The organism is Pseudonocardia spirodelae (genome assembly GCF_037727765.1).
GTDB lineage: Bacteria > Actinomycetota > Actinomycetes > Mycobacteriales > Pseudonocardiaceae > Pseudonocardia > Pseudonocardia spirodelae.
On the sequence record NZ_JBBJUP010000008.1, the window covers coordinates 1 to 55,598 of the forward strand.

Genomic DNA, 55,598 nt, shown 5'->3' on the forward strand with positions numbered 1-55,598 from the left:
GCGCCGCCTCCCGGTCCCGAGGTCGGACCACCCGGACAGGTGAGCCCGAACCCGACGATACCGACGCCGTGCCCGGCCCCACGGGCGGCTCAGCGGGGCGGGCCGGTCGCCGGGTCGACGGTGTCGAGCACCTCCACGGGGTCGCCCAGCGCGACCTCGGCGCCGGGGGTGTCCGGCACCAGGTTCACCCCGAACCAGACGCCCTGGTCGAACCGGCGGTGCCGGGCGAGGGTGACCATCGGCTCCCGGCCCTTCGTCGCGGTGCCGGGGTCGACGGTGGTGAGTACGCAGCGCGCGCAGCCCTTGGCGACGCGGAACTCCGCGTCGCCGATCCGGATCCGCCGCCAGCCGTCCTCGGCCCAGGCCGGTGCGCCCCCGACGACGACGTTGGGCCGGAACCGGGCCATCGGCAGCGGCCCCTCCGCGGCGTGCGGGCCGTCGGCGACCAGCGCGTTCAGCGCGTCGAGCGAGGCGGTCGAGGTGAGCAGCAGCGGGTAGCCGTCGGCGAAGGAGACCCGGTCGTCGTCGCGGGAGAACTGCGGGTCCGGGCGCCGGCGGTCCGGGTCGTCGAGGTGGACCAGGCGCACCGGCTCGCCGAGCAGCGCGGAGAACCAGGCGGCGGCCTCGTCCCCGGCCGGGACGCCCGCGGTGTCCCACCGGTGCACGCGCACCGGGACCGGCTCGCCGGTCGGCACCGGCACGGTCAGCGGCGGGAGCCCGGGACCGGTGAGCCGCAGCCCGTCGGCGGCCGGCGTCGGCGCGACGAGCACGAGCCGCGGGTGGGTGCGGGCGGTGACCATGGCGCCGTCCGCACGCACGACCATCCAGCGCCGGTCCCCGGCGAGACCGGCCCGCTCGACGACCGCCCGCGCCACCCCGGCGCCGCGGCAGGACTTCACCGGGTACCGGTGCAGCCCGGCCAGCCTCACCATCCGGAGAAGAACTCCCCGGACTGCCGGAGCTGGCGGGTGCTGCTCCCGATGATCAGCTCGGTGGGCAGCGTGACGTGCTCGGACACGTTGCGGTCGCCGCGCTCCAGCAGCAGCCGCCCGGCCTCGAGGCCCTTCTCCCGGAACGGCTGGCGGACCGTGGTCAGCCCGGCCCGCTCGGCCTCGGGGACGCCGTCGAACCCGGCGATCGAGAGGTCCTCGGGCACCCGCAGGCCGCGGTCGCGGGCCTCGCGCAGCGCGCCGAGGGCGAGGATGTCGGAGGTGCAGACGAGCGCCGTGATGCCGGGATGGGCGTCCAGCAGGGCGGCGGTCCCGTCCGCGCCCGCGTCCGCGGAGTGCTCGAAGCGCTCGATCACCGGGACGTCGGCCCAGTTCACCCCGGCCTCGGTGAACGCGGCGGCCAGCCCGGCCAGGCGCTCGCGCTGCACGCTGTAGGAGCTGCCCTGCTGGCGGGCGACGTCGGCGGGGCCGTCGTGACGGCGGGAGCCGAGCCGCATGCAGAGCACACCGACCCGTCGGTGGCCGAGTTCGACGAGGTGGCGGCCGAGCGCGAGCGTGCCCGCCCGGTCGTCGACGCCGACCCGGTCGACCCCGCCGATGTCGGCGGGCTGGTCGCAGACCACGGTCGGGACGGGGCGCTGCAGGACCGCGCGGAAGTGCGGGTCGTCCTCGCTGACGGAGTAGACGACGAAGCCGTCGACCCCGGCCTGGTAGACCGCGTCGACGTCGGAGTGCTCGGGACTGACCGGCACCAGCAGCAGGCCGGTACCCGCCTTCTCGCACGCCAGCGCGAGGCCCTCCAGGAATCCGGTGGCGCCCGGGTCACGGAAGGCGTAGCTCAGCGCCTCGGTCAGCAGCAGCCCGACCGCCCCCGCGCGGCGGGTGCGCAGCGACCGGGCGACCGGGTCCGGACCGGGGTAGCCGAGGCGGCGGGCCGCCTCCAGCACGCGCTCGCGCAGCGGCGCGGACAGCTGGTCGGGGCGGTTGTAGGCGTTGGACACGGTCGTCCGCGAGACCCCGAGCTCGGCCGCCAGCGACGCCAGCGTCGCCGGGCGCCGCGGGTGCTGGGGGCCGGTCATTCCCGGAACGGTAGCGGCGCCGTCACGCGCGTGAAAGCCCGCCCCGATCCGGCCCACCGGGATCACATCGCGCACGCGTCACGCGCGGCCCGTGCAGCGGTAGAGTGAATCTGAGAACGATTTCCAATAAAGCTATGCCGATATGTTGATGGGAGTTCCGTCCGTGTCCCGATCCCCGCTCCGTCCGGCCGCCCTGGTGGCCGGGCTGGCCGCCCTCGCCCTGGGCGCCACCGCCTGTGGCTCCGGCCAGGTCGACGCGCCCACCAGCGCCGACACCCCGCAGGTGAAGATCGTCGCCTCGACCGATGCCTGGGGCGCGGTCGCCCGCGCCGTGGGCGGCAACTACGCCCAGGTCACCTCGGTGATCGACTCCCCCGACGTCGACCCGCACGGCTACGAGCCGACCCCGCAGAACGCCGCGACCGTCGGCGGGGCGCAGCTGGTGCTGATGAACGGCGGCGGCTACGACGCGTTCATGACCGACCTCGTCGCGGCCTCCGGCAGCCGGGCCCCGGTCGTCGACGCCGTCGAGGTCTCCGGCATCGAGGGCGCCACGGAGGCCGCCGCCGACGACCACGCCCACGACCACGCCGCCGAGGCGTCCGGCGAGGCCGGCCACGAGCACGAGGGCGAGCACGCGCACGGCTCGTTCAACGAGCACGTCTGGTACGACCCGGACACCGTCACGACGGTGGCCCAGCAGCTCGCCGACCAGCTCGGGCGCATCGACCCGGGCGCCGCCGAGTACTTCCGCACCAACGCCGCGACCCTCGCCGGCGGAGCCGCCCAGCTGAAGTCGAAGGCCACCGAGATCGGCCGCGCCCACCCGGGCGCCACCGTCGCCGTCACCGAGCCGGTCCCGGACTACCTGCTCGACGCGGCCGGCCTGAAGAACGCGACGCCGCAGGAGTTCTCCGCCGCCGTCGAGGAGGGCACCGACCCGCCGGCCGCCGTCGTCGCGCAGATGCTCGGGCTCTTCACCGCGAACCCGCCGGTCGGCGCGCTGGTCCTCAACAGCCAGACCACCTCCCCGACCACCGACCAGGTCCGGTCCGCGGCGCAGCAGGCCGGGGTCCCGGTCGTCGAGATGTCGGAGACGCTGCCGCAGGGCACCACCGACTGGGTGCAGTGGATGAACGCCAACCTCGACGAGCTGGCCGGGGCGCTGAACCGCTGACATGGCCACCTCCGACCCCGCCGCCGACCCCGCCGCGCTGTCACTGCGTGGCGCCGGGCTGCGGTTCGGCGAACGGACCCTGTGGTCCGGCCTCGACCTCGACGTCGCACCCGGCGAGTTCGTCGCCGTGCTCGGCCCGAACGGCTCCGGCAAGACGACGCTGATGCGCGTCCTGCTGGGCCTGCTCCCGCTGTCCGAGGGCACCGTGACCGTCGGCGGCCACACGCCGCGGCGCGGCAGCCCGGAGATCGGGTACGTCCCGCAGCAGCAGCCCCTCGACCCGGACCTGCCCCTGCGCGGGCGGGACCTGGTCGGTCTCGGCCTCGACGGCCACCGCTTCGGCCCCGGCTTCGGACGCCGCCGCGAACGGCGCGTCCGGGTGGACCGCGCGCTGGAGCAGGTCGCCGGCACGCACTACGCCGACGCCCCCGTCGGGCGGCTCTCCGGCGGCGAGCAGCAGCGGCTGCGGATCGCGCAGGCACTGGTCGGGGACCCGGCGGTGCTGCTGTGCGACGAGCCGCTGCTCTCGCTGGACCTGTCCCACCAGCGGACGGTGACCCGGCTGATCGACGAGCGCCGCCGCGCCGCCGGCACCGCGGTGCTCTTCGTGACCCACGAGATCAACCCGGTCCTGCCGCTGGTCGACCGGGTGCTCTACCTGGTCGACGGCCGGTTCTCCATCGGCAGCACCGACGAGGTCATGACCTCGGAGACCCTGTCGCGGCTCTACCGCACCGAGGTCGACGTGCTGCGGGTCCGCGACCGGCTCGTCGTGGTCGGGGCCGAGGACGCCCCGGTCACCCGCGACGCGCACGCCGAGCACGGCGCCGCCCCGGTCGGGGGTGGCGCGTGAGCGAGTTCCTGGCACGGATCCTGGACCTGTCCGGGACCGGCGAGCTGCTGACACTGCCGTTCGTCCGCAACGCGCTCATCGCCTGTGCGGTGCTGGGCGTGGTGGCGGGACTGCTGGCCCCGCTGATCGTCAGCCGCGGGATGGCGTTCGCCGTGCACGGCACCGCCGAGCTGGCCTTCACCGGCGCCGCGGCGGGGCTGCTGCTCGGCGTCGCCGTCGGGTTCGGCGCGGTGGTGGGCGCCGTCGTCGCGGCGGTGATCTTCGGGATCCTCGGGCTGCGGCAGCGCGAGCGTGACTCCGCGATCGGCGTGGTCATGGCGTTCGGGCTCGGCCTGGGCGTGCTGTTCCTGTCCCTCTACGACGGCCGCTCGGCCAACCGCTTCGGCCTGCTCACCGGGTCGATCGTCTCGGTGGACCAGCAGAACCTGGTCATCCTGGGCGTCGTCGCCGTCGTCGTGCTCGCGACGCTGGCGGTGCTCTACCGGCCGCTGCTGTTCGCCAGCACCGACCCCGAGGTGGCGCTGGCCCGCGGCGTGCCCGTCCGCGCGCTGACCCTGGTGTTCGGCGTGCTGATCGGGCTGGTGACGGCGCTGGCCGTGCCGATCGTCGGCGCGATCCTGGTGCTGTCGGTGCTGATCGTGCCGGGCGCCGCGGCCAACCGCGTCACCGCCAACCCGCTCGTCGCGACCGTCGTCGCGATCGTGATCGCGGAGGTCGCGCTGGTCGGCGGGACGATCCTGTCCCTCGCGCCGGGGCTGCCGATCTCGGCGTACGTGGCGACCATCGGGTTCGCCGCCTACCTGCTGTGCCGCCTCGTCGGGCGGCTGCGCGGCCGCGGCCCGGCCCGGGCCTGACCGCCCCTCGTGCACGGTGTCCGGGGCGCGGGCCCCGGACACCGTGCACGAGCACGTCAGCGCTCCAGGCGGCGACGGCGCGCGACCTCGGCCAGCACGACCCCGGTCGCGACCGAGGCGTTGAGCGACTCCACGCGCCCCGCCAGCGGGATCGAGACGGTCAGGTCGCAGGTCTCGCGGACCAGCCGGGACAGGCCCTTGCCCTCCGAGCCGGTGACGATCACCAGCGGGCCCGTGGCGAGGTCGAAGTCGTCGAGGGAGACGTCACCGTCGGCGGCGAGGCCCGCGATCATCAGCCCGGCGGAGGCGTACTCCTGCAGGGTGCGGGTCAGGTTCGTGGCCCGCGCGACCGGCACCCGGGCCGCCGTACCGGCCGAGGTGCGCCAGGCGACCGCGGTCATGCCCGCCGCGCGGCGCTGCGGGACGACGACGCCGTGCCCGCCGAACGCACCCACCGACCGGACGACCGCACCCAGGTTGCGCGGGTCGGTCACGCCGTCCAGCGCGACGGCCAGCGCCGGGCGCCCGGAGTCCGAGGCCGCCTCCAGCACGTCGTCGGGGTGGGCGTAGGAGTACGGCGGCACCTGCAGGGCCAGGCCCTGGTGCAGTGCGCCACCGGTGATCCGGTCCAGGTCGTTGCGGGGCACCTCCAGGATCGAGATGCCCTGCTCGGCGGCCAGCGCGACCGACTCGGCGACGCGGTCGTCGGCGGCCATGCCGGTCGCGACGTGCAGCGCGGTCGCCGGCACACCGGCCCGCAGGCACTCGACGACCGGGTTGCGCCCGAGCACCGTCTCCGGGCCCTCGCCGTCGCCGCGACGGCCCGCGACGGGACGGCGGCGCTGCTGGTCCTGCTGCGCGGAGCGGCGCGCGGCCGCCCTCGCCTTGGGGTGGCCGGGGCGCATCTCGCCGGGCGGGGTCGGCCCCTTGCCCTTCAGCGCACGCCGCGACTGGCCGCCGGAGCCGACGACCATGCCCTTCTTCGTGCCGTCCTTGCGGATCGCTCCGCGGCGCTTGGAGTTGCCTGCCATGAGTTCTACGAGTCCTATGCGTCTTTGAGAGTCCAGGTGGAGCCGCCCGCGCCGTCCTCGACGGCGATGCCGGCGGCGAGCAGCTCGTCGCGGAGCCGGTCCGCGGTGGCGAAGTCGCGCTCGGCGCGCGCCGCACGGCGGCGCTCGAGCATCGACTCGACCAGGGTGCCCAGCGCCTGCCGGGCGGCGTCGCCCGAGTCGTCGGCCGCCCCGCCGACGGCCAGCGGGTCGAGGCCGAGCACGTCGGTGGTGGCCCGCACCGCGGCGGCCGCGGCGCGCGCGCCCGCGACGTCGCCGGCGTCGAGGGCGGTGTTGCCCTCGCGCACCAGCGTGTGCACGGTGCCCAGCGCGAGCGGGGTGCCCAGGTCGTCGTCCAGGGCGGCGGTGAACACGGCGGGCAGCTCGGCGGCCACCTCGGGCAGGCCGTGCCGCTCGCGGACGCGGTGCACGAACGACTCGATCCGCCGGTAGGCGGCGACGGCCTCGTCCAGCGCGGCGTCGGAGTACTCGATCGCCGACCGGTAGTGCGGGCCGACCAGGTAGTAGCGCAGCTCGGCGGGGCGGACCCGCTCGAGCAGGTTCTCGATCGCCAGGGTGTTGCCCAGCGACTTCGACATCTTCTCCCCGCCCATGGTGACCCAGGCGTTGTGCAGCCAGAAGCGGGCGAAGCCGTCGCCGGCGGCGTGCGACTGGGCCCGCTCGTTCTCGTGGTGCGGGAAGACCAGGTCCAGGCCGCCGCCGTGGATGTCGAACTCCGGTCCGAGGTAGGCCGTGGCCATCGCCGAGCACTCGAGGTGCCAGCCCGGACGGCCGTCGCCCCACGGGGTGGGCCAGCTCGGCTCACCGGGCTTGGCGGCCTTCCACAGCGTGAAGTCCAGGGCGTCGCGCTTGGCGCCGCCCTCGCCCTCGCCCTGGTGGACGTCGTCGACCCGCTGGCCGGACAGCGCGCCGTAGTCGGGCAGGGTGCGCACCGCGAAGTAGATGTCGCCGCCCGCGGCGTAGGCGTGGCCGCGCCCGATCAGCCGCTCGATCAGCTCGACCATCTGCGTGATGTGGCCGGTGGCCCGCGGCTCGACCGACGGCGGCAGGCAGCCCAGCGCGTCGTACGCGGCGGTGAACGCCCGCTCGTGGGTGGCCGCCCACTCCCACCACGGGCGGCCCGCGGCGTGCGCCTTGCGCAGGATCTTGTCGTCGATGTCGGTGACGTTGCGCACCAGCGTCACGTCGTAGCCGGACCGGGCCAGCCAGCGGCGCAGCACGTCGTAGTTCAGGCCGGAGCGGACGTGCCCGATGTGCGGCAGGCCCTGCACGGTGGCCCCACAGACGTACATCGACACGGCTCCGGTCCGCAGCGGCGTGAAGTCGCGCTGCTCCCTGGTCGCTGAGTCGAGAAGTCTGAGGCTCACGTCACCAGGGTACGGGGCTCCGATTCGTCCACTACACGGGCGGTGCGCGGGGGCAGGGTACCGGTCATGGCTGTTCAGCAGATGTACCCGAGGCTCGTCGTGCCCGACGCGGACACCGCGATCGCCTTCTACACCGCCGCGTTCGGGGCCGAGCTCGTCGAACGGTTCACCGACGGCTCCGGCGCGGTGGTGCACGCGCTACTGCGGGCGGGCCCGGCCGTGTGGGCCGTCAAGGACGGCGACGCGGCCGACCCGCCGCCGTCGGGTGCCGGCGGGGTGGTCCTCGCCCTCTACGTCGACGACCCCGACGCCGTCGCGGCCGCGATGGTCGACGGCGGCGCCACCGTGGTCTTCCCGGTGTCCGACCACGCCTACGGCGACCGCGCCGGCCGGCTGGCCGACCCCTTCGGGCACCGGTGGACGGTCGCCGCCCGGACCGAGGACCTGTCCCCGGAGCAGGTGCAGGACCGGACCGAGCGCGCCTACCCCTGAGCCGGGAGCAGCAACGCGGTCGCGACGGCGGCGCGACCCTCGCCGCGGCCGGTGAGCCCGAGCCCGTCGGTGGTGGTCCCCGAGACCGCGACCGGCCCGCCGACGACCTCGGAGAGCACGCGCTCGGCCTCCGCGCGGCGCTTCCCGATCCTCGGGTCGTTGCCGATCACCTGGACGACGGCGTTGCCGACCCGCCAGCCGTCGGCCTCGAGCAGGCGGCGGACCTCGGCGAGCAGCGTCGCGCCGCTCGCCCCGGTCCACTCGGGACGGCCGGTGCCGAACACCGCGCCGAGGTCGCCGAGCCCGGCCGCGGACAGCAGCGCGTCGCACAGGGCGTGCGCGGCGACGTCGCCGTCGGAGTGGCCGGCGCAGCCGTCGGCGCCGGTCCACAGCAGACCGGCGACCCAGCACTCCCGGCCGGCCTCGACCGGGTGCACGTCGGTCCCGATGCCGACCCTCATACGGTCTCCTCCCGGGCCGCCCCGGCGAGCAGCAGTTCGGCGATGCGCAGGTCCCACGCGGTGGTGACCTTGAACGCGAGCGGGTCCCCCGCGACGGTGGCGACCGGGTCGCCGAGTGCCTCGACGAGCCCGGCGTCGTCGGTGCGGGGATCGGGCGTGCCGGCGTGTGCACGGCGCAGGTCGGCCGCGCGGAAGCCCTGCGGGGTCTGCACCGCGCGCAGCGCGGAGCGGTCCACCGTGGACACGACGACGCCGTCGGCGTCGACCTGCTTGACCGTGTCGGTGACCGGCAGGACCGGGATCACCGCGGCCGCCCCGGCCCGGACGGCGTCGACGACCCGCCGCACGACGGCGGCGGGCGTGAGCGGGCGCGCGGCGTCGTGCACCAGCACGACCTCGGCGTCCGGATCGGCCGCGGCGAGCCCCGCGGCGACCGACGCGGTGCGGTCCGCGCCCCCGGCGACCACGGTCACCGGGCGCGCGGGCAGCAGTGCGGCGGCACCGGCGACCTGGTCCGCAGGCACGACGACCACCACGTGCCCGACGACGTCGGACGCGAGCAGGCCGTCGACCGCACGGACCAGCATCGGCACCCCGGCCAGCCCGACGAACGCCTTGGGCACACCGGCGCCCAGCCGTACCCCGGAACCGGCCGCGGGCAGCACCGCGACGACACCCGCCCCGGAGGACGGAGCGCGCACGCCGATCAGGCGTTCGCGGTGGCGAGCACCTCGTCGAGCAGGACCTCGGCCCGCTCCTCGTCGGTGCCCTCGGCCAGCGCGAGCTCACTGACCAGTATCTGCCGCGCCTTCGCCAGCATCCGCTTCTCGCCCGCGGACAGCCCCCGGTCCTTCTCGCGGCGCCACAGGTCGCGCACGACCTCGGCGACCTTGTTCACGTCACCGGAGGTGAGCTTCTCCCAGTTCGCCTTGTAGCGGCGGGACCAGTTCGTGGGCTCCTCGGTGTGGGGTGCGCGCAGCACCTCGAACACCCGGTCCAGCCCTTCCTGGCCCACCACGTCTCGAACGCCGACCACCTCGACGTTGTCGGCGGGGATGCGCACCGTCAGATCGCCCTGCTGGACCTTCAGGACGAGGTACTGCACTTCCTCGCCCTTGATCGTCCGGGTCTCGATCGCCTCGATGAGCGCGGCACCGTGGTGCGGGTAGACGACGGTCTCTCCGACCTTGAAAACCATGTGTCCTCTGGCCCCTTTCGCTGGATCCAGATTATCACGCCGCTCCGGCGGGACGGAGACCGGCTTTCACCGTCGTCGCAGGTCAGGGGGTTGACAACAGGCCCGTGACGTGTTCCCCGCGGGCGTGGCGCCGGTGCGCGGCGCAGCGGTCACGTGCCGGTCGCCGTCCCGTCACGTGCCGGACCACCCGTCACGGGCCGCCGGCCGGGGACGGCACGGGCGGTGACCGGGCGACGACGTGGTCACACGCGGGTGCCCGACCGCGCCACCGCCGCGAGCACGCGACTAGGCTGCAGGCCGACCGACCCAGCACGTGCGCCGGGAGCACCATCGAGCACCGGCAAGGAAGGACACGACGACCGTGAGCCGCACCCGCCGTCCCGCCCGGACCCTGGCCGGGGTCGCCGGCGCCGTCGCCCTGACCGGACTCCTCGTGAGCGGCTGCGGTGCCGGGCAGATCGCCCAGACCGCGGAGCAGGTCGCCGCCGTCAACGGCATCAACGCCACGGTCGGCTCGGTCGACGTGCGCGACGTGCAGATCGCCTACCCGAGCGCGCCCGCCGGGCCGGACGCGCTGTACCGCCAGGGCGGCTCCGCCCCGCTGCAGGGCACCTTCGTCAACACCGGCTCGGTCGCCGACCGCCTGGTCTCGGTGTCCAGCCCGGCCGCGTCGTCGGTGCGCATCGAGGGCGACGCGGTCATGCCGCAGGACGTCGCGCTCGTCTCGCCCGGTGGCCTGCAGCTGGCCCCGACCAACTCCAAGCGCGTGCAGCTCGTCGCCGAGGGCCTGACCCGGGCGGTCCCCGCGGGCGCCCAGATCCCGATGACGTTCGTGTTCGAGCGCGCCGGCTCGGTGACGCTCACCGTCCCGACCGCCGTCCCGCACGTCGAGGGCTCGGCCGGGCACGCCCCCGAGCGGGCCTCGGCCGGCTCCGAGGAGGCCGGCACGAACGGCGCCGAGACCGGTGTCAACACCGAGACCGGCGGCCAGGCCGAGACCCCGCCGGTGAACCAGGCCAACCCGGTCGAGGGCGGGTCGCAGCCGGGCAACGAGGGCACCGGCGCCGGCGGCGCGGCGAACCCCTGACCACCCGCACCCGCGCCGCCCGCTCGGGCGGCTACCGCTGCGGCGAGTGCGACCACCGCACCGCGCAGTGGGTCGGGCGCTGCCCCGGCTGCCAGGCGTGGGGCTCGCTCGAACAGGTCGAGCCGGTCCGCACCGGCGGGGGCGGGCGCACCGTCGTCGCGGGGGCGCCCAGCACACCGGCCCGCCGGATCGCCGAGGTCGAGCTCGACTCGGCCCGCGCCCGTCCGACCGGCGTCGACGAGCTGGACCGGGTGCTCGGCGGCGGTCTCGTCCCGGGCGCGGTCGTCCTGCTCGCCGGCGAGCCCGGCGTCGGGAAGTCCACGCTGCTGCTGGAGGTCGCGGCGCGCGCCGCGGACCGGGCCCGGGTGCTCTACGTCTCCGGCGAGGAGTCCGCGGGCCAGGTTCGGCTGCGCGCCGAGCGCACCGGCGGCGTGCACGACGAGCTCTACCTCGCCGCGGAGTCCGACCTCGAGTCGGTGCTCGGGCACGTCGAGGCGCTGCGGCCGTCGCTGCTGGTCGTGGACTCGATCCAGACCATGTCGACCGCGTCGGTCGACGGCAGTCCGGGCGGGGTCACCCAGACCCGCGCCGTGACCGTCGGGCTGACCGCGCTGGCCAAGGAGCGCGGCCTGGCCGTGCTGCTGGTCGGGCACGTCACCAAGGACGGCGGCATCGCCGGGCCGCGGGTGCTCGAGCACCTCGTCGACGTGGTGCTGCACTTCGAGGGCGACAAGCACTCCGCGCTGCGCATGGTGCGCGGCGTGAAGAACCGCTTCGGCCCCGCCGACGAGGTCGGCTGCTTCGAGCTGCGCGACTCCGGCATCGTCGGGCTCGCCGACCCGTCCGGGCTGTTCGTGGGCCGGTTCGGGCAGGGCGCGGACGCCGTCCAGCCGGGGACGGCGGTGACCGTCGTGATGGACGGGCGGCGCCCCCTGCTGGCGGAGGTGCAGGCGCTCGTCGCCGGGGCGAACATCCCGAGCCCGCGGCGCGCGGTGACCGGGCTGGACTCCTCACGGGTGCCGATGCTGCTCGCGGTCGTCGAGCGGCGGGGCGGGCTGAAGCTGCACGACGCGGAGGTCTACACGGCCACCGTCGGCGGGATGCGGATCACCGAGCCCGCGGCCGACCTCGCGATCGCACTCGCGGTCGTCTCGGCCCGGCGCGACGCCGCGCTGCCCTCGGACCTGGTCGTGCTCGGCGAGCTCGGGCTGGCCGGCGAGCTGCGCCGGGTGCACGGCGTGGACCGCAGGCTCGCCGAGGCGGCCCGGCTGGGGTTCACCCGGGCGATCGTCCCGGCCGGCGCCGAGGTCGGCCGGACGGGCATGCAGATCACCGAGGCGTCGTCGCTGCGCGAGATCATGGCCCGCATCCGCTGAGCGGCCCGGGCGTGGGCGCTCAGCTCATCAGCAGCGGGGCGGGCTCGCTGACCACGCGGTCCAGGCGCGCCAGCACCCGGTAGCCGCCGGGGCCGACCCGGTCGCGGGCCGCGGTGCACCCCGGTGCCGACGACAGCCCGGTCCAGGTCACGGCGAAGGCCACCGGCTGACCGGGGACCAGCGTGCGCAGGTCGTCCGACGACGGGTTGGAGCAGTCGTTGGACGACCACAGCTTCCTGGCGCCGTCGCCGCTCCACACCGCGATCTCCTGCTTCTCGCCGTCGAGGTCGCGCACGCACGGCTGCCCGGAGGTGTTGGTGACGACCAGGCGCAGCTCCGGGCGGGCCCCGGCCGGGTAGGCGGGCTGCCCCGTCTCGGCACGGACCTCGATCATCGCGTCGGTACAGGGCACCGGACCGGTCGGCGGGGACGGCGCGGCCTGCGGCACCTGCACCGACGGGCGCGGGGTGTCGTCGGGACGGACCGTCTCGTCCGCCGGGCCCGCGTTCGGGGTCGCGGGCCCGGCGGAAGGCCCCGCCGGGGGCGCCGGGGAGGCCCCGCGCGCGGCGGGGGCGGGGAGCGGAGAGCTCGGCGGGACGGTCGGCGTCCCCGACCCCGGGGCCGGGGATGCCGGGGCCGGGGACGCCGGGGCGGTGGTGCTCGTGTCGGGGGTGGTGCGGGCCGCGGTGCCGGACGGCTCGTCGGAGCCACGCGGGATCAGCAGCCAGGTCGAGAGCCACAGCAGCGCGAAGAACGCGAGCAGGGCGACGCCGACCGCGCATGCGCGCCGGCGCCAGTAGACCGACGCCGGCAGGGGACCCACCGGGTGCATGTCACCGACGGTAGATCGGTGGTTACGCGAAGTCGCCGTCGCCGCGCCGGGGGCGGGCAGGTCGTCGCAGGTCCACCCGGCGGGGCGACGTCGCGGTCCCGGGCGGGTGAGCCGGGACCGGAACGCAGCCGTCGCCGGGACACGGGCGCACCGGACGGGCGGCGCCGACCGGATCCCGCGACCCCCGGTCGGAGGTCCTGCCGACCCGCGGTGACCGCGCCGCCGTCGCGACCCGGCGGCGCGGCGCCCCGCGGCGGCCCGAACGGCCCCGGTCGTGGCGCGCGCCCCGGTCGCGACCGCGGTAGGGCCGTGCTCCGCGCACCGGGCCCGCGGACCGGCCCGCCCCGGCGCGCGCGACACTGGGCGGGTGCTGGCCGAGCTGATCTCCCCGTGGTTCCGGGCGCAGGCCCGGGACCTGCCCTGGCGCCGTCCGGAGACCACCCCGTGGGGGGTGCTGGTCAGCGAGTTCATGCTGCAGCAGACGCCGGTGGCCCGCGTCGAGCCCGTGTGGCTCGACTGGATGGCGCGCTGGCCGGTGCCCTCGGCGCTGGCCGCCGCGCCGCGCGCGGACGTGCTGCGGGCCTGGGGCAAGCTCGGCTACCCGCGCCGGGCGATCCGGCTGCACGACGCGGCCGCCGCGATCGCCGCGCAGCACGGCGACACCGTCCCGTCCGACGTGGAGGCGCTGGAGGCGCTGCCCGGCGTCGGCTCCTACACCGCCCGCGCGGTGGCGGCGTTCGGGTTCGGGCTGCGGGCCGCGGTCGTCGACACCAACGTGCGGCGCGTCGTCGCCCGCGCCGTGCACGGCCAGGGGGACGCCGGGCCCGCGCGGACCCGTGCCGACCTCGCCGACGTCGACGCGCTGCTGCCCCGCGCCGACGCCGAGGCCGCCGTCGTCTCGGCCGGGCTGATGGAGCTCGGCGCGGTGGTCTGCACCGCACGTTCCCCGCGCTGCGCGGACTGCCCGGTCGCCGCCGCGTGCGCGTGGGTGGCCGCCGGGCGCCCCGCCTACGACGGCCCGCGCAGGCCCGTGCAGGGCTTCGCCGGCACCGACCGCCAGGTCCGCGGCAAGCTCATGGACGTGCTGCGCGGCGCGCACGGGCCGGTGGAGCGGTCCGCCCTCGACGCCGTCTGGTCCGACGCCGGGCAGCGCGACCGCTGCCTGCACTCGCTGCTCGTCGACGGGCTCGCCGAGCAGACCGACGACGGCCGCTTCGCCCTGCCGGCCTGATGCCCGCCACCGTCCGGTTCCGTCTCGACGACGACGGCGCCGCCGCCCTCTCCGCGCTGCGCGACCGGCTCGCCGCAGCGGGCGTCCCGGTCGCCCCCGGCACCCCGCACGTGACCGTCGCCGCGGCCGGGACGATCCCGCCGCCCGCCGTGCGCGAGCTGGCCGCGGAGCTGCGCCTGGTCGCGCTGCCCGTGCTGTGGCTCGCCGGGCTCGGGTCGGTGGGGCCCGACGCGGCGGACGTGCTCGCGCTGACCGCCGTCACCGACCCGGAGGTGCTGGCCGTGCACACCGCCGTGCACGACGCGCTGGCCGGACGGGTGCGCGGCCCGCACGCCGCGCACCTGCCGGGCTCGTGGCTGCCGCACGTCGTGCTCGCGACCGCGCGGCCGGCCGAGGCCTTCGCGCTGCTGCACCCGGTGGAGCCGGTGCGGGCGCGGATCACGGCGGTCGAGCTGCACGACTCGCGCACCGGGGAGACGATGCCGGTCAGCGGGGAGCGAGACCGGCCATGACCTGCTCGACCAGCGCCTCCAGCACCGGGGTGAGCGGGCCGCGCCGCCCGGGCGGCACCGCGCACCACCGCAGGACGGCGCCGAGGTAGGCGTCGAACAGCAGGTCCGCGGCGATCCCGGGGTCGACGGTGCTCGCGATCCCGCCGCCGTCGCGGCCGGCGTCGAGCCACTCCGCCAGGCGGTGGACCGCCGGGGTGCGGTGGTGCACCGGCCCGAGCGCGGCGAGCCAGCCGAGCATCATCTGCTCGGTGCCGTCCGGGTCGGCGTCGGTCAGCTCGCCCAGCGCCCGGAACCAGGCCCGGATCCGGTCGGGGACGTGGTCGCCGGGGCCGGGCTCGCCGGCGGCGGCGGTGGCCGCAGCCTGCCGGCGGGCGGCCCATTCGACCGCGAGCTCCCCCTTGCTGGGGAAGTGGTTGAACGCCGTGCGGCGCGACAGCCCGGCGCGCTGCGCGACGTCGTCCATCGTCGTCGCCGCGAAGCCCCGTTCGGCGAACAGCGCGGTCGCGGCGTCGTAGAGCAGCGCGCGGCTGCGCGCCCCGCGGGGATCGGGAGCCCTGGTCGCCATCGTCGGTCACCCTCTCGACATTTTCTGCACCCGGGTGCATCCTATCGGCAAGTGCACCCGAGTGCAGATCAGGGAGACCGCCATGTCACAGGTGTTCGCCGACGAGGCCCTGGCCGGGATCGCCGCCGGGACCTCCCCGTTCGGCTCGGCCGACGTGGGCGCGATCCGCGCCGCGATCGCCGCGCGCGCCGCGGGACGCCCGCGCGGGCCGGAGATGCACGAGGTGCGCGAGGTCGCGCTGCCCACCTGCCCGGGCCGGACGTACCGGCCGGCGGCGGGCCCCGCGCCGCTGGTGGTGTTCCTGCACGGCGGTGGCTGGTCGGTCGGCGACGTCGACGCGTTCGACCGGCCGGTGCGGCGCCTCGCGGCGGCGTCGGGTGCCGACGTGCTCGCCGTCGACCACCGCCTCGCCCCCGAGCAGCCCTGGCCCGCGTCGGTCGACGACACCGTCGCGGCCCTGCGCCACGTCGCCGACGGCGGGCTCGGCGCGGTGCCGCCCGCGGTCGTCGTGTGCGGGGACAGCGCGGGCGGGACGCTCGCGGCCCTGGCGTGCCTGCGGCTGCGCGAGGAGGCCCCGTACGCCCTGCCCGACCTGCAGGTCCTCGTCTACCCCAACGCCGACCTCTCCGACACCACCTCGCCGTCGATGCGGGAGAAGGCGACCGGTTTCGGGCTCGACGCGGCGTCGGCGACGTTCTTCGCCCGGCTCTGGGTCGGCGGGGACGAGACCCGGCTGCGCGACCCGCGGGTGAGCCCGCTGCACGCGCCGGACCTGTCCGGGCTGCCGCCCGCCGTCGTCGTGACCGCGGAGCACGACCCGATCCGCGACCCGGCCGAGGCCTACGCGCGGCGGCTCGACGCGGCGGGCGTGCCGACGACCCTGCGCCGGGAGCCGGGGATGATCCACAACTTCCTGCAGTTCGACGAGCTGTCCCCCGCGGCGGCGGCCGCCGCCGACCGGGTCGCCGCCGACGTCGCCGGGGTCGGGAGCCCGCGGCCCGGCGCGCGGGGCCGGGGTCGCGCCGCCCGGCCCTAGGCTGACCGCGTGGCAGGCGAGCAGGACGTGCGCCGGATCGCCCTCGGTCTCGACGGCGCCGCGGAGAACCCGAGCGACGGCTTCGACTTCCGCGTGCGCGGCCGGGGCTTCGTGTGGTCGTGGCCGGAGCGGGTGCCCGGGCGGCGGCGGGTGATCCGGACCGACGTCGCGGTGCTCTACGTGGGCGACGAGGCCGAGAAGCAGGCCCTGCTGCTGGGTGAGCCCGAGCTGTTCTTCACCGACCCCGGGCACGCGCCCTGGCCGCTGGTGCTCGTCCGTCTGGAGCGGGTCGGCGTCGACCGCCTGGCCGAGCTCGTCGGTGATGCCTGGCGCATGCGCGTCGACGAGGGCGGGCAGGGCTAGCGTGGTGGGCATGGCCGTTGTGAAGATCAATGCGATCGAGGTCGCCGAGAACGCGGGACCCGACCTGGAGAAGCGGTTCGCGAATCGCCTGCACGCCGTCGACGGGCAGCCGGGGTTCCTCGGCTTCGAGCTGCTGCGCCCCGTCTCCGGTGACGACCGGTACTTCGTGGTGACCCGGTGGGAGACCGAGGAGGCCTTCCAGGCGTGGCGGGAGGGACCCGCGGCCGAGGCGCACGCCGGTCAGCGCTCGCCGCGGCCCGTCGCCACGGGCGCGTCCCTGCTGGAGTTCGAGGTCGTCGACCTCGAGCAGGTCGCGGCGGGCTCCTGAGCACCGCCGGCGACCTCGCCGCGGAGCTCCCCGACCGGATCGCCGCGGCGGCCCGCCTGGTCCGCGACGCGGGCGCCCTGCTCGTCACGGCGGGTGCCGGGATGGGCGTCGACTCCGGGCTGCCCGACTTCCGCGGCGGCGCGGGGTTCTGGCGCGCCTACCCGCCCTACGCCCGGCTCGGGCTGCGGTTCGAGGAGCTGGCCGATCCGGGGCACTTCGCCGAGGACCCCGCGCTGGCCTGGGGGTTCTACGGCCACCGCCTGCACCTCTACCGCGCCACCGTCCCGCACGCGGGCTTCGCGGTGCTGCGCCGGTGGGCCGGGCGGGTGCCGGCGAACGTGTTCACCTCCAACGTCGACGGCCAGTTCCAGCGGGCCGGGTTCGCGCCCGGCGACGTCGCCGAGGTGCACGGCTCGATCCACCACCTGCAGTGCCTGCGGCTCTGCGGGTACGGCGTGTGGCCGGCCGACGGCGTCGACGTCGCGATCGACGAGGCCACCATGCGCGCGACCGGCGAGCTCCCGCGCTGCCCCGGCTGCGGCGGGACCGCCCGTCCGGCGATCCTGATGTTCGGCGACGCCGGCTGGGACGACACCCACGCCGCCGCGGCCCTGCAGCATCACGTGGACTGGCTGGCCGCGCACCGGACCGACGTGGTCGTCGTCGAGCTGGGGGCGGGGACCGCGCTGCCCACGGTGCGCCGCCGCTCGGAGCTGGCCTCGGCCGCGACCGGGGCGCTGGTACGGATCAACGTCCGCGAGCCGGAGGTCCGGCACGGCCGCGGGGTCGCGATCCCCGCCCCCGCCGCCGCGGCGCTGGCCGCGATCGACGCCGCCCTCTGACGCGTCGCCGACGCACGCCCGGCGGGCTCAGTCCGGCACGGACTCCTGCCCCGGGACGACGATCGCGGGCAGGTCGGCCAGCCCGGCCAGCGCCGCGTCGTGCACCTCGGCCGCCGGGACCGTGCCGTGCACGCCGGGCAGGTCGCGGGTCGCCGTCGCCGCCGCGACGACGGTCGGCACGTAGCCGCCGGAGAACGCGCTGCGCGCCGTCGAGTTCACGCACATGTGCGTCATGAACCCGGCGAGCACGAGGTCCTGGTGGCCCTCCAGCAGCTCGGCCAGCCCGGTCTGCACGAACGCGCTCGGGAAGTTCTTGGTGACGACCGGCTCGCCGTCGCGCGGGGCGACCGAGCGGTGGATCGCCCCGATCGGGGCGCTGACGTCGTACGGGCTGCCCGCGCCGGCGTCGTGCCGGACGTGGATCACCGTCGCGCCTGCGGAGCGGGCGCGGTCCAGCAGGACGGCGGCCTCCTCCAGTGCGGGCTCGACGTTCTCCAGGCGCATGACGCCCTCGGTGTAGGTGTTCTGCAGGTCGATCATGATCAGTGCGGAGCGGGACAGCGGCGCCGGCTCGCTCGGCAGGCCCATCAGGCCGCGCAGGGTGTGCGTCATCGGATCTCCTCGCGGGAACGACCACGGCCCGGGGCGGGCGCCCCGGGCCGTGGTGGGTTCAGTCCTGCAGTGCTCGCCACTCGTCGTCGGTGAACAGCCGCGAGCGGATCAGGAACCGGACGCCCTCCGGCGCCTCGACCGAGAACCCGCTGCCGCGTCCCTTCACGACGTCGACGGTGAGATGCGTGTGCTTCCAGTACTCGTACTGCGACGCCGACATGTGGAACCCGATCGGCTTCTCCAGTCCGGGGACCGCCAGGTCGCCCAGATGGACGTCCGACTGACCGAGTGTGAAGTCCCCGTCCGGATAGCACATGGGCGCGCTGCCGTCGCAGCAGCCGCCGGACTGGTGGAACATCAACGGCCCGTGCAGGTCGGTGAGCCGGACCAGCAGATCGGCGGCCGCCGGCGTCAGCGCCACCCGCTCGGTGCGGGTGGCGCCGCCGCCGTCGCCCATCAGAAGAAGCCCAGCGCGTTCGGCGAGTAGCTCTGCAGGATGTTCTTCGTCTGCTGGTAGTGGTCCAGCATCATCTTGTGGTTCTCGCGCCCGATGCCGGACTGCTTGTAGCCGCCGAAGGCCGCGTGCGCCGGGTAGGCGTGGTAGTTGTTCACCCACACCCGGCCGGCCTGGATCTCGCGGCCGGCGCGGTAGGCGGTGTTCGCGTCGCGGCTCCACACACCGGCACCGAGGCCGTAGAGCGTGTCGTTGGCGATCTTCATGGCGTCGTCGTAGTCGCTGAAGCGCGCGACCGACACGACCGGGCCGAAGATCTCCTCCTGGAAGATCCGCATCGAGTTGTTGCCCTCGAAGATGGTCGGCTTGATGTAGTAGCCGCCGGACAGGTCGCCGCCCAGGTCGGCCTTCTCGCCGCCGGCGAGGACCTTGGCGCCCTCCTGACGGCCGATGTCGATGTAGGACAGGATCTTCTCGAACTGGTCGTTCGAGGCCTGCGCACCCATCATCACGTCGGTGTCGAGCGGGTTGCCCTGCTTGATCTGCTCGACGCGCTTGACCGCCTGCTCGATGAACTCGTCGTAGATGCCGCCCTGGACGAGCGCACGCGACGGGCAGGTGCAGACCTCGCCCTGGTTGAGGGCGAACATCGCGAAGCCCTCGAGCGCCTTGTCGTAGAAGGCGTCCTGCTGGGCGGCGACGTCGTCGAAGAAGATGTTGGGGCTCTTGCCGCCGAGCTCCAGCGTGACCGGGATCAGGTTCTCCGACGCGTACTGCATGATCAGCCGGCCGGTGGTGGTCTCACCGGTGAAGGCGATCTTGCGGATGCGCTTGTTCGACGCCAGCGGCTTGCCGGCCTCGACGCCGAAGCCGTTGACGATGTTCACGACACCGGCCGGGAGCAGGTCGGCGACCAGCTCCATCAGCACGTGGATCGAGGCCGGGGTCTGCTCGGCCGGCTTGAGGACGACCGCGTTGCCGGCGGCCAGGGCCGGGGCCAGCTTCCAGATCGCCATCAGGATCGGGAAGTTCCACGGGATGATCTGGCCGACGACGCCCAGCGGCTCGTGGAAGTGGTAGGCGATGGTGTCGGCGTCGATCTCCGACGAGGTGCCCTCCTGCGCCCGGATGGCACCGGCGAAGTAGCGCAGGTGGTCGATCGCGAGCGGGATGTCGGCGGCCAGCGTCTCGCGGCAGGCCTTGCCGTTCTCCCAGGACTCGGCGATGGCGATGGTCTCGAGGTTGGCCTCGATGCGGTCGGCCATCTTGTTGAGGATGTTGGCGCGCTCACCGGCGGAGGTCTTCCCCCAGGCCGGGGCGGCGGCGTGCGCGGCGTCGAGGGCCTTCTCGACGTCCTCGGAGGTACCCCGGGCGACCTCGGTGAAGTTCTGACCGGTGATCGGCGTGGGGTTCTCGAAGTACTGGCCCTTCACCGGGGCGACGTACTCGCCGCCGATGAAGTGGTCGTAGCGCGGCTTGAACGTGACGACGCTGTCCGGCTGACCGGGGTTGGCGTAGACGGCCATGGAGGGTCCTTCCCTGGGGTGCTTCGTCGAACCGAGGGCGCGGTGCGAGGCGCACGTTGCGCGTGATGCCGGACACTAGGAAGGTGGAGGTTGCACGCGGGTTGCACGCAGATGCGGGACCTGTCCCTCTGGTCAGTACCGTCCCCGCGGAGTCGGTGCAGGCAAGGCTCAGCTAACCCTATGGTGAGGTCGTGGCGGTGGAGCGACGGGCGCGGTCCGACCTGGAACGTGCGCGCGACACCGTCCTGGGCGGGGCCGGGGACGCGGCCGTCCGGCCGCGGATCCGGGCGTCCTGGGCCCGGTCGCTGACGGCGGCCGTCGACCCGGAACGGTCCCGTCCCCCGCACGACCACGAGCCCGGCGAGGTCGCCGAGCGGCGTGCGGCGCACCCGCTCGCGCCGGCGCTGCCGGTCCTGCGCGACGTGCTCACCGACACCGCCGAGCAGGCCCGGCACATGATGATCGTGACCGACGAGCACGGCTGCATCCTGTGGCGGGAGGGCGCGCGGTCGGTGCTGCGCCGCGCCGAGCACGTCGACCTCGTCGAGGGCACCCGCTGGAGCGAGGACGCGGTCGGCACGAACGCGATGGGCACCGCGCTGGCCGACGGCACGCCGGTGCGCGTGCACTCCGCGGAGCACCTCGTCGGGGCCTACCACCCGTGGACGTGTGCCGCGGCGCCGGTGCGCGACCCCGAGACCGGGCGGGTGCTGGGCACCGTCGACGTCACCGGCCCGGAGGAGACCTTCCACCCGACCACGTTATCGCTGGTCACAGCGGCCGCACGGCTCGCCGAGCACCGGCTCGCGGCCCGGCTGGCCGCCCACGACCAGCGGCTGCGCGAGGAGAACTGGCCGCACCTGTCCCGGCTCGGGACCACCCCGGGCGCCCTGCTGTCCCCGCACGGACGGGTGCTGGCCTGCTCGCCCGGCAGCCGGTTCCCGGAGCGGGTCGCCCTGCCGGGCAGCGGCGACCGGGTGACCCTCGACGGCGTGCTCCTCGGCGCCGCCGCGGGCACGGCCGTCACCGGGGTGCTGGAGCCGCTCGGGGAGGGCTGGCTGCTGCGGGTGCCGAGCGGCGGCGTGGCCGCGTCGTCGGTGCTGACGCTGCCGCTGCTCGGGTCCCGCACGCCCGTCGCCGCCCGCCGCGACGGCCGCCCGGTGCGGCTCGGGCTGCGCCACGCCGAGGTGCTGGCCCTGCTCGCGCTGCACCCGGAGGGCCTGACCGCCGAGCAGCTGGCCGCCGCGCTCTACGGCGACGACGGCCGCACCGTCACCGTGCGCGCCGAGGTGCACCGGCTGCGCCGCGCCGTCGGCGAGGACGCCGTGCGGACGCAGCCCTACCGGCTCACCGCCCGCGTCGACGCCGACTTCCTGCGGCTGCGCGAGGCGCTGCGCGACGGGCGGACCCGCGACGCCGCCGCCGAGGCCGCCCGCGGGCCGCTGCTGCCGACCTCCGACGCCCCGGAGATCCGCGCGGCCCGCGAGCAGCTGGTCGTCGCGGTGCGCTCGGCGCTGCTGCGGGCGAACGACCCGGACGCGCTGTGGACCGTGGTCCGCGCCGGTCAGGCCGACGACGAGCTGCGGACGCGGCTGCGGATGCTGCTGCCGTCGTCGGACCCGCGGCGCGACGAGCTGGGCTGAGCGGGCCGGACCTCAGTCCGGGTCGGTCCCGTCGGGGATGCCGTCGTCGTCGGAGTCGGGCAGGCGCGGGTCGTCCTCCCCCGCGCGCACCGCCTCCAGCTGCGCGGACAGCGCGATGCCGGCCAGCAGGGCGACGCCGGTGAGGTTGGCCCAGATCAGCAGGGCCATGACCGCGGTCAGCGGGCCGTAGGTCTCGCCGAAGGTGTCGGCGACGGCGACGTAGAGCCCGAGCAGCCCGGACACGACCAGCCAGAGCAGCACCGTCACCGCCGCCCCCGCGCCCAGCCAGGACAGCCCCGGCTGGCGGCGGCGCGGGGCGAACCGCAGCAGCACCGTCACCGCGACGACGAGCAGCCCCAGCCCGACCGGCCAGCGCACGACGTCCCAGACCGTCTCCGCGGTGGCGCCCCACCTGTACACCTCGCGCACCGCGTCCCCGAACGGCTCGCCGGCCACGATCAGCAGCAGCCCGGCCGCCATCGCGACGCCCGCGGTGGCGGTGAGCAGCGCGGCCCGCGCGTACTTGGCGAGCGCCGGCCGGTCCCGCTCGGTGCCGTAGATCCGGTTCGCACCCCGTTCGAGCTGCGCGAACGCCGACGTCGCCGCCGCGAAGGCGGTGAGCAGGCCCAGCCCGAGGACGAGCTCGCCGCGCTCGCCGGTGGGGGTGTCGTCGCGCTCGGCGGGCTCACCCGGGTCGTCGGGGTCGCCCCCGGTGCCGCCCCCGTCGGTCCCGCGGACCGCCTCGGCGACGAGCTCGTCGCTGGTGCCCGGGGACAGCGCCAGCACGGTGCGCGCGACGACCTCCGAGGCCCCCTCCGCGCCCGCGGCCGCGGACAGCCCGACCCCGGCGATGATCAGCGGGACGGCGGCCAGCGCCAGCTGCAGGGCGAACGCGCGGGCGTGCGAGAAGCCGTCGCCGTAGCGGAAGCGGACGAAGCCGGTGCCCAGCAGGTGGACCAGGCCGTAGCGGCGCAGGGTGTGGGCGGCGTCGTCGGCGGAGAGCCGGTCGCCGGACATCAGCCGGGTCTCCGGGACCGGGCGCACCGAGCTCATGGGCCGACCACCTCACGCCACCGCGGCCCGGACGTCCTGGGCGAAGCCGAGCACCCGGTCCGGATCGTAGGTGGCGGCGACGCGCTGCAGCCGGGCGAGGTTGTCACCGTGGTAGGCGCGGCCCCAGCCGGGCAGGGCGGGGTCGATGTAATTGACGTACCCGCCGCCCATGCCGCGCGCGGCGAGCCCGGCGAGGACCTCCGCGACGGCCGAGGCCGCGGCGTCGCGGCCGGCGTCGGTGACGGTGGCGTAGACCTGCGCGGTGGCGAACGCGGTGCGGTGCACGAACGCGGTGTCCCCCGGCGCCGGGTCGGCCACCCGCCCGCCGAGCGGGTCGAGGATCACGTCGAGCCGCCTCCGCCCGGCGAGCGGGCCCAGGACGTCCTCCGGGTCGAACGACGGGCCGGGCACGATCCGCGAGGACGCGACGAAGTCCTGCCGGTCGCCGCCCGCGCCGAAGTGGCGCATCGCCTCGGCGAAGCCCAGCCGGCGTACCTCACGACGGCGGGGCCCCGCGGTGCCGCGGGCCAGCGCGTCGAGCCACGGCGCGGCGTCGTCGCCGACGAGGCAGCCCGCGACCTTCGCGGTCGCCGTGCGCCCGTTCGCCGACAGCGTCAGGTTGCACCACAGCTCGCGTGGGGCGCCGGCCATCACGTCGCGCCACGCGGCGCAGGCCGCGGCGGCGTCCGCGGCGGAGAAGGTCAGGGTGAACACGGTGAGCACCGCCGGGGCGGGCTCCGTGCTCAGGGTCAGGGCGGTGACGATCCCGGCGTTGCCGCCCCCGCCGCCCCGCAGCGCCCAGAACAGGTCGGGCTCGGAGGCCGCCGACGCGGTGAGCACCCGGCCGTCGCCGGTGACGACCTCGGCCGCGATGAGCCGGTCGCAGGTCAGGCCCATGCTGCGGGCCAGCGGGCCGATCCCGCCGCCGAGCAGCAGGCCCGTGATGCCGACGGTCGGGCAGAACCCCGCGGGCAGCGCCCGCCCGGCCGCGGCGACGCCGTCGTAGACGTCGCGGAGCAGGGCGCCGGGCCCGACGGCGACCGTCCCGTCCGCGGCGGGCGCGACCCCGTTCATCCGGCGCAGGTCGACGACGAGCCCGCCGTCGGGCAGGGCGTAGCCGCCGTAGCCGTGCCCGCCGCCGAGCGCGGCGACCGGCACCCGCCCACCGGCGGCGTCGAGGCAGGCGCGGACGTCGTCGGCCGAGCCGCACACGGCGAGTGCCGCGGGACGGCGGCCGTCGAACCCGATGTTGTAGACCCGCCGCGCCCGGTCGTAGTCCGCCGATCCGGGGCGCAGCAGCCCGCCGGGCAGCCGGGCGGCCAGTGCGTCCCAGTCGACGGCACCTCCCGGACGGGCGCGGGGCGCGGGCGGCGGGAGCTGCGGGGGTCCGGGGGCGGAGCAGGCGGCGGCCGACGCCGCACCCGCGACCACGGCGGTCAGGAGGCCCCGGCGCGAGAGCGGCACCCGCGCATCATGCCCGGCGACGCCGCCGGCCCCACCCCGCGGCCCCCGGCCCCGCCCTCGATACCGCCCCAGGAGTGCCGCGACGGTGCCCGCGCCCTCCCGAACCCCGCCTCCGGCGGTGCTCCGAGGGGCACCCTCGTAGCGCTCTAAGCCCCGAGGGTTCCCCTCGGGGCGCTCCGGGGAGGGCGCCCCGGGGAGGGCGCCGGGGAGGGGCGAGGCGGGAGGGGGCGCGGACGGCGGCGGGCCGCCCCGGAAGTCCGGGACGGCCCGCCGTCGTCGTGCGTGGGGTCAGCTCACTCCTCGCCGGCCAGCGCGGTCGGCGGGGTGTCCGGCACCGGCTCGGACGGCTTGCGCTCACCGCGGAAGGTGAACTTGGCCTTGTCCGACCAGGCGTTGGAGCCCTCCTCCGCGGAGGTGTCGAGGCCCTCGACGTCGACGATGACGATCTGCCCGGCCTCGATCTCGCCGAACAGGATCTTCTCCGACAGCTGGTCCTCGATCTCGCGCTGGATCGTCCGGCGCAGCGGCCGGGCGCCGAGCACCGGGTCGAAACCGCGGTGGGCCAGCAGCTTCTTGGCGTTCGCGGTGAGCTCGATGCCCATGTCCTTGTTCGCCAGCTGCTTCTCCACCCGCCCGATCATCAGGTCGACCATCTGGATGATCTGCTCCTGGTTGAGCTGGTGGAAGACGATGATGTCGTCGATGCGGTTCAGGAACTCCGGCCTGAAGTGCTTCTTCAGCTCGTCGTTGACCTTCGTCTTCATCCGCTCGTAGTTCGACTTCTCGTCGCCACCGGAGGAGAAGCCCAGACCCACGGCCTTCGAGATGTCCTGGGTGCCCAGGTTCGAGGTGAAGATCAGCACGGTGTTCTTGAAGTCGACCGTGCGGCCCTGGCCGTCGGTGAGACGGCCGTCCTCGAGCACCTGCAGGAGCGTGTTGTAGATCTCCTGGTGCGCCTTCTCGATCTCGTCGAACAGCACGACCGAGAACGGCTTGCGCCGCACCTTCTCGGTGAGCTGGCCGCCCTCCTCGTAGCCCACGTACCCGGGAGGGGCACCGAAGAGCCGCGAGGCGGTGTAGCGGTCGTGGAACTCACCCATGTCGATCTGGATGAGGGCGTCGTCCTCGCCGAACAGGAAGTTCGCGAGCGCCTTGGACAGCTCGGTCTTACCGACGCCGGACGGGCCGGCGAAGATGAACGAGCCGGACGGGCGCTTCGGGTCCTTCAGACCGGCGCGGGTACGGCGGATCGCCTGCGAGACGGAGCGGACCGCGTCCTCCTGGCCGATGATCCGCTTGTGGAGCTCGTCCTCCATCTTGAGCAGACGGGTCGTCTCCTCCTCGGTCAGCTTGAACACCGGGATGCCGGTCCAGTTGCCCAGCACCTCGGCGATCTGCTCACCGTCGACCTCGGCGACGACGTCCAGGTCACCGGACTTCCACTGCTTCTCGCGCTCGGCCTTCTCGCCGAGCAGGGTCTTCTCCGAGTCGCGCAGGTGCGCGGCCCGTTCGAAGTCCTGCGCGTCGATCGCCGACTCCTTGTCCCGGCGGACGTTCGCGATCTTCTCGTCGAACTCCCGCAGGTCCGGCGGAGCGGTCATCCGGCGGATGCGCATCCGGGCGCCGGCCTCGTCGATCAGGTCGATCGCCTTGTCCGGCAGGAAGCGGTCGTTGATGTAGCGGTCGGCCAGGGTGGCGGCCGAGGCCAGCGCGTCGTCGGTGATGGTGACGCGGTGGTGGGCCTCGTACCGGTCGCGCAGCCCGCGCAGGATCTCGATCGTGTGCTCGACCGACGGCTCGGACACCTGGATCGGCTGGAAGCGGCGCTCCAGCGCGGGGTCCTTCTCGACGTACTTGCGGTACTCGTCGAGCGTCGTCGCGCCGATGGTCTGCAGCTCGCCGCGGGCCAGCATCGGCTTGAGGATCGAGGCGGCGTCGATCGCGCCCTCGGCGGCACCCGCACCGACCAGGGTGTGGATCTCGTCGATGAACAGGATGATGTCGCCGCGGGTGCGGATCTCCTTGAGCACCTTCTTCAGGCGCTCCTCGAAGTCACCGCGGTAGCGGGAACCGGCGACCAGCGAGCCCAGGTCGAGGGTGTAGAGCTGCTTGTCCTTCAGCGTCTCGGGCACCTCGCCCTTGACGATCGCCTGGCCCAGGCCCTCGACGGCGGCGGTCTTGCCGACGCCGGCCTCGCCGATCAGGACCGGGTTGTTCTTGGTCCTCCGGGAGAGGACCTGCATGATCCGCTCGATCTCCTTCTCCCGGCCGATGACCGGGTCCAGCTTGCCCTCGCGGGCCTGCTGGGTGAGGTTGCGACCGAACTGGTCCAGCACCAGCGACGAGGACGGCGTGCCCTCGCCACGGCCGCCGGTGCCGCTCTCCTGCGGCTCCTTGCCCTGGTAGCCGGACAGCAGCTGCAGGACCTGCTGGCGCACGCGGTTGAGGTCGGCGCCCAGCTTGACCAGCACCTGGGCCGCGACGCCCTCGCCCTCGCGGATCAGCCCGAGCAGGATGTGCTCGGTACCGATGTAGTTGTGGCCGAGCTGCAGCGCCTCGCGCAGCGACAGCTCCAGCACCTTCTTCGCCCGGGGGGTGAAGGGGATGTGCCCGGACGGGGCCTGCTGTCCCTGGCCGATGATCTCCTCGACCTGCTGTCGCACGCCCTCCAGCGCGATACCGAGGGACTCGAGCGCCTTCGCGGCGACGCCCTCTCCCTCGTGGATCAGGCCAAGGAGGATGTGCTCGGTCCCGATGTAGTTGTGGTTGAGCATCCGGGCCTCTTCCTGGGCCAGGACGACAACACGTCGCGCTCGGTCGGTGAACCTCTCGAACAATTCGCACTCCTTGCCTGCTGCGCCTCACGTACGGCGCGACCAGCATCTCCGTACGGCCCGGGACGGCCCGGAACCGACACTGCGCCCTCGCGTGACACCGCGCCAGGCCCCCCTCGCGGGAGACCTCATACCACTGTATCGGTCGAAGGGGCCCCGGCGCCTCCACCTGACGTGCACCGGGGTACGTGCCGGGGGTAACACGGACGCCACCTGCCGTGTTCCCCGCGCGGGTCAGCCGGCGGTCGCGGCGGACTCCTCGCGGGCCCGCTCGTCGGCCTTGAACTGCCGGAACCCCTCCTCGTCGCGACCGCGCCGCCAGTAGCCGGAGATCGAGAGGTCACCGGAGGCGACGCCACGCTCCCGGGTGAGGTGGCGCCGGAGTTCGCGCACAGCGATCGCCTCGCCGTGCACGAAGGCGTGCACCCGGCCCGGGCGGAACTCCAGCGCGGCGACGGCGGCGGGGAGCTGGGCGGAGCCGGCGTCGCCGTCCGCGTCGGCGCGGTAGAGCCACGTGACGTCGAGGTCCGCGTCCCCCGGCAGGGCGATCTCCTCGCCGGGCGCGCCCACCTGCAGGACGGCGACGGCCGGGCGCCCGGCCGGGATCCGCTCGAGCGCGGCGCAGACGGCGGGCAGCGCGGCCTCGTCGCCGACGAGCAGGTGCCAGTCGGCGTCGGGGTCCGGGGCGTAGGCGCCACCGGGGCCGACCACGCGCAGCCGGTCACCGGGCCGGGCGGACGCGGCCCACGGGCCGGCCAGACCGGCGTCACCGTGGTGGACGAAGTCGATGACGAGCTCGCCCGCGGCCCGGTCGAGGGCACGCACGGTGTAGGTGCGCTGGACCGGCCACTGCTCGCGCGGCAGCTCGGCGTGCACCCGGTCCATGTCCAGCGGCTCGGGGTAGTCGACGCCGGGACGCGGGAAGAGGATCTTGACGTAGCGGTCGGTGTGCTCGGTGTCGGGGAACGCGGCCAGGTCGTCGCCACCGGCGACGACGCGCACGAGGTGCGGGCTCAGGCGTTCGGTGCGGAGCACCCGGAGGTCGGTGACGCGGCGGGCCATGGGGGCCTCCCGGACGGAGGGGGAAGGGGCCGTCGCGACGGTACCCCTCCCCCGCCCGTCCAGGTGAGGTGAGCCTTACCTCAGAGAGGTCAGTTCTCCTGGTGGTAAGCCTCGAGGACCTCGGCCGGGATGCGACCGCGGTCGGAGACCTTCATCCCGCGGTTGCGGGCCCACTCGCGGATCGCCTGGTTCTGCTCGCGGTCCACCGACGGGCGGCGGGCCGCCCCGTTCGACGAGGAACCACCGCGGCGCCGGGCCGGACCACTCGCACGACGGGCGGCGGCGACGTAGTCCGCCAGCACGTCGCGCAGCTTCTTCGCATTCCCGTCGGACAGGTCGATCTCGTAGCTGCGTCCGTCGATCCCGAACTCGATCGTCTCGTCCGCGGCATCCCCGGTCAGATCGTCGACGAGCCGGACTTCCTTGATCTGCGCCATCGCCGCAGCCTCCCTGAACAATCGAACATTTCGCGGGTGCGGGACCGGACGCAGCCCGGGATCACAGTTCTGCACCACCTTGACGCAATAGGTGCAGCTGGCGGCCGCCGGTTCCGACTCTAAACAGAGACTAACCGAGAAATGTTCACCGCGTCGACCGGGTCGACTCGTATTCGGGAAAACGAGCGCAATGCCACTCGTTCGGGACCCGTCGGGTTCAGGCCTCGCCGCGCACCAGCGGGAACAGGATCGTCTCCCGGATTCCGAGACCGGTGAGGGTCATCAGCAGCCGGTCGACGCCCATTCCCATCCCGCCGGTCGGGGGCATCCCGTACTCCATGGCGCGGAGGAAGTCCTCGTCGAGCTGCATCGCCTCCGGGTCGCCGGCGGCGGCCTTGAGCGACTGCGCGTGCAGCCGCTCGCGCTGCTCGACCGGGTCGACCAGCTCGGAGTAGGCGGTGGCCAGCTCGACACCGAAGACGATGAGGTCCCACGACTCGGACAGCCGCGGGTCGTCGCGGTGCGCCCGGGTCAGCGGCCGGACCTCCACCGGGAAGTCGCGCACGAACGTCGGCTCGACGAGGGTGTGCTCGACGAGCTTCTCGAACAGCTCCAGCACGATCTGCGCCGCCGTCGGGTAATCCGTGATGTCGACGTCGTGCGCGTGCGCGATCTCCTGCAGTTCCGACAGTTCCGTGTCGGGCGTCACCTTCCGCCCGACGGCGTCGGAGACCGAGCCGTACAGGGTGACCGAACGCCACTCGCCGCCGAGATCGTGCTCGGTGCCGTCGTGGTGACGGACCGTGGTGGAACCGAACAGCGCACGCGCCGAGGACTGGATCAGCTCGCGGGTCAGATCCGCCATCTCGTCGTAGGTCGCGTAGGCCTGGTAGGCCTCCAGCATCGCGAACTCCGGCGAATGCGTCGAGTCGATGCCCTCGTTGCGGAACACCCGGTTCAGCTCGAAGACGCGCTCGATACCGCCGACCACGCAGCGCTTCAGGAACAGCTCCGGCGCGATCCGCAGGTACAGATCGGCGTCGAGTGCGTTCGCGTGCGTGACGAACGGGCGCGCGGTCGCGCCGCCGTGCAGGTTCTGCAGCATCGGCGTCTCGACCTCGACGTAGTCGCGGCCGGTGAGCGCGTCGCGCAGGGTGCGCAGGACCGTGGAGCGGGCCCGGACCGTCTCGCGGGCCTGCGGGCGCAGGATCAGGTCGACGTAGCGCTGCCGGACCCGGTTCTCCTCCGACAGCTCCTTGTGCGCGGTCGGCAGCGGGCGGACCGACTTCGCCGCGATCGACCACTCGTCGGCCATCACCGAGAGCTCGCCGCGGCGCGAGGTGATGACCTCGCCGCGGACGCCCACGAAGTCACCCAGGTCGACGACGGCCTTCCAGCGGGCCAGCGCGTCGGCACCGACGCGGTCCAGCGACAGCATGGCCTGCAGCTCGGTGCCGTCGCCCTCGCGCAGCGTCGCGAAGCACAGCTTGCCGGTGTTGCGCACGAAGATCACCCGGCCGGCGACGGCGACGGTCTCCCCGGTCGCGGTGTCCGCGGGCAGGTCCGGGTGGGACTCGCGCACCGCGCGCAGCGAGTGCGTGCGGGGGACCTCGACGGGGTAGGGGTCGGTGCCCTCCGCGATCAGCTCCGCGCGCTTGGCCCGGCGCACCCGCATCTGTTCGGGGAGGTCGGCCTCGGTCGCCGGGTCGTTCGGGGTGCCGGGTGTGTTCACGGCAGGTCAGGCTATCGGCGGTACCCGGGGCCGCCCGTCGTCACCCCCCACCCCCGCGCCGCGGCCTCGCCCGGCGGCCGCGCACCGGCCTACCGTGCGGAGGTGCCCGACGACGAGGTGGACCGCGGCCGCACGTTCGGTGCCGTCGCCCGCGCCTACGACGACCACCGCCCCGCCTACCCCGGTGCCGCCGTCGACGTGGCGCTGGCCGGGACCCCGGCGCGGGCCCGCGTGCTCGACCTGGGCGCGGGGACCGGGAAGCTGACCCGCCTCCTGGCCGCGCGCGGGCTCGACGTCGTCGCGGTGGAGCCCGACCCGGCGATGCTCGCGGTGCTGCGCGAGCGCTCCCCCGGCGTCGAGGCCCGGACCGGGTCCGCGGAGCGTATCCCGCTGCCCGACGGCCACGTCGACGCCGTGCTGGTGGGGCAGGCGCTGCACTGGTTCGACCTCGACCGGGCCGGCCCGGAGATGGCCCGGGTGCTGCGGCCCGGCGGGCTGCTGGCCGGGCTGTGGAACGGCGGGGACGACGACGTCGCCTGGGTCCGCGAGCTCGGCGGGCTCACCGTGCGCGGGCGGCGGGTGCCCGACGACCCGGCCGGTGGCGGCGACGCGACGCCGCACCCGGGCGCACCCTGGTTCGTCGACGACACCGAGGACCGCGTCACCTGGAGCCGCCCGACCACCGTCGACGAGCACCTCGCCGATCTCGCCACGCACTCCTGGGCGCTGCTCGGCACCCCGGCGGACCGGGACGCCGTGTTCGCCGCCCTGCGGGACTTCCTGACCGGCCGGGTCGCGGACGCCGGTGGCGGCTTCACGCTGCCGATGCGCACGGTCGTCCGGCGCTCCCGCAGGCTCTGAGCCGGCTCAGCGGGTCCGGTGGTGGCGCAGGTGGGTCAGGCGCAGCCCGTGCAGCGTGAGGTCGGGGACGTGGTGGGTGACGGTCTCGGCGCGTCCGTGCACCAGCTCCGCGAGCCCACCGGTGACGATCACCGAGACCGGCCCGGCGTCCGGGCCCAGCTCTGCCAGGATCCGGCGCACCAGCCCGTCGACCTGGCCGGCGGCGCCGTAGAGCACGCCGGCCTGCACGGCCTCCACGGTGGTGCGCCCGATCACCGAGCGCGGCTCGACCAGATCGACCGGCCGCAGCGACGACGCCCGCTCGGCGAGCGCCTGCATCGCGATGTCGATCCCCGGCGCGAGCGCGCCGCCGAGGAACTCGCCCCTCGCCGTGACGACGTCGATGTTGGTGCAGGTTCCCAGGTCCACGCAGACGCAGGTGGTGCCGAACAGGTGGTGCGCGGCCAGCGAGTTCACGACCCGGTCGGCGCCGACCTCGCGCGGGTGGTCGACGAGCAGCGGCACCCCGGTGCGCACCCCCGGCCCGACGACGAGTGTCCGCATCCGGTCCGACCAGCGGGCCAGCAGGGTGCGCAGCTCCCGCGACGGGCCGGGCACCGTGGAGAGCGCCGCGACCGCGGTGACGTCGGCGAAGTGCGCGCCGAGCATCCCGGTGACGGTCAGGTCCAGCTCGTCGGCGGTCGCGCTGGTGTCGGTCCGCAGCCGCCACCGCCGCTGCGGCTCCGGGGACAGCGAGGACGGGTCGGTCCCCGGCCCCGGCTCGGGGTAGAGCCCGAGCGAGACGTGGGTGTTCCCGACGTCGATGCAGAGCAGCACTAGCGGGCCGCGCTGGTGAGCAGCCCCGATCCCTCCGGCGCGTGCCCGGGGTCGGTGCCGAGCTCGGCGATCCGGTTGTCGGCGTCGACGAACACCACCCGCGGGTCGTAGCGGCGCAGCTCGGCCTCGTCGTAGGAGCCGTAGGAGATCAGGATGACCAGGTCACCGGGGTGCACGAGGTGCGCGGCGGCACCGTTGATCCCGATGATCCCCGAGCCGGGCTCGCCGGTGATCACGTAGGTCTCCAGTCGGGCGCCGTTGGTGATGTCGACGATGCTGACCTGCTCGCCCTCGAGCAGGTCGGCGGCGGCCATCAGGTCGGCGTCGACGGTGACCGAGCCGACGTAGTGCAGGTCGGCCTGGGTCACGGTGGCGCGGTGGATCTTGGACTTCATCATCGTGCGGTACACGGCGGCTCTCCTAGAACGCGATGGGGGCGTTGTCGATGAGGCGGGTCGGGCCCACGCGGGCGGCGACGAGCAGCCGGCCGTCGCCACCGCCCGGTCCGGGGGCGGGGCCGAGCTCGGCGTCGCGCAGCTCCAGGTAGTCGACCTCGACGCCGGGCTCGGACTCCAGCTCGGCGCGGGCGGCGGCGAGCACGGCGTCGTGCCCGCGCGCGGACACCGCGGCGCCCGCGGCCAGCGCGCGCGAGAGCACGGCGGCGGCGCGGCGCTGCTCGGGGTCGAGGTAGACGTTGCGCGAGGAGCGGGCCAGGCCGTCGTCCTCGCGCACGGTCGGGACGCCGACGACGCGGGTCGGGAAGTCCAGGTCGCGCACCATCCGCCTGACCAGCGTGAGCTGCTGGTAGTCCTTCTCGCCGAACAAGGCGACGTCCGGGCCGACGATGTGGAACAGCTTCGAGACGACGGTCAGGACGCCGTCGAAGTGCCCCTTGCGCGACGCGCCCTCCAGCTCGTCCCCGAGCGGGCCGGCCGCGACGCGGGTCTCCGAGCCCGGGGGGTACATGTGCTCGACGCCGGGGGTGAACACCAGCTCCACGCCCTCGGAGCAGCAGACCTCGAGGTCGGCCTCCAGCGGGCGCGGGTAGCGGTCGAGGTCCTCGCCGGCGCCGAACTGCAGCGGGTTGACGAAGATCGACACGACCGGGACGACGGCGCCCGGGATCCGCTTCGCGTGCCGGATCAGCTCGCGGTGGCCGTCGTGCAGGGCGCCCATGGTCGGGATCAGGACGATCTTGCGGCCCGCGCCGCGCAGGGCGCGGGTGACCGGGGTCAGCGTCGCCGGGTCGGCGTGCACGGTCAGGCGGCCGGCGCCGTAGCCGTTGCGGGTGGAGCCGGGGGTGCTCACTTCTCCTCCAGTGCGGTCTCGATGTCGTGCAGCCCGGCGTCGCCGAGCAGGCCGGCCGCGGCGGCCCGGTGGGCGGTGCGGGCGGCCAGCGCCCGGTAGCCGGCGGCCAGGTCCGGGTCGGCGGCGCCGATGTGGCGCAGGTGGGTGCGGACGGTGCCAGCGTCGCCGCGGGCGACCGGACCGGTCAGCGCGCGGTCGCCGTGACGCAGCGCGTTGTCCAGGGCCGCGGACAGCAGCGGGGCGACGAGCCGCTCGGCGGGCCGGATCCCGGCGCCCTCCAGCAGCTGCACACAGTCCCCGACCAGCGTCGTCAGGTGGTTGGCGCCGTGGGCGAGCGCCGCGTGGTAGAGCGGGCGCACGTCCTCGGGGATCCGGACGGGCTCGGCCGACATCTCCAGGACCAGCGCCTCGGCGACGCTCCAGCCGACCGCGGATTCCGGGTCCCCGCTCGCGGTCACCCCGATGCAGCACGAGGTGAGCCGGTCGACGTCCTCCGGCCGGCCGGTGACGGTCATGGCCGGGTGCAGCGCGAGCGGCAGCACGCCCTGCTCGGCGGCCGGGTCCAGCACGGCGACGCCGTGCGACCCCGCGGTGTGGACGGCGATCTGCCCGGGCCGGAAGCAGCCGGCGGCGGCGAGGCCGCGGACCAGGCCGGGCAGGACGTCGTCCGGGACCGCGAGCAGGACCAGGTCCGCGCGGGTGCAGACCTCGTCGGGCGGGAGCAGGGGGACGTCGGGCAGCAGGGCCCCGGCGCGGCGCACCGAGGCCTGCGAGACCCCGGAGGCGGCGACGACGTGGTGGCCCGCGCGGGCGAGCGCGGCTCCCAGTACCGAACCGACTCGTCCGGCGGAGACCACGCCGACGGCGAGCCGCGCGGGGCGGCCGGGATCGATCACAGTCAGGTCCGTTTCCTCCCGTTCCGGTCCGCGAGGGGTACCGGTCGGGCAATCCGCGGTGTGCCCACGACCTCCGGTGGCCGTGCGCCGGACGCGAGGGTAGACGGGCCCCGGGCCGGCCCGCGTGCTCCTGAGACCGGCCTCACCCCGGGGGGTGGCCGGTGACCGGGCCGCGTCAGCGGGCGGCGGGCCGGTCCGGGTCGTCGCCGGGGCGCAGCATCGGGCGGGTCGGGCCGGGGTCCGACGGGTCGTCGTGGTGGCGGCCCCCCGCGGGCGGGCCCTCCGGACGACGGACCGGACGGGTGACGCCGTCGCCTGCGGTCCCGGTCTCCACCGGCCGGGGGCCGCGGTCCGGTGCGGCCACCGGGGCGGGTCGCCCGCCCGGGCCGGCGCCGGGGACCGCCCCGCCACCGGGTCCCGGCTGCCGCGGGGCGCCCTGCGGGGGCGCGCCGTGCGGGGGGAGACGACCGTCCGGACCGGGCGGGCGGCCGGTCCCGGACGGGCCGGGCCGGAGGACGTGCTCGGGCGTGCCGGGCTGCCGTGACCACGCGGCGGGACCGGCGGCGGGCAAGGCTCCGGTCGGCGCGCCCCCGGCCGGCCCGCCGGACGGCGGGCTCCACCGTGCCCCGCCCGGCACGGGCGGGACCGCGGGGCCCGCGGAGGCGGCCGCGCCGCCGTCGTCGGGGAAGGTCGGGATGCGGAACTGGCCGGAGAAGCTGCCGTCCGGCGCGGCCGGGGGCGGCGGCTCCCAGCCCGTCGGACGCTGCTGCGCCCAGGCCGCCACCAGCGCCTCCGGCACCCCGACGGCCACCGCGCGGGCCCGCAGCAGCGCCGCGAGCTTCTCGTCGTGCAGGGCGTGCGCGCTGTCCTGCACGGCACCGCGGGCGATCCGGTTCCGCATGAACGCCAGCTCGGTCACCGCCGACTGGTACTCCGCGACGGCCTTGGCCGCGGCCGGGCCGGACCGGCGCCTGACCAGCGTCCGCCAGCCGCGCCGGCGCGAGAGCCGGGCCAGCAGCGGCACCTCGCTCGGCGCGATCCAGCCGGCGGCCGCGAACCCGGGCAGCTGCGCCGCGACGATGCGGGCCTCCCGGCGCCGGGCGAGCACCACCAGCGCGACCAGCCCGGCGAAGATCGGGACCATCACGAAGGCGTAGACCCGGTAGAAGGCCCCGGGCGAGGCCGCGAGCACCGACGCGCCGTTCCACAGCGCGTGCAGCACGACCGCGGCGACGTAGCCGGCGACCATGGCGAGCACCCGCACGCCGACGCTGCGACTGGCCGCCGCGACCCCGGCCGCGATGCCGAGCATGCAGGTGAACAGGGGGTGCGCGAACGGCGAGGCGACCCCGCGGACGAACAGCGTCGCGAGCACGCCTGCCGTCTCCGGGTCGGAGACCGCGCGGCCCAGGTAGAGGATGTTCTCGCTGAACGCGAACCCGGCGGCGACGATGCCGGCGTAGACGACGCCGTCGACGATCCCGTCGAACTCGCGGCGCCGGAACAGCAGCAGCCCGACCAGGAACAGCCCCTTGGTGAACTCCTCGACGACCGGGGCGACCACCACCGGCCCGAACAGGTCGCCCGCGCCGCGCCCGGCGGCCGCGTCGAGCACCGCCGAGGCGCTGGTGTTGAGCGTCAGCGCCACCAGCGCGGCGAACCCGGCACCCCACAGGAACGCGCCCATCAGCATCCGCGGCGGCTCGGGCTCCCAGCGGTCCACCCACAGGAACGCGGCCACCACCGGCACGACCGGCAGCAGCGCGGCCAGCGTCCCGACCACGACACCGGCCGTGCCGATCGCCCGCTGCAGCACGCCGACGGTGATCACGGCGAGCAGCGCCAGCAGCACCAGGCCGGCGACGGGCAGCAGCACGCCCCGGCGCTTCGCGGACGGCGCCGGCACCGCGGGGTACGGACGGCCGAGCGTCGGGGACGTCATGGGCGTCGAGCCTAGAGAACCGCCGCGCCGCGCGCGCTCAGGTGGAGCGGATGCCCCCGTCGGTGTCGTCCGGATCGTCCGGGGCCCGGCAGCAGTGCTCCAGCCACAGCGCCGCCGCGACCAGCGCGACCGCGCTGACCAGCCCGATCCCGGCGACGACGCTGTCGTCGGCGGCCGCGACCACGACGGCGGCCCGCGGCAGGGTGTGCATGAGCACGCCCGCCCACAGCCCGGCGACGACCGCGCCGCCGACCGACGACGCCTTGGCCAGCAGCACCGCACGGGCCGCGACGAGCGCGGGGACCGGGGCCGCGCCGTCGCGCCGGGCGATCCGGCGGCGCAGCACAAACCCCCCTGCCGCCTCGGCCGCGGCCAGCGCCGCGACGACCACGGCCGCCGCGACCGGCAGCGCGGGCAGCGAGCCGTAGGCCAGCTGGACACCGATGTTGCCGAGCAGCGCGGCGACCACGGCGATCGCGGCCACGTCGCGCACCCGGGTGGGCCGCACCGTCGGGCGCGGGTCGCCGCCCGGACCCGGCCCGCGGCGGCCGCCGTCCGGTCCGGGGGCGGTCACACCGGGTCCCGCAGGACGAGGTCGTCGCGGCGGTGCACGCCGGAGAGCCCGTCCGGGCCGAGCGCGTCGAGCAGGCCGGCGACCGGCCCGTGCCCGTGCAGGACGGCGCCGGGCTCGGCGAGCAGCCACGGCAGCAGCACCGTCGCCCGCTGCGGGGTGCCGGGGTGCGGCAGCAGCAGCTCCGGGTCGCCGGAGAGGACCGGGCCGTCGTCGCCGTCGACCTGGACGACGTCGACGTCGAGGGTGCGCGGGCCCCACCGCTGCTCGCGGACCCGCCCCGAGGCGTCCTCCAGCGCCTGCCCGCGGCGCAGCCAGCCCCACGCGTCGAGGCCGGGGTCGGACGCGACGAGCACCGCGTTGAGGAAGTCGGGCTGGTCGGTGACACCCCACGGCGCCGTCTCGAACACCGGCGAGACCGCGACGACCGCCGAGCCCAGGTCCGCGACGACCGCGCGCAGGTGCGCGAGCCGGTCGCCGAGGTTGGACCCGAGGGACAGCACGGCGCGGGTCACGGCCGGCTCCGCGTCACGACCACCGCCACGTCGTCGAAGGTCAGCGGGATCGGCGCGGAGGGCTTGTGCAGGGTCACCTCGACCCCGTCGATGCGGGCGTCGAAGTCCAGCACCGCCTGCGCGACCTCCCCGGCAACGGCCTCGATGAGGTCGCGGGCCGGGCCGCCGACGATCCCCGCGGCCAGCTCGGCCAGCTCGCCGTAGTGCAGGGTGTCGGCGAGGTCGTCGGACGCGGCGGCGGGCGCCAGGTCGGCGTGCACGACGAGGTCGACGACGAAGTCCTGCCCGTCGCGCTTCTCGTGGTCGAACACCCCGTGGTGCCCTCGGACCCGCAGACCGCGCAGCTCGATGCGGTCGCCCCCGCTCACCGCCCGCTCTCCCGCGGGGTGCGGGCGCGCGACGCGCCGAGCCGGCAGGCCGCGGCGACGGCGATCGCGTCCATCGTCGAGTCGACGTCGTGCACCCGCACGCCCCAGGCCCCGGCGTTCGCGGCCAGCGCGCTGATCGCCGCGGTCGCGACGTCGCGGCCCGCGGCCGGGCGCGGCTCGCCCTCGGCGGACGCCAGCAGCTCGCCGAGGAACCGCTTGCGCGAGGCACCGACGAGCACCGGGAACCCGAGGTCGACGAACACGTCGAGGCGGCGCAGCAGCGCCCAGTTGTGCGCGGCGGTCTTGGCGAACCCGAGACCCGGGTCCAGCACGATCCGGCCCGGGTCGACCCCGGCCATCACCGCGTGGTCCACCCGCGCGACGAGCTCGGCCCGCACCTCGCCGATGACGTCCTCGTACCCGGCCAGCTGGGCCATCCCGGCGCTGTGCCCGCGCCAGTGCATGATCACCCACGGGGCCCGGCTCTCCGCGACGACGGCGGCCATCCTCGGGTCGGCCAGCCCGCCGGAGACGTCGTTGATCATCGCCGCGCCCGCCTCGACGCAGGCCGCGGCGACCTCGGAGCGGGTGGTGTCGACGCTGACCCGTACGCCCTCGGCGACGAGGTCGCGCACCACCGGCAGCACCCGGTCGCGCTCGGTCGCGGCGTCGACGCGCTGCGCGCCGGGCCGGGTCGACTCGCCACCGACGTCGACGAGGTCGGCACCGGCGTCGCGCATGGCGACCCCGTGGGCGACCGCGTGCGAGCGGTCCAGGTAGCGGCCGCCGTCGGAGAAGGAGTCGGGGGTGACGTTCAGGATGCCCATGACGGCGCACCGGCCGAGCTCGGGGAGAGCTCCGTCCGGGGCGACCACGTCAGGACCCCCTGATCAGCGACAGCGCCTCCGCCCGGGAGGACGCCGAGCTCTTGAACAGCCCGCGGACCGCCGAGGTGGTGGTGCGCGAGCCGGGCTTGCGGATGCCGCGCATCGCCATGCAGAGGTGCTCGGCCTCCAGCACGACGATCACCGCCCGCGGGTCGAGCTTGCGCACGAGCGCGTCGGCGATCTGCGCGGTCAGCCGCTCCTGCACCTGCGGGCGCTTGGCGTAGAGGTCGACCACCCGGGCGAGCTTGGACAGGCCGGTGACCTGCCCGTCGACGGCGGGGATGTACCCGACGTGCGCGACGCCGTGGAAGGGCACCAGGTGGTGCTCGCAGGTCGAGAACATCGGGATGTCCTTGACCAGCACGAGCTCGCCGTGGCCCTCGTCGAAGGTCTTCTCCAGCACGGTGTCCGGGTCGACGAACAGCCCGGCGAAGATCTCGCCGTAGGCCCGCGCGACCCGCGCCGGGGTCTCGGCGAGGCCGGGGCGGTCCGGGTCCTCCCCGATCGCGATCAGCAGCTCCCGGACGGCGCGCTCCGCACGGTCGAGGTCGACCCCGCCGGGCACGGCCTGGGTCACCCCGGCCGCCACCGCGGCGGACTCCACCGGTGCGGGGCGTCCGTCGGTCGTCGACGTGCTCAGTGTCCTGCCTCCGGGTCGTGGCCGCGCCGCTGGTCGCCGGCGTCGGTGTCGCGTCCGCCCGGTGCGCCGTTGCCGTGCGCACCGGCGCCGTTGCCGTGGTGGCCGGGCTGCGGGCCGGGCTGCTGTGGCGGCGCCCAGTTCGGCGGCGGCCAGCTCTGCCCCTGCGGGGTCGTGGCGGGGCGCCAGTCCGGCGGGGCGCCGTAGTTCGGGGCGACGGCGTTGGGCGGCTGCTGTCCCGCGTAGGGCCCCGGGCTCGCCGGGTGGCCGTTGCCCGGTGCGGCGTAGCCGTTGCCGGGGCCGCCGTGCGCCGGGCCGCCGTGCGCCGGGCCGCCGTGCGCCGGGACACCGTTGCCGGGGGCGCCGTGGTGCGGGGCGCCGCCGTTCGGGGTGCCGCCGTTCGGGGTGCCGTAGCCGCCGTCGTCCGGGGCGTCCGGCCGGGCCGGGGCCGACCCGCCCGCGGGGAACGGCGAGGCGCCGGGCGTGCCGGGCGCGTCGCCGTAGCCGTTGGCCGCGCCGGACCCGATCGGGGCCGGGGTGCGCTCGTCGGGCTCCGGCCAGGTCTCGCCGCGCTCGTGGGCGAGCTCGCGCGGGGTCTTGATCGGCGGCTTCTCCGACGGCGTGCGCACGCCGAAGTCGTCGAACGCGGTGATCCGCGGCCGCTTCTCCACCGACCCGAAGATCCGCTCCAGGTCGCGGCGGTTGAGGGTCTCCTTGTCCAGGAGCTCCAGCACGAGGTCGTCGAGCACGTCGCGGTAGGTGTTGAGGATCTCCCACGCCTCGGTGTGCGCGGCCTCGATGAGCTTGCGCACCTCCTCGTCGATCTCGTGGGCGACCTCGAGCGAGTAGTCCGCCTGGTTGCCCATCGAGCGCCCGAGGAACGGGTCGCCCTGCTCGCGGCCGTAGCGGACGGCGCCGAGCTTGGCGCTCATGCCGTACTCGGTGACCATCGCGCGGGCGATCTTGGTGGCCTGGTCGATGTCGGAGGACGCGCCGGTGGTGGGCTCGTGGAAGACGAGCTCCTCGGCGGAGCGCCCGCCCATCGCGAACACCAGCCGGGCGATCATCTCCGCGCGGGTCATGAGGCCCTTGTCGTCCTCCGGGACGACGAGCGCGTGCCCGCCGGTGCGCCCGCGCGGCAGGATCGTGAGCTTGTAGACCGGCTCCAGGTCCGGCATCGCCCACGCGGCCAGCGCGTGCCCGCCCTCGTGGTACGCGGTGATCTTCTTCTCACGCTCGGAGACGATCTTCGACTTGCGCCGCGGGCCGCCGACGACGCGGTCGACCGACTCCTCCAGCGCGGCTCCGGTGATCCGGCTGCCGTGCTCGCGCGCGGTCAGCAGCGCGGCCTCGTTGATGACGTTGGCCAGGTCGGCGCCGGACATCCCGACGGTCCGCTTGGCCAGTGCGGTGAAGTCGACGTCGTCGCCGAAGGGCTTGCCCTTGGCGTGGACCTCCAGGATCCGGCGGCGGCCCGCGAGGTCGGGGGCGCCGACGGGGATCTGGCGGTCGAAGCGGCCCGGGCGCAGCAGCGCCGGGTCCAGGATGTCGGGGCGGTTGGTCGCGGCGATCAGGATGATCCCGCCGCGCGCGTCGAAGCCGTCCATCTCGACGAGCAGCTGGTTCAGGGTCTGCTCGCGCTCGTCGTGCCCGCCGCCGAGGCCGGCGCCGCGCTGGCGGCCGACCGCGTCGATCTCGTCGACGAAGATGATGCAGGGCGCGTTCTGCTTGGCCTGCTCGAACAGGTCGCGCACCCGGGAGGCGCCGACACCGACGAACATCTCGACGAAGTCCGAGCCGGAGATCGTGTAGAACGGCACGCCCGCCTCGCCGGCCACGGCCCGCGCGAGCAGCGTCTTGCCGGTGCCGGGCGGGCCGTAGAGCAGCACGCCCTTCGGGATCTTCGCGCCCAGGGCCTGGTAGCGCCCCGGGTTCTGCAGGAAGTCCTTGATCTCGTAGAGCTCCTCGACCGCCTCGTCGGCGCCCGCCACGTCGGAGAACGTGTTCTTCGGCATGTCCTTGTTGAGCTGCTTGGCCTTGGACTTGCCGAAGCTCATCACCCGGTTCCCGCCGCCCTGGGCGTTGTTCAGGAACCAGAACAGCAGGATCAGGACGAGCGCCAGCGGGATCATCGTGATCAGCAGCGTGGACAGGAACGAGTCCTGGCGCACGACCGTGTCGTACTGCGCGATGCCCGGGACCTGGCGCACCTGGTCGAAGATCTGGCCGGAGAGCTGGGCCGGGTACTGCGTGATGATCTGGGTGGTCTCGGTGCCGTCGACCGGGATCGGGCGGTCCAGGGTCAGCCGGAGCTGCTGTTCCCGGTCCTCGACCAGTGCGTCACGGACGTTCCCCTGCTGGACCTGGGTCAGCGCGACCGACGTCGACACCTCGGTGTACCCGCGGGTGTCGTCGAACAGCGAGCTGAACCCGAGGTAGATCAGGAGCGCGACGAGGATCCAGATCAGCGGGTTGCGGAGCAGGCGCTTGCGGTCCATGCAACGTCGGCCTGGGTGGCCTTCACCTTCCCGGGAGTGGTTCACGGCAGCGGCGGCGGACGGTGTACCGCCCCGCCGGAGGGCCCTGACCCGCCAGGATAGCCCCACGAACGGTGGGGTGCTCCGGGCGGACCGGGCCGGTGACCGCCCACGCGGGGCGGTCGGAGGATCAACGTGCGGGCGACCTGCCCGGTTCCCCCACGCGGGTGTCCCGACGCACACCCCGACACCGTCGTGTGGGACAACTGTAGGGGCACGCTCGGTGCCCGGACGGCGGCGGAACGCGCTCGCGGTTGCTCCGTCCGGCCGAGCGGGGACGTGTGCGGGTCGGGAGGGGCGGATCGGATGGCGCTGGGCACGGTGAGCGGACCCCGCCGGACGGTGTCCGTCCTGGCCGCCGGGCTGGCGGCCGCCGCGGTGCTCGCGGTGTTCACCACCCCGGTCGGGACGGCCGTGGCCGCGCCCGTCGCCCCGGCCCCCGCACCGACGGCGCCGGCGGCGGTCACCGCCCCGCCCGCGACGACCGCACGGGCCGAGGCGGCCGCCCCGCACCGGCCGCTGCCGGCGGTGGGGCCGTCCGGGATCGGCCCGGGCACCGTCACCGAGACCACGGGTGCGGGACTGTGCACCGCGGGGTTCGTGTTCACCGCGGGCGACCGTACGTTCCTCGCGCAGGCCGCGCACTGCGGCGGCACCGGCGACGAGACCGAGACCGACGGCTGCACCTCGGCCGCTGTGCCGCTGGGCACCCCGGTGCGGGTGCACGGCCGGGGCGGGACCGTCACCGCGACGCTGGCCTGGAGCTCGTGGAACACCATGCAGGCCCGCGGGGAGACCGACCCGGACGTCTGCGCCTACAACGACCTCGCGCTCGTCGAGCTGCCGGCCGGGTCGGCCGCGGACACCGGGTCCGCGGTGCCGTTCTTCGGCGGGCCCGCCGGGGTCCGCACCGCCCCGCTCGCGCCCGGCACCCCGGTCTACGGCCTGACCAACGCACCCGGCCCCGGTGGTGTCCGCTCGGTCGGGGCGCGCTCCGGCGCGGTCGCCGGGGAGGTCGGCGGCGGCTGGGGCCACGCGGTGTACGCGGTGCAGGACGGCGTCGCCGGGGAGTCCGGCAGCCCGCTGCTCGACGCCGAGGGCCGCGCGATCGGCGTGCTGTCGAGCCTGACGACCACCGCGGACCTGCCCAGCGTCGAGTACACCGACCTGGCCCGGGCGCTGGACTACGCGGCCCGGACCGACGGCCCGCCCGGGCTGGCGCTCGCCGTGGGCCCGGCGTTCACCGCGGCGCCGCCCGGGCTCGACCCGCGGGCGCTCGCGACGCCCGCCGGCCCCGGGGTGCGCTGAGCCGGCTCAGGCGTAGACGCGCGGGTCGAGCGTGCCGATGTAGGGCAGGTCGCGGTAGCGCTCGGCGTAGTCGAGGCCGTAGCCGACGACGAACTCGTTCGGGATGTCGAAGCCGACGTAGCGCACCGGGACGTCGACCTTCACCGCGTCCGGCTTGCGCAGCAGCGTCACGACCTCCAGCGACGCGGGCGAGCGCGTCTGCAGGTTGCCCAGCAGCCAGTTCAGCGTCAGGCCGGAGTCGATGATGTCCTCGACGATCAGGACGTGGCGGCCCGCGATGTCGCGGTCGAGGTCCTTGAGGATCCGCACCACGCCCGACGACGACGTGGACGAGCCGTAGGAGCTCACGGCCATGAACTCGAGCTGGGCCGGGATGGGCAGGGCGCGGGCGAAGTCGGTCATGAACATGACCGCGCCCTTCAGGACGCCGATCAGGACCAGGTCGGTCTCGCGGCCGTCGCGGACGAGGTCGGCGTAGTCCCCGCCGACCTGCCGGGCCAGCTCAGCGGTCTTCTCGCGCACCTGCTCCTCGGTGACCAGCACCGAGGAGATGTCCCCGTCGTACACCCGACCCCCTCGCACGGGCCGTGCCCCGGCCCGGTCGACTCCCTGCACCGGCCCGCGGTCACGCCCGGTCACGCCGCCGGCTGCGGTGGCGCACGAGGAGCCTGCCACGGGCGCGGGTCAGCTCCAAGCCGCCTCCGAGGGCCGGTCCGCCCTGCCCGCGCCAGGCCCCGACCAGGTCGTCGGCCGCGCGCAGCTGGGCGTCGGTGACCGCCCGCGCGCCGTGGCCGGCGAGCCATTCCCGCAGGACCCGGCGCCGTACGGCGGGGGCGGCGGCGCCCAGGACGGCCGCGTCGAGCGCGGTGGCGGCGGGTCCGCACGGCTCCCGGGCGTCCGAGCCGGGCCCGGGTGCGACGTCGCGGGCGGGGGCGGTGCTGTCACCGGAATCACCCGTCCCGGGGGAGGGTGGCGCCGCGGGGCGTTCACCGTCCGTGTCCGGTCGGACCGCGTCGGCGTACACCCGGGCCGCCTGGGCGGACAGCGCGGTGTCGTCGTCGCGGAGCTGGGCGGCGGTGCGGGCCAGCGCCGCGGCGACGCCGCCGCCGAGCACGTCCTCCAGCAGCGGCAGGACCTCGTGACGCAGCCGGGCGCGGGTGAAGCGGGGGTCGTCGTTGTGCGGGTCGGCCCAGGTCCGCACCCCTGCGGCGGCGCAGGCGGCGGCGGTGTCGGCGCGGCGCACGCCCAGCAGCGGGCGCAGCCACGGCGCCGACCACTCCCGCATCCCGGCCAGCGAGCGGGCGCCGGAGCCCCGGCCCAGCCCGAGCAGGACGGTCTCGGCCTGGTCGTCGAGGGTGTGCCCGAGCAGCACCGGCGACGACGGCGCCGGCCGCGCCGCACGCAGCGCCGCGTACCGGGCGCGCCGGGCGGCCGCCTCCGGTCCCCCGCCCCCGGTGACCGCGACGGGGTGCACGGTCGCGGTGATCCCGCGGTCGTGCAGCCGCGCGGCGAGCGCGGCGGAGCGTTCCGCGGAACCGTCCTGCAGCCCGTGGTCGACGACGGCGGCGTGCACCGGCCCGTCGACGGCGTCGCGGACGGCGAGCACGAGCGCGGTGGAGTCCGCCCCGCCCGAGCAGCCGACCAGCGGCGGCGCGGCCCGGCGGTCGTCGGGCAGCCGTGCGAGGGCGTCCCGGACGGCGCGGCGCACCCGGCCCGCGGCCGCGTCGGTGCTCAGCCGACCCGGCGCAGCCACGCGGGCGGGTCGTCGAGCTCGGCGCGGGTCGGCAGGGTCTGCGGGGACTCCCAGGCCCGGTTGATGCCGGCCATCCCGGCCTCGCGCTCGACCGCCCGGCAGAACGCGGCCCCGACGGCGTACTGGCGCATCTTGGCCTCCACGCCGAGCAGCGCCCGCAGGAGCCGGTCGATCAGGCCGCCGCCGCGGCGCCGCTCGGTGAACCGGCGGCGGATCAGCGCGACGTCGGGCACCACGTCCGGCCCGACCGCGTCCATCACGTGGTCGGCGTGCCCCTCGAGCAGCGTCGACAGCGCGAGCAGCCGGTCCAGGACGGCGCGCTGCTCGGGCCCCTGCAGCAGCTCGACCAGGGCGAGCACGTCGGCCCTGCGGCCGTCCTCGCCGCGCAGGGCGCGGATCGCGTCGGGCAGCCGGGCCAGCCGCGCGCTGTCGGGTTCCTGCAGCGTGAGCAGCTCGGTGACCAGGCCCGCGAAGTGCTCGCGCAGCCACCCGACGGCGGTGAACTGCAGCCGGTGGGTGGCCTCGTGCAGGCAGACCCAGAGGCCGAACTGCTCGCCGTCGACGTCGAGGGACTCCGACGCGGCGTGCACGTTCGGGGCGACGACGATGAGCCGCCCGGCGCCGTCCGGCCCGCCGAACGGGTCGTACTGGCCCAGCACACGGGCGCCCATGTACGCCAGCAGCGCCCCGACCTGCAGCCCGGACGCCCCGGCGGTGACGGTCCGCAGCGGCCACGGCGAGGCGGGCAACCGGGCTCCGGAGGTCAGCGCCTCCATCCCGCCGATGGCGGCGCGCGCCCACGCGGGGCGGTCCAGCACGTCGGCGGGCAGCAGCGGCAGGCCCGCGCCGAGCCCGGTGACCTCGCGGACGTGGCCCTCCGCGCGCGCCGAGTCGACGCGCAGCCGCTCCACCAGCTCGGCGGCGATCCGCGGGGTGGTGCGCGGCCCGGGGGGCATCAGCGAGGCCGCCGTCGACGCGGCCAGGGACCAGTTCACCGGCAGCCCGGTGCCGCGGGCGGGCCGGGTCGCGCCGGTGACCGGGCCGGTCGTGTCGGTCTCCATGCGGCCCACGCTACCCGCGACGGCGCGGGCCGGGTGGGCGCTCAGCCGCGGCAGCCGCAGCGCGACAACGTGGCCGCGACCCGGTCCAGCGCGGGCCGGGCGTCGGCCGGGGAGGTGCCGTTGGACAGCAGCGCGAACACGAGCAGCCTGCCGTCGACGTCGGTCACGACCCCGGCGAGGCTGGACGCGCCCGACAGCGTCCCCGTCTTGGCCCGGACGACGCCGCGCCCGGCGACCGAGCGGGCGTCGCCGAAGCGCTCGGCGAGCGTCCCGCCACCGCCCGCCACCGGCAGGCCGGTGAGGATCGGGCGGAGGAACTGCACGTCGGTGGGGCTGTCGGACTGCGCGGCCGCCGACGCGAGGACCGCGCCGAGCACCCGGGCCGGGATCAGGTTGTCGCGGGAGAGCCCGCTGCCGTCGGCCAGGGTCAGGCCGGACACGTCGTAGCCGGCCTGCACGAGCGCCTCGGTGACGGCCTTGGCGGCGCCGGTGAAGGACGCCTCGCCCTCCTTGGAGACGGCGACCTGGCGGGCCATCGCCTCGGCGGTGACGTTGTCCGACGCGGTGAGCATGTACTCGACGAGGCTGGCGATCGGCGGGGAGGACACGCTGCCCAGCACGGGGGCGTTCGCCGCGGCCGCGCCCTCGCGGACCTCGGAGGCACCCAGCGCCGCGGCCAGTGCGCGCCCGGCCGCCCGGGCGGGGTCGTCGGAGCGGGGGCCGTCCTGCTGTTCCGGGTCGGTCCGGCCGCCGTCGAGCATCAGTGGCGACATCGGCGCGACGTAGCCGTCGGCGACGTCGGTCGGCCCCCAGCCGGGGGCCTGCGCCGGCCCGGCCCACAGGCTCGTGTCGGTGTAGACGGTCGTGATCGGGCGTCCGACGGCCTTCTTGACCTGCTCGGCGAGGTCGTCGATGCGCGCGGGCTCGGGGTAGAGCCCGTTCTTCCCGTCGGGCAGGGCGGTCAGCGACGGGTCGCCGGAGCCGACCAGCACCACCGAGTCCGGGGTCGGCCCGGGGACCACCCGGGTCGCGAGCCGGTCGGTCGGGTTCATGGTGAGCAGCGCGGCCGCGGCGGTGAGCAGCTTGGTGGTCGAGCCGGGCACCATCGGGCGGTCGCCGTCGCGCTCCCAGATGGGCGCGACGCCGCCGGGGGCGGCCGAGTCCATGACCACACCGGTGACCTCGCCCAGCTCGGGCGCGTCCAGCTGGGAGGTCAGCGCCTCGGTGATCCCGGCGGTGCTGGGCACCGGCGCGGTCGGGGTGAGCGGCCGCAGGGCCGGCATCGGGACGGGCGGGTACGGCGTCGCGGCGGTGCCCAGCCCGAACGAGCTGCGCGCCTCCGGGCCGGCCAGCGCGACCGCGCCGAACAACGAGGCCAGTGCCATCACGGCGACGGCGACGACGGCGAACCGCCGGTAGCTGCGCTCCGGCCGGCGATGCCTGCGTCCCACGACCCCTCCTGTACTCCCGCCGGGCGGCCGACCTGCCCGACCGGCTGTGCGACGCGGGCCACATCGGCCCGCTCCGCCCTCACCGGCCTGCACCCGCGCACGCCCGGTCCCTCACACTAGGGGGCAGCACCGGCGCCGCCGGAGCGGGCGGGCCCCACGGCCCGACCGCCGTCCGGCGCGTCGTGACCCGCCAGACCGCTGACCCTCTTCAAGGAGCAACGAACCGTGGACTTCGACGTCACCATCGAAATCCCCAAGGGCGGCCGGAACAAGTACGAGGTCGACCACGAGACCGGGCGCATCCGGCTCGACCGCACCCTGTTCACCGCCACCCAGTACCCCGCCGACTACGGGTTCATCGACGACACCCTCGGCGAGGACGGGGACCCGCTGGACGCCCTGGTCCTGGTGCAGGAGCCCACCTTCCCGGGCTGCGTGATCCGCTCCCGCGCGATCGGCATGTTCCGCATGAAGGACGAGAAGGGCGGCGACGACAAGGTCCTCTGCGTCCCGAGCGACGACCCCCGCCAGGAGCACCTGCGCGACATCCACCACCTGGCCGAGTTCGACCGGGCGGAGATCCAGCACTTCTTCGAGATCTACAAGACGCTGGAGCCGGGCAAGAGCGTCGAGGGCGCCTCCTGGGTCGGCCGCGCCGACGCCGAGCGCGAGATCAAGGCGTCCTACGAGCGGGCCCGCGCCGCCGGTCACTGACCGGTCGCACCGGCCCGCCACCGGGTGGCCGCCCGCGCGGCCACCCGGTGGCGGTCAGGACAGGCCGGTCACCGACCGGACCTCCATCTCCCGGGCGAGCTCCGGGTCGGCCGGCTCGCGGCCGGTCAGGGTGCCCAGCACCCCGGCCACGAACGCCAGCGGCACCGACACGATCGCCGGGTTCGTCAGCGGAAACCACGCCAGGTCGACCCCCGGGAACAGCGCCCCCGGGCCGCCGGTCACCGTCGTGGAGAACGCGATGAGCAGCACCGAGCTCGCCAGGCCGGTGTAGATGCTCCACAGCGCCCCGCGGGTGGCGAACCGCGGCCAGAACAGCGCGAACACGATCGTCGGCAGGTTCGCCGAGGCCGCGATGGCCAGCCCCAGCGACACCAGGAACGCCACGTTCACCTCGCGTGCCACCACCCCGCCCAGGATCGCGACGGCGCCGACCACGACCGCGGTCCGGCGGGCGACCCGGATCTCCTCGGCCGGCTCGGCCCTCCCGCCGCGCAGGATCGAGGCGTACACGTCGTGCGCGAACGACGCCGACGCCGTCAGCGTCAGCCCGGCGACCACCGCGAGGATCGTCGCGAAGGCGACCGCGGCGACGACGCCGAGCACCGCGGTGCCGCCGATCTCGTAGGCCAGCAGCGGGGCCGCGGAGTTCGCCGCCCCCGGCGCCGCGAGGATCCGGTCCCGGCCGACGACGACGGCCGCGCCGAACCCGACGACCAGGATGCACAGGTAGAAGACCACCATCAGCCAGGAGCACCAGGTCACCGAGCGGCGGGCCTGCACCGCGTCGGGCACGGTGAACAAGCGCATCAGCACGTGCGGCAGGCTGGAGATGCCCAGCACCAGCGCGAGGCCGAGGGACAGGAAGTCGATCCGCCCGGCGAGGCCGTGGCCGTACCACGCGCCCGGCTCGAGCAGTGCCCCGCCGAGCGGGCTGCCCGCGGCCGCGCGCCCCAGCAGCTCCGACAGGTCCAGCCCGAAGCGGCCGAGCACGAACGCGGCGAGGCCCGCCACGCAGACCAGGAGCAGCACCGCCTTGACGATCTGCACCCAGGTCGTGCCCCGCATCCCGCCAAGCAGCACGTAGGCCATCATCACGACGCCGACGAGCACGATCACCGCGGACTGCCCGCCTGCGGTATGGATGGCGAGCAGCAGCGCGACCAGGCTGCCCGCCCCGGCCATCTGCGCGACCATGTAGACGATCGAGATGACCAGCGTCGAGGTCGCCGGGCCGCCCGGACGGGGCCCTGGCGCAGCCGGTAGGCCATCACGTCGCCCATCGTGAAGCGCCCGGTGTTGCGCAGCCCCTCGCCGACCACGAGCAGCGCGACGAGCCAGGCCACAACCCAGCTGACCGAGTAGACGAAGCCGTCGTAGCCGTACACGGCGATCGCCCCGGAGATGCCGAGGAACGACGCGGCGGACAGGAAGTCGCCGGACATGGCGATGCCGTTCTGCGTGCCGCTGAAGCCGCCGCCGGCGGCGAAGTAGTCGTCGGGGGTGGCGTCGCGGTGGCTGACCCGGTAGACGATGCCGAGCGTGACCAGCACGAACACCCCGAAGACCACCATGTTGACGACGGGGTCGCCGATCTGCGCCGGGGCGGTCACCGGCGGGCTCCCCGGTGCCCGCCGTGGACCTCGCGCAGCTGCGCGACGAACGGGTCCAGCTCGCGGGCGGCGAAGCGCCGGTACACGCCGACGATGACCAGCGTGGACACGAACTGGGACAGGCCCAGCAGGAAGCCGAGGTTCACCGAGCCCAGCACGGGCGTCGCGGTGAGCGAGGGCGCGAACGCCGACAGCCCGACGAACAGGCCGTACCAGGCCAGGAACACCACCGAGGCGACCGCGACGAACCGGTTCCGGCGGGCGCGCAGGGCGCGGTAGCGGGGGTCGGCGTGCACGGCGTCGGCGAGCCGCACCGGCGGCGCGGCCGGGACGGGGCCACCGGGGAGGGGGCGGGTCATGTCCTCGGTCCACCGGCCGGGCGGCGGCGGAGCCTGCACGCGCGGGATCCGACTGTCCATCGGGCACCTGCCTCAGCAGCGGGCACGGGGCGGCCACCGGTCGTCGTCCGTCTCGGGAACGCGCCCCGCACACCGGGGACGGGGGCCTCCCCGCCGGTCGTACGTCCGCCCCTGCGGAACGCGGCGACGACGGTACCAGCGAATTTGCGTGACGAAACGATCGGTGGCCGAGCCCACCCGGACGGGGCGGCCGGTCGGTCAGACGCGTTCGAAGACCGCGGCCAGGCCCTGCCCGCCGCCGATGCACATCGTCTCCAGCCCGTAGCGGGCATCACGACGCACCATCTCCCGCGACAGCGTGGCCAGGATCCGCCCACCGGTCGCCCCGACCGGGTGCCCCATCGAGATCCCCGACCCGTGCACGTTGGTGCGCTCGAAATCGGCGTCGGTGAACTTCCACTCCCGCGTGCACGCCAGGACCTGCGCGGCGAACGCCTCGTTCAGCTCGATCAGATCCATGTCGGCCAGCGTCAACCCCGCCCCCGCCAGCGCCGTGGCCGTCGCCGGGACCGGGCCGATACCCATCGTCTTCGGCGCGACCCCGCCCAACCCCCAGGACACGACCCGCACCAGCGGCCGCAACCCCAGCTCCGCGGCCGTGTCCGGGCTGGTCACCACACACACCGCGGCACCGTCGTTCTGCCCCGAGGCGTTACCCGCGGTCACCGTCGCGTCCGGGTCGTCACGACCCAGGATCGGACGCAACCTCGCCAACTTGTCCACCGTGGAGTCCGGGCGGACGTGCTCGTCACGCTCCACCACGGTGTCGCCCTTGCGGCCGGGCACCGTCACCGCGACGATCTCCTCGTCGAACACCCCCGCCGCCTGCGCCGCCGCCGCCCGCTGGTGCGACCGCACCGCGTACTCGTCCTGCTCGCCGCGGCCGATCCCGTAGTCGCGGCGCAGGTTCTCCGCGGTCTCCAGCATCCCGCCCGGCACCGGGAAGCGCACCCCGCCCGCGGTCACCCGGCCCCGGGCCAGCGAGTCGTTCAACGTGACCGCACCCGCGGCACCCCAGCGCATCCCGGTCGAGTAGAACGACGCCCCCGACATCGACTCCGCCCCACCGGCCAGCACCACCTCCGCCGCACCCGTACGGACCTGCATCGCCGCGTAGAGCACCGCCTGCAGCCCCGACCCGCACCGACGGTCGATCTGGATACCCCCCGCGGTCACCGGCAGGCCCGCGTCCAACGCGGCGACCCGCCCGATCGCCGGCGCGTCCATCGACGGGTAACAGTGCCCCAGCACCACATCGTCGACGACCCCGCCGTCGAGCCCGGTCCGCTCCATCACCGCACCGATCACCGTCGCGGCCAGGGAATGGGCCGCCACATCACGCAACGACCCCCCGAACCCACCCACCGGGGTCCGCACCGGCTCACAGATCACCGCATCACGCACGGTCGGTCCCCCTCAGACGTACTGGCGGGTCAGCCACTCGGCGACCACGGCGGGCTTGTCGGAACCCTCGATCTCGACGGTGACGCCGAGGGTGAGCTGGACGCCGCCGGAGATGTCACTGACGTCGGTGAGCTCGACCCGCGCCCGGACGCGGCTGCCGACGGGGACCGGGCTGGTGAAGCGGACCTTGTTGAGGCCGTAGTTCACGCCCATCCGCACACCGTCGACCTTGTAGATCCCCTGCACGAGCACGGGGAGCAGCGACAGCGTCAGGAAGCCGTGGGCGATGGTCGTGCCGAACGGCCCGGCGGCGGCCTTCTCCGGGTCGACGTGGATCCACTGGTGGTCCCCGGTCGCGTCGGCGAACCCGTCGATCCGCTCCTGGGTGACGGTGAACCAGTCGGACTCGCCGACCTCCGTCCCCTTCGCGGCCCGCAGCTCGTCCACTCCGTCGAAGACGCGCATCCGTCACTCCCGTTCGTCGTCCGTCCTGTCCCGGTGACCGGTCGCCGTGGCGCCGGCCGGGATCCACCCTTCTCTACCGCACCGCCCCCCGCCGGGTGGGGTGACGTCGTCGAACGCACACGCCCCGTCCCGCACGACCGGTGCCGCTTCGTTATGGTCGTCACGTCAGGAGCCGCCTGGAGAAGGACGGGCCCAGCTTCGACGTGGAAGGCGCACGCCCCATGACCCCCACCGCCCGCGACCATCGATGACCGCACCCACCACACCCCGGCGGCAGTCCGGTGGACTCGTCCACCGCGCCGTGCCCTACCGGGACCCCGAGCACCAGGCCACCGTGCTCGCCGGGCCGGTGACCGACGCCCTGGAGGACGGCCGTCGCGCGCTCGTCGTCGTCGAGCCGCGCTGCGCCACGGAGCTGCAGCGCTCCCTCGGCCGCGACGCCGGCGTCGAGTTCCACCCGCCGGAGCGGATGCACTCGGCACCCCCGTTCACCGTCGCGGGCCGCTGGAGCCGGGCCGTGCGCGAGGCGCTGTCCGACGGCGCGACCGGGGTGTGCACGGTCGGGCAGTCGATGGACCTGCCCGGCGCCGACGGCGCGTACTGGACGCGGCTGGACCTCGCCCTCGTGCACGCGCTGCGCGACCTGCCGGTGGAGCTGCTGTGCTGCTTCCCCGACGGCGCCGCCGGCCGCGCCAGCGCCGGTGCCCTGCACGACGAGTTCCTCGTCGACGGCGCCCCGGTCCCGACCGGCTGCCGCCGCGACGACCACGAGCTGCTCGCCGAGAACCCCCAGCCGCCGCCGCGGGACCTCGGGGCCCCGGTCGTCGTGCTGCCGGTGACGCTCGGCGGGCTGGGGGCGATGCGCCGCGTGGTCGAGCGTCAGGCGCTGCTGTCCGGGTTCGGCCCGTCCCGCTCGGAGGACCTGGTGCTCGCGGTGAACGAGCTGGTCAGCAACGGGGTCGAGCACGGCTCGGGCGCCCCCGTGCTGCGGATGTGGCGCACGGCCGGGGGCCTGGTCGCCGAGATGAGCGACGCGGCGCCGTGCCGGCTCGCGTTCCCCGGGCTGGCCGCGCCGCCGGTCGCCGGCGCCCGCGGGCGCGGGATGTGGCTGGCCTCGGAGCTGTCGGACGTGCTGCAGGTGTGGACCGCCGAGGACGACCCCGGGCGGGTGAGCGGCACCGTCGTGCGCGTCACCATGACGCCCCCGTGACCCGCCACGACCGCGCCGACGCGGTGACCCGCTTCCTGCGGATGGTGACCGGCCCCGAGCCCGCGCTCGACGAGGGCGCGCTGGCCATCGCCGCCGGGGCCGCGCCCGACCCGGAGGTCGCGGCGGTGGCCGCCGCCCGCGCCCGGGCCACCCTCGACGAGCTCGCCGACGGCGTCACCGGCGTCGAGTCGCTGCTGCACCGGCTGTTCACCGAGGCCGGGTTCCGCGGCAACGCCGAGGACTACGCCGATCCGCGCAACTCGTTCCTGCCCGACGTGCTCGACCGCCGGACCGGCATCCCGATCACTCTCTCGGTCGTCGCGATCGAGGTGGGGCGCCGCGCCGGGGTCCCGCTGGAGGGTGTCGGGATGCCGGGGCACTTCCTCGTGCGGGTGCCGGGGACCCGGCGCCACGTCGACGTCTTCGACGGCGGACGGCGGCTCGACCCGGCCGGCTGCGAGGAGCTGTTCCGCGCCACCACCGGCGCCGGGCCCGAGGTCGAGTTCGGCCCGGAGATGCTGCCGCGCACCTCGACCCGCCAGATCCTCGCCCGGATGCTGGAGAACCTGCGGTCCGGCTACGCCCGCTCGCGCGACCACGCGTCGCTGGAGTGGGTGCTGCGGATGCGCCTCGGGCTGCGCCACCGGGGCCCGGAGCTCATCCGCGAGCTCGGCGACGTCCTCGCCGCGCAGGCCCGCTGGGACGAGGCGGCCCGGCTCATGGAGACCTGGGCCGACGGCCCCGGGCGCGGGTCGCGGTCCGGGCCCGAGGTGCTCGACGAGGTGCGCACCGAGGCGATGAAGCACCGGGCGCACCTCAACTGATCAGGTGTGCGGCGCCCGGGTCGGCGCGCCGGAGTCCTCCCCGAACCGCCAGGGCTGCCCGGTCGACTCCAGCACCGCCATCCACAGGTCGCCGTGCGGGTCGACCTGGTTGCGGCGGCTGACGGCCAGGCTCATCGGGATGTGCACGAACCGGCGGCGCACCCGTCCGACGACCATCGCGGTGCGCCCGGACATCGCCGCGTGCACCGCGGCCTGCGACAGCCGCACGGTGTAGACGCTGTCGTAGGGGTTCGCCGGGACGCTGCGGATGATGTAGCTGGGGTCGACGTAGCGGACCGTGGTCTCCATGCCGGCCTCGGCGAAGGAGTCCGCGATGCGTTCCTTGAGCCACGGCCCGACGTCGGAGAGCTTGGCGTTGCCGGAGGCGTCGGTGCGCCCGACCGGCGGCAGCATCTCCTGCCCCGCCCCCTCCGCGACGACGACGACCGCGTGCCCGCGCTGGGACACCCGCCGCCGCAGGTGGTGCAGCAGGCCGGTCTCGCCGTCGAGCTCGAACGGGACCTCCGGGATGAGGACGGCGTCGGCGTCGGAGCGCACGAGCGAGGCGTAGCAGGCGATGAAGCCGGAGTGCCGGCCCATGAGCTTGACCAGGCCGACCCCGCCCGGGGTGGACTTGGCCTCCACCGTCACCGACCGGATGGCCTCGCTGGCCTGGGAGAACGCCGTCTGGAACCCGAAGGACTGGTCGATGAACGGGATGTCGTTGTCGATCGTCTTCGGGATCCCGACGACGGCGATGCGCAGACCGCGCTCGTCGACCACGCGGGCGATCTCCATCGCGCCGCGCATGGTGCCGTCGCCGCCGATCACGAACAGCACGTTGAGGTGCATCTGCTCGAGGCAGTCGACGATCTCCTCCGGGTCCTGCGGGCCGCGCGAGGTCCCGAGGAAGGTGCCGCCGTCGACGGGGATGTCGCGGACGGTCTCCGGGGACAGCTCGACGACGTCGTGGCCGTAGGAGGAGACGAAGCCGCGGTAGCCGTTGCGGAAGCCCACGACGCGGCGCACGCCGTAGTGGTAGGTCAGGGTCCGGACCAGGCCGGAGATGACGTCGTTGAGGCCCGGGCACAGCCCGCCGCAGGTGACGATGCCGGCGCGGGTCTTCGACGGGTCGAAGTAGATCTGGCGGCGCGGCCCGCACGGCTCCAGCCCGGGCAGCTCGTCGAGCTCGACGCCGCGGGCCCGGATCCCGGCCGCGGTGTCGTCGAGCAGCACGCGGTCGCCGGAGTCGACGTAGTGCTCGGTCGTGCGGCGGGCGTCGAGCAGCGGGGCGAGCGGCGAGGTGATGCGGGCCGGGCCGAGCGTGGAGATCGCCAGGTCCGCGGGCGTGATGCTGGCGTACTCCGAGGTCGTCACACGGGCTCCTGGCTGTATCGATTCGCGGCGTGCCCGGACATCGTGGCGCACACCGCCGGAACCGTCGATCCGGACCCGCCCGGCCCGCGCGCGACGATCACCCGACCGGGCCGGGGAACGGGCCGTCGTGGGGGAACGGCGGGCCTCGCGCGG

The 55,598-nt window shown here is 75.4% G+C and carries 55 protein-coding genes and 1 pseudogene; 18 read left to right on the plus strand and 38 right to left on the minus strand.

Annotation, left to right across the window (positions count from 1 at the left end):
- Positions 1-89: 89 nt before the first annotated feature.
- Both WJX68_RS11305 and WJX68_RS11310 read right to left on the minus strand, forming a co-directional pair.
- Positions 90-932, minus strand: a complete 843-nt coding sequence (locus WJX68_RS11305) for an MOSC domain-containing protein (RefSeq protein WP_340289305.1) — start codon at positions 930-932, stop codon at positions 90-92.
- A complete protein-coding gene (locus WJX68_RS11310) occupies positions 926-2,029 on the minus strand; it encodes a LacI family DNA-binding transcriptional regulator (protein WP_340289307.1) in 1,104 nt (367 codons plus the stop codon). The genes WJX68_RS11305 and WJX68_RS11310 overlap by 7 nt, the downstream gene beginning before the upstream one ends.
- A gap of 163 nt (positions 2,030-2,192) precedes the next feature.
- Between WJX68_RS11310 and WJX68_RS11315 the strand changes: the two genes are divergently transcribed.
- From WJX68_RS11315 to WJX68_RS11325, 3 genes are read left to right on the plus strand one after another with little or no spacing between them, the layout of a single operon-like run.
- The gene (locus tag WJX68_RS11315; RefSeq protein ID WP_340289310.1) at positions 2,193-3,206 is read left to right on the plus strand and encodes a metal ABC transporter solute-binding protein, Zn/Mn family; all 1,014 of its coding nucleotides are present in this window, start codon (positions 2,193-2,195) and stop codon (positions 3,204-3,206) included.
- Position 3,207: 1 nt separating this feature from the next.
- The gene (locus tag WJX68_RS11320) at positions 3,208-4,059 is read left to right on the plus strand and encodes a metal ABC transporter ATP-binding protein (RefSeq protein ID WP_340289313.1); all 852 of its coding nucleotides are present in this window, start codon (positions 3,208-3,210) and stop codon (positions 4,057-4,059) included.
- 8 nt (positions 4,060-4,067) lie between these two features.
- Positions 4,068-4,913, plus strand: coding sequence for a metal ABC transporter permease (locus WJX68_RS11325; protein ID WP_340289917.1), 846 nt, complete (start codon positions 4,068-4,070; stop codon positions 4,911-4,913).
- Positions 4,914-4,969: 56 nt separating this feature from the next.
- Here WJX68_RS11325 and rlmB read toward each other — a convergent pair whose 3' ends face one another.
- Positions 4,970-5,944, minus strand: a complete 975-nt coding sequence (gene rlmB, locus WJX68_RS11330; protein WP_340289315.1) for a 23S rRNA (guanosine(2251)-2'-O)-methyltransferase RlmB — start codon at positions 5,942-5,944, stop codon at positions 4,970-4,972.
- Between the two features lie 14 nt (positions 5,945-5,958).
- A complete protein-coding gene (cysS, locus tag WJX68_RS11335; protein ID WP_340289318.1) occupies positions 5,959-7,350 on the minus strand; it encodes a cysteine--tRNA ligase in 1,392 nt (463 codons plus the stop codon).
- Between the two features lie 66 nt (positions 7,351-7,416).
- Between cysS and WJX68_RS11340 the strand changes: the two genes are divergently transcribed.
- Positions 7,417-7,842, plus strand: coding sequence for a VOC family protein (locus tag WJX68_RS11340; RefSeq protein ID WP_340289321.1), 426 nt, complete (start codon positions 7,417-7,419; stop codon positions 7,840-7,842).
- Here the strand turns inward: WJX68_RS11340 and ispF are convergent.
- Genes ispF through WJX68_RS11355 form a run of 3 tightly spaced genes read right to left on the minus strand, consistent with a single transcriptional unit; the run spans position 7,833 to position 9,501 of the window.
- Positions 7,833-8,303, minus strand: coding sequence for a 2-C-methyl-D-erythritol 2,4-cyclodiphosphate synthase (ispF, locus tag WJX68_RS11345; RefSeq protein WP_340289324.1), 471 nt, complete (start codon positions 8,301-8,303; stop codon positions 7,833-7,835). The two genes, WJX68_RS11340 and ispF, sit on opposite strands and share 10 nt — an antisense overlap.
- On the minus strand, positions 8,300-9,004 hold the full coding sequence (gene ispD, locus WJX68_RS11350; protein WP_340289327.1) for a 2-C-methyl-D-erythritol 4-phosphate cytidylyltransferase: 705 nt from the start codon (positions 9,002-9,004) through the stop codon (positions 8,300-8,302). The genes ispF and ispD overlap by 4 nt, the downstream gene beginning before the upstream one ends.
- A 5-nt stretch (positions 9,005-9,009) precedes the next feature.
- The gene (locus tag WJX68_RS11355; RefSeq protein ID WP_020625956.1) at positions 9,010-9,501 is read right to left on the minus strand and encodes a CarD family transcriptional regulator; all 492 of its coding nucleotides are present in this window, start codon (positions 9,499-9,501) and stop codon (positions 9,010-9,012) included.
- A 361-nt stretch (positions 9,502-9,862) separates the two neighbouring features.
- On the opposite strand from WJX68_RS11355, the gene WJX68_RS11360 reads away from it, so the two are divergent.
- A complete protein-coding gene (locus WJX68_RS11360; protein ID WP_340289359.1) occupies positions 9,863-10,588 on the plus strand; it encodes a copper chaperone PCu(A)C domain-containing protein in 726 nt (241 codons plus the stop codon).
- Entirely contained in the window at positions 10,585-11,964 is a 1,380-nt protein-coding gene (radA, locus tag WJX68_RS11365; RefSeq protein ID WP_340289919.1) for a DNA repair protein RadA, read from the plus strand. The genes WJX68_RS11360 and radA overlap by 4 nt, the downstream gene beginning before the upstream one ends.
- A gap of 19 nt (positions 11,965-11,983) precedes the next feature.
- Here radA and WJX68_RS11370 read toward each other — a convergent pair whose 3' ends face one another.
- The gene (locus WJX68_RS11370; protein ID WP_340289362.1) at positions 11,984-12,796 is read right to left on the minus strand and encodes a hypothetical protein; all 813 of its coding nucleotides are present in this window, start codon (positions 12,794-12,796) and stop codon (positions 11,984-11,986) included.
- A gap of 367 nt (positions 12,797-13,163) precedes the next feature.
- On the opposite strand from WJX68_RS11370, the gene WJX68_RS11375 reads away from it, so the two are divergent.
- Both WJX68_RS11375 and WJX68_RS11380 read left to right on the plus strand, forming a co-directional pair.
- Entirely contained in the window at positions 13,164-14,027 is an 864-nt protein-coding gene (locus WJX68_RS11375) for an HhH-GPD family protein (protein ID WP_340289365.1), read from the plus strand.
- Positions 14,027-14,539: a 2'-5' RNA ligase family protein gene (locus tag WJX68_RS11380; protein ID WP_340289368.1), complete on the plus strand. Its 513-nt coding sequence runs from the start codon at positions 14,027-14,029 to the stop codon at positions 14,537-14,539. The genes WJX68_RS11375 and WJX68_RS11380 overlap by 1 nt, the downstream gene beginning before the upstream one ends.
- On the opposite strand, the gene WJX68_RS11385 is transcribed toward WJX68_RS11380, so the two are convergent.
- Positions 14,514-15,104 (minus strand): TetR/AcrR family transcriptional regulator, encoded by a 591-nt coding sequence (locus tag WJX68_RS11385; RefSeq protein ID WP_340289370.1) that lies wholly within the window; start codon positions 15,102-15,104, stop codon positions 14,514-14,516. The genes WJX68_RS11380 and WJX68_RS11385 overlap by 26 nt on opposite strands.
- Before the next feature lie 82 nt (positions 15,105-15,186).
- Between WJX68_RS11385 and WJX68_RS11390 the strand changes: the two genes are divergently transcribed.
- From WJX68_RS11390 to WJX68_RS11405, 4 genes are all read left to right on the plus strand, one after another.
- A complete protein-coding gene (locus WJX68_RS11390; protein WP_340289373.1) occupies positions 15,187-16,140 on the plus strand; it encodes an alpha/beta hydrolase in 954 nt (317 codons plus the stop codon).
- 9 nt (positions 16,141-16,149) lie between these two features.
- Complete coding sequence (locus WJX68_RS11395; RefSeq protein ID WP_340289376.1) at positions 16,150-16,503, plus strand: MmcQ/YjbR family DNA-binding protein; 354 nt, start codon at positions 16,150-16,152, stop codon at positions 16,501-16,503.
- 10 nt (positions 16,504-16,513) lie between these two features.
- Positions 16,514-16,831, plus strand: coding sequence for an antibiotic biosynthesis monooxygenase family protein (locus WJX68_RS11400; RefSeq protein ID WP_340289378.1), 318 nt, complete (start codon positions 16,514-16,516; stop codon positions 16,829-16,831).
- Positions 16,832-16,932: 101 nt separating this feature from the next.
- The gene (locus tag WJX68_RS11405) at positions 16,933-17,673 is read left to right on the plus strand and encodes an SIR2 family NAD-dependent protein deacylase (protein WP_340289381.1); all 741 of its coding nucleotides are present in this window, start codon (positions 16,933-16,935) and stop codon (positions 17,671-17,673) included.
- 27 nt (positions 17,674-17,700) lie between these two features.
- Here the strand turns inward: WJX68_RS11405 and WJX68_RS11410 are convergent, their stop codons facing one another.
- Genes WJX68_RS11410 through exaC form a run of 3 tightly spaced genes read right to left on the minus strand, consistent with a single transcriptional unit; the run spans position 17,701 to position 20,265 of the window.
- Positions 17,701-18,285, minus strand: coding sequence for a cysteine hydrolase family protein (locus WJX68_RS11410; RefSeq protein WP_340289384.1), 585 nt, complete (start codon positions 18,283-18,285; stop codon positions 17,701-17,703).
- Between the two features lie 58 nt (positions 18,286-18,343).
- Complete coding sequence (locus tag WJX68_RS11415) at positions 18,344-18,742, minus strand: DUF779 domain-containing protein (RefSeq protein WP_340289387.1); 399 nt, start codon at positions 18,740-18,742, stop codon at positions 18,344-18,346.
- Positions 18,742-20,265 (minus strand): acetaldehyde dehydrogenase ExaC, encoded by a 1,524-nt coding sequence (gene exaC / locus WJX68_RS11420; RefSeq protein ID WP_340289390.1) that lies wholly within the window; start codon positions 20,263-20,265, stop codon positions 18,742-18,744. The genes WJX68_RS11415 and exaC overlap by 1 nt, the downstream gene beginning before the upstream one ends.
- A 191-nt stretch (positions 20,266-20,456) precedes the next feature.
- Between exaC and WJX68_RS11425 the strand changes: the two genes are divergently transcribed.
- Positions 20,457-21,908 carry a GAF domain-containing protein gene (locus WJX68_RS11425; protein WP_340289393.1) on the plus strand — a complete coding sequence of 484 codons (1,452 nt, stop codon included), beginning with the start codon at positions 20,457-20,459 and terminating at the stop codon, positions 21,906-21,908.
- A gap of 12 nt (positions 21,909-21,920) precedes the next feature.
- Here the strand turns inward: WJX68_RS11425 and WJX68_RS11430 are convergent, their stop codons facing one another.
- The 6 genes from WJX68_RS11430 to lysS form a co-directional block, all read right to left on the minus strand.
- Positions 21,921-22,961: a YihY/virulence factor BrkB family protein gene (locus WJX68_RS11430; protein ID WP_340289396.1), complete on the minus strand. Its 1,041-nt coding sequence runs from the start codon at positions 22,959-22,961 to the stop codon at positions 21,921-21,923.
- 12 nt (positions 22,962-22,973) lie between these two features.
- The gene (locus WJX68_RS11435; RefSeq protein WP_340289398.1) at positions 22,974-24,425 is read right to left on the minus strand and encodes an FAD-binding oxidoreductase; all 1,452 of its coding nucleotides are present in this window, start codon (positions 24,423-24,425) and stop codon (positions 22,974-22,976) included.
- Positions 24,426-24,718: 293 nt separating this feature from the next.
- Positions 24,719-27,262 (minus strand): ATP-dependent Clp protease ATP-binding subunit, encoded by a 2,544-nt coding sequence (locus WJX68_RS11440; RefSeq protein WP_340289400.1) that lies wholly within the window; start codon positions 27,260-27,262, stop codon positions 24,719-24,721.
- A 231-nt stretch (positions 27,263-27,493) separates the two neighbouring features.
- Positions 27,494-28,321, minus strand: a complete 828-nt coding sequence (locus WJX68_RS11445; protein ID WP_340289403.1) for a siderophore-interacting protein — start codon at positions 28,319-28,321, stop codon at positions 27,494-27,496.
- 89 nt (positions 28,322-28,410) lie between these two features.
- Complete coding sequence (locus tag WJX68_RS11450; protein WP_340289406.1) at positions 28,411-28,758, minus strand: histone-like nucleoid-structuring protein Lsr2; 348 nt, start codon at positions 28,756-28,758, stop codon at positions 28,411-28,413.
- A gap of 217 nt (positions 28,759-28,975) precedes the next feature.
- Positions 28,976-30,433 carry a lysine--tRNA ligase gene (gene lysS / locus WJX68_RS11455; RefSeq protein ID WP_340289921.1) on the minus strand — a complete coding sequence of 486 codons (1,458 nt, stop codon included), beginning with the start codon at positions 30,431-30,433 and terminating at the stop codon, positions 28,976-28,978.
- Positions 30,434-30,592: 159 nt separating this feature from the next.
- Between lysS and WJX68_RS11460 the strand changes: the two genes are divergently transcribed.
- On the plus strand, positions 30,593-31,351 hold the full coding sequence (locus WJX68_RS11460) for a class I SAM-dependent methyltransferase (protein WP_340289408.1): 759 nt from the start codon (positions 30,593-30,595) through the stop codon (positions 31,349-31,351).
- Positions 31,352-31,357: 6 nt separating this feature from the next.
- Here WJX68_RS11460 and WJX68_RS11465 read toward each other — a convergent pair whose 3' ends face one another.
- From WJX68_RS11465 to ftsH, 11 genes are all read right to left on the minus strand, one after another.
- The gene (locus WJX68_RS11465) at positions 31,358-32,167 is read right to left on the minus strand and encodes a type III pantothenate kinase (protein ID WP_340289411.1); all 810 of its coding nucleotides are present in this window, start codon (positions 32,165-32,167) and stop codon (positions 31,358-31,360) included.
- Positions 32,167-32,577 (minus strand): aspartate 1-decarboxylase, encoded by a 411-nt coding sequence (panD, locus tag WJX68_RS11470; protein WP_340289414.1) that lies wholly within the window; start codon positions 32,575-32,577, stop codon positions 32,167-32,169. The genes WJX68_RS11465 and panD overlap by 1 nt, the downstream gene beginning before the upstream one ends.
- Before the next feature lie 10 nt (positions 32,578-32,587).
- Positions 32,588-33,430 carry a pantoate--beta-alanine ligase gene (panC, locus tag WJX68_RS11475; protein ID WP_340289923.1) on the minus strand — a complete coding sequence of 281 codons (843 nt, stop codon included), beginning with the start codon at positions 33,428-33,430 and terminating at the stop codon, positions 32,588-32,590.
- Positions 33,431-33,471: 41 nt separating this feature from the next.
- Positions 33,472-34,368 (minus strand): Rossmann-like and DUF2520 domain-containing protein, encoded by an 897-nt coding sequence (locus WJX68_RS11480; protein ID WP_340289925.1) that lies wholly within the window; start codon positions 34,366-34,368, stop codon positions 33,472-33,474.
- A gap of 178 nt (positions 34,369-34,546) precedes the next feature.
- Positions 34,547-36,313, minus strand: coding sequence for a PrsW family glutamic-type intramembrane protease (locus WJX68_RS11485; protein ID WP_340289417.1), 1,767 nt, complete (start codon positions 36,311-36,313; stop codon positions 34,547-34,549).
- Between the two features lie 37 nt (positions 36,314-36,350).
- Positions 36,351-36,887, minus strand: coding sequence for a DUF3180 domain-containing protein (locus WJX68_RS11490; RefSeq protein ID WP_340289420.1), 537 nt, complete (start codon positions 36,885-36,887; stop codon positions 36,351-36,353).
- A complete protein-coding gene (gene folK / locus WJX68_RS11495) occupies positions 36,884-37,399 on the minus strand; it encodes a 2-amino-4-hydroxy-6-hydroxymethyldihydropteridine diphosphokinase (RefSeq protein WP_340289423.1) in 516 nt (171 codons plus the stop codon). The genes WJX68_RS11490 and folK overlap by 4 nt, the downstream gene beginning before the upstream one ends.
- A complete protein-coding gene (gene folB / locus WJX68_RS11500; RefSeq protein WP_340289426.1) occupies positions 37,396-37,767 on the minus strand; it encodes a dihydroneopterin aldolase in 372 nt (123 codons plus the stop codon). The genes folK and folB overlap by 4 nt, the downstream gene beginning before the upstream one ends.
- A complete protein-coding gene (gene folP, locus WJX68_RS11505) occupies positions 37,764-38,594 on the minus strand; it encodes a dihydropteroate synthase (protein ID WP_340289926.1) in 831 nt (276 codons plus the stop codon). The genes folB and folP overlap by 4 nt, the downstream gene beginning before the upstream one ends.
- Before the next feature lie 49 nt (positions 38,595-38,643).
- Positions 38,644-39,258, minus strand: a complete 615-nt coding sequence (gene folE, locus WJX68_RS11510; RefSeq protein ID WP_422785693.1) for a GTP cyclohydrolase I FolE — start codon at positions 39,256-39,258, stop codon at positions 38,644-38,646.
- A gap of 32 nt (positions 39,259-39,290) precedes the next feature.
- Positions 39,291-41,789 (minus strand): ATP-dependent zinc metalloprotease FtsH, encoded by a 2,499-nt coding sequence (gene ftsH / locus WJX68_RS11515; RefSeq protein ID WP_340289429.1) that lies wholly within the window; start codon positions 41,787-41,789, stop codon positions 39,291-39,293.
- 360 nt (positions 41,790-42,149) lie between these two features.
- Between ftsH and WJX68_RS11520 the strand changes: the two genes are divergently transcribed.
- A complete protein-coding gene (locus WJX68_RS11520) occupies positions 42,150-43,136 on the plus strand; it encodes a serine protease (RefSeq protein WP_340289430.1) in 987 nt (328 codons plus the stop codon).
- A gap of 6 nt (positions 43,137-43,142) precedes the next feature.
- Here WJX68_RS11520 and hpt read toward each other — a convergent pair whose 3' ends face one another.
- The 4 genes from hpt to dacB form a co-directional block, all read right to left on the minus strand.
- The gene (gene hpt / locus WJX68_RS11525) at positions 43,143-43,703 is read right to left on the minus strand and encodes a hypoxanthine phosphoribosyltransferase (protein WP_340289433.1); all 561 of its coding nucleotides are present in this window, start codon (positions 43,701-43,703) and stop codon (positions 43,143-43,145) included.
- Between the two features lie 58 nt (positions 43,704-43,761).
- Positions 43,762-44,889 (minus strand): tRNA lysidine(34) synthetase TilS, encoded by a 1,128-nt coding sequence (gene tilS, locus WJX68_RS11530; RefSeq protein WP_340289436.1) that lies wholly within the window; start codon positions 44,887-44,889, stop codon positions 43,762-43,764.
- Positions 44,868-45,845 (minus strand): zinc-dependent metalloprotease, encoded by a 978-nt coding sequence (locus WJX68_RS11535; RefSeq protein WP_340289931.1) that lies wholly within the window; start codon positions 45,843-45,845, stop codon positions 44,868-44,870. The genes tilS and WJX68_RS11535 overlap by 22 nt, the downstream gene beginning before the upstream one ends.
- A 146-nt stretch (positions 45,846-45,991) precedes the next feature.
- Positions 45,992-47,401, minus strand: coding sequence for a D-alanyl-D-alanine carboxypeptidase/D-alanyl-D-alanine endopeptidase (dacB, locus tag WJX68_RS11540; protein ID WP_340289440.1), 1,410 nt, complete (start codon positions 47,399-47,401; stop codon positions 45,992-45,994).
- 225 nt (positions 47,402-47,626) lie between these two features.
- Between dacB and WJX68_RS11545 the strand changes: the two genes are divergently transcribed.
- Positions 47,627-48,115 carry an inorganic diphosphatase gene (locus tag WJX68_RS11545; RefSeq protein WP_340289443.1) on the plus strand — a complete coding sequence of 163 codons (489 nt, stop codon included), beginning with the start codon at positions 47,627-47,629 and terminating at the stop codon, positions 48,113-48,115.
- Between the two features lie 54 nt (positions 48,116-48,169).
- On the opposite strand, the pseudogene WJX68_RS11550 reads toward WJX68_RS11545, so the two are convergent.
- The 4 genes and pseudogenes from WJX68_RS11550 to WJX68_RS11565 all read right to left on the minus strand — a co-directional run bounded on the left by WJX68_RS11550 (position 48,170) and on the right by WJX68_RS11565 (position 52,034).
- A pseudogene (locus tag WJX68_RS11550) lies at positions 48,170-49,707 on the minus strand (solute symporter family protein).
- 35 nt (positions 49,708-49,742) lie between these two features.
- Positions 49,743-50,105 (minus strand): DUF485 domain-containing protein, encoded by a 363-nt coding sequence (locus tag WJX68_RS11555; protein ID WP_340289446.1) that lies wholly within the window; start codon positions 50,103-50,105, stop codon positions 49,743-49,745.
- 258 nt (positions 50,106-50,363) lie between these two features.
- On the minus strand, positions 50,364-51,569 hold the full coding sequence (locus WJX68_RS11560; RefSeq protein ID WP_340286268.1) for an acetyl-CoA C-acetyltransferase: 1,206 nt from the start codon (positions 51,567-51,569) through the stop codon (positions 50,364-50,366).
- 12 nt (positions 51,570-51,581) lie between these two features.
- Positions 51,582-52,034, minus strand: a complete 453-nt coding sequence (locus WJX68_RS11565) for a MaoC family dehydratase (RefSeq protein WP_340289449.1) — start codon at positions 52,032-52,034, stop codon at positions 51,582-51,584.
- A 247-nt stretch (positions 52,035-52,281) separates the two neighbouring features.
- Between WJX68_RS11565 and WJX68_RS11570 the strand changes: the two genes are divergently transcribed.
- A complete protein-coding gene (locus WJX68_RS11570; RefSeq protein ID WP_340289451.1) occupies positions 52,282-53,244 on the plus strand; it encodes an ATP-binding protein in 963 nt (320 codons plus the stop codon).
- Entirely contained in the window at positions 53,241-54,068 is an 828-nt protein-coding gene (locus tag WJX68_RS11575) for a SirB1 family protein (protein WP_340289454.1), read from the plus strand. Before WJX68_RS11570 ends, WJX68_RS11575 begins: the two co-directional genes overlap by 4 nt.
- Here the strand turns inward: WJX68_RS11575 and WJX68_RS11580 are convergent, their stop codons facing one another.
- Positions 54,069-55,445, minus strand: a complete 1,377-nt coding sequence (locus tag WJX68_RS11580) for an ATP-dependent 6-phosphofructokinase (protein WP_340289457.1) — start codon at positions 55,443-55,445, stop codon at positions 54,069-54,071.
- Positions 55,446-55,598 lie beyond the last annotated feature (153 nt).

What these genes read in the sequence shown, in the direction of transcription:
- lysS (WP_340289921.1), bottom strand. Translation starts at nt 30,433, where the DNA reads ATGCGGGTGCGCCGGGCCAAGCGCGCGGAGCTGATCGCGGAGGGCACC.
- WJX68_RS11415 (WP_340289387.1), bottom strand. Translation starts at nt 18,742, where the DNA reads ATGGGCGACGGCGGCGGCGCCACCCGCACCGAGCGGGTGGCGCTGACG.
- WJX68_RS11485 (WP_340289417.1), bottom strand. Translation starts at nt 36,313, where the DNA reads ATGACGTCCCCGACGCTCGGCCGTCCGTACCCCGCGGTGCCGGCGCCG.
- WJX68_RS11380 (WP_340289368.1), top strand. Translation starts at nt 14,027, where the DNA reads ATGCCCGCCACCGTCCGGTTCCGTCTCGACGACGACGGCGCCGCCGCC.
- WJX68_RS11400 (WP_340289378.1), top strand. Translation starts at nt 16,514, where the DNA reads ATGGCCGTTGTGAAGATCAATGCGATCGAGGTCGCCGAGAACGCGGGA.
- WJX68_RS11340 (WP_340289321.1), top strand. Translation starts at nt 7,417, where the DNA reads ATGGCTGTTCAGCAGATGTACCCGAGGCTCGTCGTGCCCGACGCGGAC.
- WJX68_RS11570 (WP_340289451.1), top strand. Translation starts at nt 52,282, where the DNA reads ATGACCGCACCCACCACACCCCGGCGGCAGTCCGGTGGACTCGTCCAC.
- ftsH (WP_340289429.1), bottom strand. Translation starts at nt 41,789, where the DNA reads ATGGACCGCAAGCGCCTGCTCCGCAACCCGCTGATCTGGATCCTCGTC.
- WJX68_RS11305 (WP_340289305.1), bottom strand. Translation starts at nt 932, where the DNA reads ATGGTGAGGCTGGCCGGGCTGCACCGGTACCCGGTGAAGTCCTGCCGC.
- WJX68_RS11430 (WP_340289396.1), bottom strand. Translation starts at nt 22,961, where the DNA reads ATGAGCTCGGTGCGCCCGGTCCCGGAGACCCGGCTGATGTCCGGCGAC.
- WJX68_RS11310 (WP_340289307.1), bottom strand. Translation starts at nt 2,029, where the DNA reads ATGACCGGCCCCCAGCACCCGCGGCGCCCGGCGACGCTGGCGTCGCTG.
- folP (WP_340289926.1), bottom strand. Translation starts at nt 38,594, where the DNA reads ATGGGCATCCTGAACGTCACCCCCGACTCCTTCTCCGACGGCGGCCGC.
- ispF (WP_340289324.1), bottom strand. Translation starts at nt 8,303, where the DNA reads ATGAGGGTCGGCATCGGGACCGACGTGCACCCGGTCGAGGCCGGCCGG.
- exaC (WP_340289390.1), bottom strand. Translation starts at nt 20,265, where the DNA reads ATGGCCGTCTACGCCAACCCCGGTCAGCCGGACAGCGTCGTCACGTTC.
- WJX68_RS11555 (WP_340289446.1), bottom strand. Translation starts at nt 50,105, where the DNA reads ATGACCCGCCCCCTCCCCGGTGGCCCCGTCCCGGCCGCGCCGCCGGTG.
- WJX68_RS11535 (WP_340289931.1), bottom strand. Translation starts at nt 45,845, where the DNA reads ATGCCCCCCGGGCCGCGCACCACCCCGCGGATCGCCGCCGAGCTGGTG.
- WJX68_RS11450 (WP_340289406.1), bottom strand. Translation starts at nt 28,758, where the DNA reads ATGGCGCAGATCAAGGAAGTCCGGCTCGTCGACGATCTGACCGGGGAT.
- rlmB (WP_340289315.1), bottom strand. Translation starts at nt 5,944, where the DNA reads ATGGCAGGCAACTCCAAGCGCCGCGGAGCGATCCGCAAGGACGGCACG.
- WJX68_RS11320 (WP_340289313.1), top strand. Translation starts at nt 3,208, where the DNA reads ATGGCCACCTCCGACCCCGCCGCCGACCCCGCCGCGCTGTCACTGCGT.
- WJX68_RS11445 (WP_340289403.1), bottom strand. Translation starts at nt 28,321, where the DNA reads ATGGCCCGCCGCGTCACCGACCTCCGGGTGCTCCGCACCGAACGCCTG.
- WJX68_RS11565 (WP_340289449.1), bottom strand. Translation starts at nt 52,034, where the DNA reads ATGCGCGTCTTCGACGGAGTGGACGAGCTGCGGGCCGCGAAGGGGACG.
- WJX68_RS11370 (WP_340289362.1), bottom strand. Translation starts at nt 12,796, where the DNA reads ATGCACCCGGTGGGTCCCCTGCCGGCGTCGGTCTACTGGCGCCGGCGC.
- WJX68_RS11355 (WP_020625956.1), bottom strand. Translation starts at nt 9,501, where the DNA reads ATGGTTTTCAAGGTCGGAGAGACCGTCGTCTACCCGCACCACGGTGCC.
- WJX68_RS11390 (WP_340289373.1), top strand. Translation starts at nt 15,187, where the DNA reads ATGTCACAGGTGTTCGCCGACGAGGCCCTGGCCGGGATCGCCGCCGGG.
- WJX68_RS11410 (WP_340289384.1), bottom strand. Translation starts at nt 18,285, where the DNA reads ATGACGCACACCCTGCGCGGCCTGATGGGCCTGCCGAGCGAGCCGGCG.
- WJX68_RS11405 (WP_340289381.1), top strand. Translation starts at nt 16,933, where the DNA reads ATGGGCGTCGACTCCGGGCTGCCCGACTTCCGCGGCGGCGCGGGGTTC.
- WJX68_RS11385 (WP_340289370.1), bottom strand. Translation starts at nt 15,104, where the DNA reads ATGGCGACCAGGGCTCCCGATCCCCGCGGGGCGCGCAGCCGCGCGCTG.